The 42,348-nt window shown below is 55.1% G+C and carries 40 protein-coding genes; 21 read left to right on the top strand and 19 right to left on the bottom strand.

The window, feature by feature from the left end; all coding sequences use genetic code 11:
* The coding region (locus PMI17_RS15450; RefSeq protein WP_009128416.1) for an MFS transporter at window positions 1-685 on the bottom strand (685 nt) is incomplete at its 3' end.
* Window positions 686-930: 245 nt separating this feature from the next.
* On the opposite strand from PMI17_RS15450, the gene PMI17_RS15455 reads away from it, so the two are divergent.
* Both PMI17_RS15455 and cybB read left to right on the top strand, forming a co-directional pair.
* Window positions 931-1,425, top strand: coding sequence for a MarR family winged helix-turn-helix transcriptional regulator (locus PMI17_RS15455; RefSeq protein WP_009128417.1), 495 nt, complete (start codon window positions 931-933; stop codon window positions 1,423-1,425).
* 90 nt (window positions 1,426-1,515) lie between these two features.
* Complete coding sequence (gene cybB / locus PMI17_RS15460; protein WP_009128419.1) at window positions 1,516-2,055, top strand: cytochrome b561; 540 nt, start codon at window positions 1,516-1,518, stop codon at window positions 2,053-2,055.
* A 30-nt stretch (window positions 2,056-2,085) separates the two neighbouring features.
* Here cybB and PMI17_RS15465 read toward each other — a convergent pair whose 3' ends face one another.
* A complete protein-coding gene (locus PMI17_RS15465; protein ID WP_009128422.1) occupies window positions 2,086-2,439 on the bottom strand; it encodes an MmcQ/YjbR family DNA-binding protein in 354 nt (117 codons plus the stop codon).
* 126 nt (window positions 2,440-2,565) lie between these two features.
* Between PMI17_RS15465 and PMI17_RS15470 the strand changes: the two genes are divergently transcribed.
* Entirely contained in the window at window positions 2,566-3,681 is a 1,116-nt protein-coding gene (locus PMI17_RS15470) for a metallophosphoesterase (protein WP_009128424.1), read from the top strand.
* Window positions 3,682-3,733: 52 nt separating this feature from the next.
* Here the strand turns inward: PMI17_RS15470 and PMI17_RS15475 are convergent, their stop codons facing one another.
* Entirely contained in the window at window positions 3,734-4,345 is a 612-nt protein-coding gene (locus tag PMI17_RS15475; protein WP_009128426.1) for a TetR/AcrR family transcriptional regulator, read from the bottom strand.
* Between the two features lie 137 nt (window positions 4,346-4,482).
* Here PMI17_RS15475 and PMI17_RS15480 point away from each other — a divergent pair, with 137 nt between their 5' ends.
* Window positions 4,483-5,700 carry an MFS transporter gene (locus PMI17_RS15480; RefSeq protein WP_009128428.1) on the top strand — a complete coding sequence of 406 codons (1,218 nt, stop codon included), beginning with the start codon at window positions 4,483-4,485 and terminating at the stop codon, window positions 5,698-5,700.
* Window positions 5,701-5,774: 74 nt separating this feature from the next.
* Here PMI17_RS15480 and PMI17_RS15485 read toward each other — a convergent pair whose 3' ends face one another.
* On the bottom strand, window positions 5,775-6,611 hold the full coding sequence (locus PMI17_RS15485; protein WP_009128430.1) for an alpha/beta fold hydrolase: 837 nt from the start codon (window positions 6,609-6,611) through the stop codon (window positions 5,775-5,777).
* Between the two features lie 253 nt (window positions 6,612-6,864).
* Between PMI17_RS15485 and PMI17_RS15490 the strand changes: the two genes are divergently transcribed.
* The gene (locus PMI17_RS15490; RefSeq protein WP_238541549.1) at window positions 6,865-7,872 is read left to right on the top strand and encodes a GlxA family transcriptional regulator; all 1,008 of its coding nucleotides are present in this window, start codon (window positions 6,865-6,867) and stop codon (window positions 7,870-7,872) included.
* 4 nt (window positions 7,873-7,876) lie between these two features.
* Here the strand turns inward: PMI17_RS15490 and PMI17_RS15495 are convergent, their stop codons facing one another.
* From PMI17_RS15495 to PMI17_RS25750, 3 genes are all read right to left on the bottom strand, one after another.
* The gene (locus PMI17_RS15495; protein ID WP_009128434.1) at window positions 7,877-9,817 is read right to left on the bottom strand and encodes a methyl-accepting chemotaxis protein; all 1,941 of its coding nucleotides are present in this window, start codon (window positions 9,815-9,817) and stop codon (window positions 7,877-7,879) included.
* Between the two features lie 257 nt (window positions 9,818-10,074).
* Complete coding sequence (locus tag PMI17_RS15500) at window positions 10,075-12,165, bottom strand: PQQ-binding-like beta-propeller repeat protein (protein WP_238541550.1); 2,091 nt, start codon at window positions 12,163-12,165, stop codon at window positions 10,075-10,077.
* Window positions 12,166-12,231: 66 nt separating this feature from the next.
* Entirely contained in the window at window positions 12,232-12,498 is a 267-nt protein-coding gene (locus tag PMI17_RS25750; protein WP_009128439.1) for a hypothetical protein, read from the bottom strand.
* A 381-nt stretch (window positions 12,499-12,879) separates the two neighbouring features.
* On the opposite strand from PMI17_RS25750, the gene PMI17_RS15505 reads away from it, so the two are divergent.
* Window positions 12,880-13,989, top strand: coding sequence for a Fic family protein (locus PMI17_RS15505; RefSeq protein ID WP_009128442.1), 1,110 nt, complete (start codon window positions 12,880-12,882; stop codon window positions 13,987-13,989).
* 156 nt (window positions 13,990-14,145) lie between these two features.
* Here PMI17_RS15505 and PMI17_RS15510 read toward each other — a convergent pair whose 3' ends face one another.
* The 3 genes from PMI17_RS15510 to PMI17_RS15520 form a co-directional block, all read right to left on the bottom strand.
* Window positions 14,146-14,502 (bottom strand): YebG family protein, encoded by a 357-nt coding sequence (locus PMI17_RS15510; protein WP_009128444.1) that lies wholly within the window; start codon window positions 14,500-14,502, stop codon window positions 14,146-14,148.
* 73 nt (window positions 14,503-14,575) lie between these two features.
* Window positions 14,576-15,370, bottom strand: coding sequence for an SIR2 family protein (locus PMI17_RS15515; RefSeq protein WP_008108794.1), 795 nt, complete (start codon window positions 15,368-15,370; stop codon window positions 14,576-14,578).
* Window positions 15,367-15,927 (bottom strand): non-canonical purine NTP pyrophosphatase, encoded by a 561-nt coding sequence (locus tag PMI17_RS15520; protein WP_009128449.1) that lies wholly within the window; start codon window positions 15,925-15,927, stop codon window positions 15,367-15,369. The genes PMI17_RS15515 and PMI17_RS15520 overlap by 4 nt, the downstream gene beginning before the upstream one ends.
* A gap of 375 nt (window positions 15,928-16,302) precedes the next feature.
* Here PMI17_RS15520 and PMI17_RS15525 point away from each other — a divergent pair, with 375 nt between their 5' ends.
* The gene (locus PMI17_RS15525; protein ID WP_238541551.1) at window positions 16,303-17,634 is read left to right on the top strand and encodes a bifunctional diguanylate cyclase/phosphodiesterase; all 1,332 of its coding nucleotides are present in this window, start codon (window positions 16,303-16,305) and stop codon (window positions 17,632-17,634) included.
* Window positions 17,635-17,719: 85 nt separating this feature from the next.
* Here PMI17_RS15525 and PMI17_RS25755 read toward each other — a convergent pair whose 3' ends face one another.
* The 9 genes from PMI17_RS25755 to PMI17_RS15570 form a co-directional block, all read right to left on the bottom strand.
* Window positions 17,720-18,148 (bottom strand): hypothetical protein, encoded by a 429-nt coding sequence (locus tag PMI17_RS25755; RefSeq protein ID WP_238541552.1) that lies wholly within the window; start codon window positions 18,146-18,148, stop codon window positions 17,720-17,722.
* Between the two features lie 243 nt (window positions 18,149-18,391).
* Window positions 18,392-19,297 carry an ABC transporter substrate-binding protein gene (locus tag PMI17_RS15535; protein WP_009128455.1) on the bottom strand — a complete coding sequence of 302 codons (906 nt, stop codon included), beginning with the start codon at window positions 19,295-19,297 and terminating at the stop codon, window positions 18,392-18,394.
* Window positions 19,297-20,094: an amino acid ABC transporter ATP-binding protein gene (locus PMI17_RS15540; RefSeq protein WP_009128457.1), complete on the bottom strand. Its 798-nt coding sequence runs from the start codon at window positions 20,092-20,094 to the stop codon at window positions 19,297-19,299. Before PMI17_RS15540 ends, PMI17_RS15535 begins: the two co-directional genes overlap by 1 nt.
* Window positions 20,078-21,001, bottom strand: a complete 924-nt coding sequence (locus PMI17_RS15545; protein WP_009128459.1) for an amino acid ABC transporter permease — start codon at window positions 20,999-21,001, stop codon at window positions 20,078-20,080. The genes PMI17_RS15540 and PMI17_RS15545 overlap by 17 nt, the downstream gene beginning before the upstream one ends.
* Before the next feature lie 9 nt (window positions 21,002-21,010).
* Complete coding sequence (locus PMI17_RS15550) at window positions 21,011-21,523, bottom strand: GNAT family N-acetyltransferase (RefSeq protein WP_009128461.1); 513 nt, start codon at window positions 21,521-21,523, stop codon at window positions 21,011-21,013.
* A gap of 9 nt (window positions 21,524-21,532) precedes the next feature.
* The gene (locus tag PMI17_RS15555) at window positions 21,533-22,465 is read right to left on the bottom strand and encodes an ABC transporter substrate-binding protein (protein ID WP_009128463.1); all 933 of its coding nucleotides are present in this window, start codon (window positions 22,463-22,465) and stop codon (window positions 21,533-21,535) included.
* A gap of 16 nt (window positions 22,466-22,481) precedes the next feature.
* On the bottom strand, window positions 22,482-23,795 hold the full coding sequence (locus PMI17_RS15560; RefSeq protein ID WP_009128464.1) for an LLM class flavin-dependent oxidoreductase: 1,314 nt from the start codon (window positions 23,793-23,795) through the stop codon (window positions 22,482-22,484).
* An 82-nt stretch (window positions 23,796-23,877) separates the two neighbouring features.
* Complete coding sequence (locus PMI17_RS15565; RefSeq protein ID WP_009128466.1) at window positions 23,878-25,035, bottom strand: amidohydrolase; 1,158 nt, start codon at window positions 25,033-25,035, stop codon at window positions 23,878-23,880.
* Window positions 25,036-25,057: 22 nt separating this feature from the next.
* Window positions 25,058-26,053: an MsnO8 family LLM class oxidoreductase gene (locus PMI17_RS15570; protein WP_009128467.1), complete on the bottom strand. Its 996-nt coding sequence runs from the start codon at window positions 26,051-26,053 to the stop codon at window positions 25,058-25,060.
* 368 nt (window positions 26,054-26,421) lie between these two features.
* On the opposite strand from PMI17_RS15570, the gene PMI17_RS15575 reads away from it, so the two are divergent.
* The 14 genes from PMI17_RS15575 (at window position 26,422) to eptA (ending at window position 42,222) form a co-directional block, all read left to right on the top strand.
* Window positions 26,422-27,399, top strand: coding sequence for a TRAP transporter substrate-binding protein (locus PMI17_RS15575; protein ID WP_009128469.1), 978 nt, complete (start codon window positions 26,422-26,424; stop codon window positions 27,397-27,399).
* 48 nt (window positions 27,400-27,447) lie between these two features.
* Window positions 27,448-27,954, top strand: coding sequence for a TRAP transporter small permease (locus PMI17_RS15580; RefSeq protein WP_009128472.1), 507 nt, complete (start codon window positions 27,448-27,450; stop codon window positions 27,952-27,954).
* A gap of 12 nt (window positions 27,955-27,966) precedes the next feature.
* Window positions 27,967-29,253: a TRAP transporter large permease gene (locus PMI17_RS15585; protein WP_009128473.1), complete on the top strand. Its 1,287-nt coding sequence runs from the start codon at window positions 27,967-27,969 to the stop codon at window positions 29,251-29,253.
* A 282-nt stretch (window positions 29,254-29,535) separates the two neighbouring features.
* Window positions 29,536-31,158, top strand: coding sequence for a TIGR04028 family ABC transporter substrate-binding protein (locus PMI17_RS15590; protein WP_009128476.1), 1,623 nt, complete (start codon window positions 29,536-29,538; stop codon window positions 31,156-31,158).
* A gap of 12 nt (window positions 31,159-31,170) precedes the next feature.
* Window positions 31,171-32,115 carry an ABC transporter permease gene (locus PMI17_RS15595; RefSeq protein ID WP_036621453.1) on the top strand — a complete coding sequence of 315 codons (945 nt, stop codon included), beginning with the start codon at window positions 31,171-31,173 and terminating at the stop codon, window positions 32,113-32,115.
* Entirely contained in the window at window positions 32,112-32,969 is an 858-nt protein-coding gene (locus PMI17_RS15600) for an ABC transporter permease (RefSeq protein ID WP_009128481.1), read from the top strand. The genes PMI17_RS15595 and PMI17_RS15600 overlap by 4 nt, the downstream gene beginning before the upstream one ends.
* Window positions 32,966-34,576, top strand: a complete 1,611-nt coding sequence (locus PMI17_RS15605) for an ABC transporter ATP-binding protein (RefSeq protein WP_009128483.1) — start codon at window positions 32,966-32,968, stop codon at window positions 34,574-34,576. The genes PMI17_RS15600 and PMI17_RS15605 overlap by 4 nt, the downstream gene beginning before the upstream one ends.
* Window positions 34,573-35,562: a putative FMN-dependent luciferase-like monooxygenase gene (locus PMI17_RS15610; RefSeq protein ID WP_009128485.1), complete on the top strand. Its 990-nt coding sequence runs from the start codon at window positions 34,573-34,575 to the stop codon at window positions 35,560-35,562. The genes PMI17_RS15605 and PMI17_RS15610 overlap by 4 nt, the downstream gene beginning before the upstream one ends.
* A 260-nt stretch (window positions 35,563-35,822) precedes the next feature.
* Window positions 35,823-36,926, top strand: coding sequence for an alkylhydroperoxidase domain protein (locus PMI17_RS15615; protein WP_009128487.1), 1,104 nt, complete (start codon window positions 35,823-35,825; stop codon window positions 36,924-36,926).
* A 2-nt stretch (window positions 36,927-36,928) separates the two neighbouring features.
* Window positions 36,929-38,080, top strand: a complete 1,152-nt coding sequence (locus PMI17_RS15620; protein WP_009128489.1) for an amidohydrolase — start codon at window positions 36,929-36,931, stop codon at window positions 38,078-38,080.
* A gap of 23 nt (window positions 38,081-38,103) precedes the next feature.
* Entirely contained in the window at window positions 38,104-38,952 is an 849-nt protein-coding gene (locus PMI17_RS15625) for a VOC family protein (protein WP_009128491.1), read from the top strand.
* Between the two features lie 181 nt (window positions 38,953-39,133).
* Complete coding sequence (locus tag PMI17_RS15630; protein ID WP_009128494.1) at window positions 39,134-39,697, top strand: GNAT family N-acetyltransferase; 564 nt, start codon at window positions 39,134-39,136, stop codon at window positions 39,695-39,697.
* Window positions 39,698-39,857: 160 nt separating this feature from the next.
* Window positions 39,858-40,133, top strand: a complete 276-nt coding sequence (locus PMI17_RS15635) for a hypothetical protein (RefSeq protein WP_009128496.1) — start codon at window positions 39,858-39,860, stop codon at window positions 40,131-40,133.
* 445 nt (window positions 40,134-40,578) lie between these two features.
* Window positions 40,579-42,222 (top strand): phosphoethanolamine transferase EptA, encoded by a 1,644-nt coding sequence (eptA, locus tag PMI17_RS15640; protein WP_009128500.1) that lies wholly within the window; start codon window positions 40,579-40,581, stop codon window positions 42,220-42,222.
* Window positions 42,223-42,348: the final 126 nt, after the last annotated feature.

The raw sequence follows: 42,348 nt of genomic DNA on the forward strand, positions 1-42,348 counted from the left end.
AAAACGGCGCCAGCCACGCCAGCACTAAGGTATAAGCGCCGGTGCCGATACCAAAGAAGATCATCAGCAGCCAGGCGCGGCGTGCGCGATCCGCGCGGGGAGCGGTGCGGTGTTGTGCTGGCGCGCTGCCGGGCGAACCTATCAGCCACAACAGCAGTGCAATCGCAGCGGGTAACAGCGGAATCGCGAGCGTTACCGCCAAGCCCTGGGCGTTCGCCAATGGCACGGCACTGGCTGCCGCAATCGCTGCGCCTGCCATGATGCCGGTGGTGAACAGCGCCATCAGCGTGCCCGCTTTCGCGCCGAAGTGACGTTTAATCTGCGCCGGCATCAACGCCTGAATTAAGCCAATACCACAGCCCGCCACCAGCGCACTGACAATCAATGCGGCGGCGGATTGATCGAATCCACGCGCCAGGCTGGCCAGCGCCAGTAACAGCAATCCCGCCGCAATGCCACGCACTTCGCCCAGCGTACGCAGCAGCAGCGGACCGGCCAGCGCCGCTAATCCCATCATGATCACCGGTAAGGTAGTCAGCAGACTTAGCTGCGTCGCGCTAAGCTGCGTGTCCTGTTGCAGCAGCGGAAATAGCGGCCCCATCGCCGCCATTATCGGCCGCAGATTCAGCGCGATAACAAAAACCAGTAAGGCAAACATCCCAACCGCAGGTAAAGTACGATTCACTTTGCAACTCCTTGCACATCAAAAGTATCTTAACGTTAAGATACTTATCGCAACAGCAATAGCCCCTGCGCACAAAGCAACAAATTAAAGTTAGGAGGGCAAGGCTGAATAACACATACCAATCGTAGCGGCGCAATTTATTGCGCAATGCCTGGATGGGCATTTAGCCGTCATTGAGATGCGCGATAAATCGCGCCGCTACGGATGGTGCAAAATGTATAAAAGTTAATGAATGGAGAATCAGATTGGCGGATCACGTTGATTTTGTAATGGAACAGTGGACCAGCGCTATGCCTGAGCTGGATGCATCATCAATGGCGGTGTTTGGTCGCATGCTGCGCATCATGCAGCATCTGGCGAAAACCCGCGCGGCGGCACTGGCACCTTTTGGTTTCCGCGATGGCGAATTTGATGTGCTGGCGACGCTGCGGCGCGCAGGTGCGCCCTATCGCTTATCGCCGACGCAGCTGTATAAATCCTTGCTGGTGACTTCGGGTGCCATGACCAATCGGCTCAATCGACTGGAAGACGTGGGTTTGATAATGCGTGTCGCCGATCCTGATGATAAGCGCAGCACGCTGGTGGCGCTCACCGACGCTGGCCTCGCAAAGATTGAGCAGGCGCTGCAAGTGCATACGCAAACGCAAAACCACTTGCTGAGCACGCTGGATGATGCGCAGCAGCAGCAACTGCAATCTCTGCTCAGTCAACTGTTGGTGGCAAGCGAAACGGGAAGTTAATTCGCGGTTATCGATGTGTCAAAATATGAATTAATTCAGCGCTTTTTCCGTTAAAGTATGCCTCCCGCTCGGCATTGTTACGGATTAGAGATGAGCAACAAATACGCCCCGTCGCAAATACTTCTTCACTGGTTGACCTTTCTGTTGGTCGTCACTGCGTATTGCACCATGGAATTTCGTGGACTGGCAACGCGCGGTTCATGGCAAGGCTTCGCGATGATCATTGGTCACTTCAGCGCCGGCAGTTGTGTGCTGGTGCTGATGCTGTCACGCGTGATGCTGCGTTTTCGTCATCGCAGCCCGGCAATTATACCCAAGCCCCCGCACTGGCAAACCGGCCTGGCGCATCTGATGCATCTGGCGATCTACCTGTTTTTCATCGTATTGCCGACGCTGGGCATTTTGTCGCGCTTCTATATGGGCCGCACATGGTGGATTTTCGGCATTCCGATGCCGGTGAGTGGCGATCCCGATCCCGATTTTGCTGACATGATTGCAGACTGGCACGAAACCCTCGCGCCTTATGGCTATTGGCTGATTGGCATTCACGCGGTTGCCGCATTAGCGCACCATTATCTGTTCAAAGACAATACGTTATTGCGCATGATGCCATCGCGTCGCTCACGTTAACACGCGTAGTGACAACGTCACGCAGCCTGACTAAAACGTCAGACTAAAACTGTCGTCGAGCAAAACTAAAATCTCGCTATCCGGCAAGCCATTTTCCAGCGTGATGCTGAGCCAGTGCTCTTTATTCATATGGTAAGCCGGATAGACGCCATGCTGTTGACGCAGCGAACCATTCAGTTCGGGCCGGGTTTTAATGTTCATCACGTCGATCACCGGGCCATCCGGCAAACCGAGTTTGTGGCTCTCCAGCGGGAACACCAGCGCAAACCATTTGCGATGTCGAGGATGACGCAGCACCGCGTATTCACTGTGTTTTTTCCAGGGATAATCGGGTTCTACCTGATAGTGCCGATGAATGTAGTCGAACAGCTGCTGGCGTGTCATGCATCCTCCGTGGTGAACCACGCGCAAAAAAAGCACGTGCGAAGCCATCATACTAATCAGTAAAGACTACACTGCGTATTGATTTTTTTGCGCTGAAACAGCGCCCTTTAACCAGGGAAGTGAATGATGTTTCATCTGATTTTCAGCATACCGAGCTGGTATGTAATCGCGCGGTTTATATTCCCGTTAGCGATGCCGCTGCTATTAAAAATTGTTCTCTCTCTACTGGTGTTACTGGCTTCACAGTATCTGCTGGTCAGTCGATTTACCTCCGGCAGCATGTTCTCGCCGGAAATGCCCCGCGCCATCGTCATTCTGTTCAACTGGGGTTTTAGCGCCGTTTTGTTTCTCGCGCTCACCCAGTTTGTGATTGATGTGGTGGCGCTGCTCTCGCTGTTATTCCGTCATCCGTTTGAAATCGTGCCGGCAATTCGTTATGTGGCGGCGGCTTTTGCTTTCATCCTTGCCACCGTCGGCGTTTATCAGGCGATACGCGTTCCGCCGGTTAAAGATGTGACCATCGCCATTAAAGATCTTCCCCGTGAGTTCGAAGGCTATCAGCTGCTGCAGCTGACCGATATGCACATCACCAAACTCTTCAATGAGAAGTGGACGCGCGCGCTGGTGCAAAAAGCCATGACGCTGGATGTCGATCTGATTCTGGTGACCGGTGATGTGATTGATGGCACGTTGCACAATCGCCGCGCGGACGTGGAGCCACTGCGCGGTTTACATGCGCCTGATGGTGTTTTCGCCATCACCGGCAACCATGAATATTTCTTCGAGCAGGAGCGCTGGACCGCGCATCTGGCATCGCTGGGACTCGAACCCTTGCTTAATCGCCATACCGTAATTAACCGCCATGGCGCAGAGCTGGTGATTGCCGGCATGCCGGATACCTCAGCTTCACGTCGCGGTGCCGTGGGGCCGGATTTAGATTTGGCGCTGGCAGGCGCACCGGAAAATGCGCCGGTAATTCTGCTCGATCACCAGCCGCGCAATGCACGGCAAAACGCCGTGAAGAACATCGATCTGCAGCTGTCCGGACATACGCACGGCGGCCTGATTGTGGGCTTTGACCGGCTGTTTGCCAAACCTAACGCGGGTTTTGTCTCGGGGTTGTATCAGGTGGATGGCATGCAACTCTATGTCAACAACGGAACCGCACTTTGGCCGGGCATGGCGGTTCGCTTAGGCCGACCATCGGAGTTAACTCGCATTACCCTGCAGCGTAAAGAGTAAAGCGCTCACTCAGGTCGCCAGCGCGCATTGAGGCTTCAATGCGCGCAGCACATCAGCGCCGCGACGCATCCCACAATCTCATCATCTGCGCGATGCCCCGCTCAATCTCCGCGAGGGGAACGTTATCCCGCGCCAGCGTTGAGATTCCCAGCATAAAACTGTTGAAGCTGACCGCCAGTGCCAGCGTCTCCTCATCATTTTTCAACTCTCCACTGCTGATGCCTCTCTCAACGCAATGCTTAATGCCTGCACCGGTACGCATGCGCGACGCCTCAAGCGGTTTCAGCACGTGACGATTCTCTTCGGCGCAGGATGACATCACGCTGAGCGCAACCATGCATCCGCGCGGATGCGAAGGATCGTACTGCATTCTGGCGGAGTTCAGCAGCGCCGTCTCCAGCGCCTGCCGGGCGGGTAAGCGGCTATCCCACAACGCTTCCGTTACCTGGGCATGCGTTTGCAGATAACAGTTCGCCGCTTCAGCAAACAGTGCTTCTTTCGATCCAAACGCGGCATAGAAGCTTGGCGCGGTTATCCCCTTGCCTATTGATGCTTTCAGCTGCGCGAGCGAGGTGGAATCGTAGCCATTTTGCCAAAAGAGGTGCATGGCTTTCACTACTGCTTCATCCCGGTCAAATTGTCTTGGTCTGCCTGTTCTCATCATCAACTCCTCCGCTATTTATACTAATCGATACAGAATTCATTGACAACGTACAGCACCACTACGCAATATAAATACCGATCGATACATATATTGATACTACGCGATGGCGTTGTTCTTAATCACCTAAAGGCTTAACGATGAAATTAGATAAACATGGAGAAGCGCAGCAACTGCCGATATTGGCGCTGCTGGCGCTGGCGATGGCGGGCTTTATTTGTATTTTGACGGAGACGATACCCGCTGGTTTGCTGCCGCAAATCAGTCAGGGACTGGCTATTTCGCCTGCGCTGGCGGGTCAGCTGGTTACCGCGTATGCCGCCGGTTCCCTGATCGCAGCGATTCCGCTGACGCTGCTGACACGAAGCTGGTCACGCCGCGGGGTTCTGTTGAGCACCGTCGGTGGATTTCTGGTTTTTAACACGCTCACCGCCGTCTCTTCTAACATCACCCTCATTTTAATCGCGAGATTTTTAGCCGGGGCGTCGGCGGGCTTAGCGTGGAGTTTGATTGCGGGCTATGCACGCAGAATGGTGATTCCCTCGCTGCAGGGACGTGCATTGGCACTCGCCATGGTAGGCACGCCAATTGCGCTCTCATTGGGCGTTCCAGCGGGAACCTGGATGGGATCGTTACTTGGATGGCGTCTGACTTTTGCCGTGATGTCGGGGCTGTCGATCATCCTGATTGGCTGGATACTGCTGGCCGTGCCGAATTATCCCGGCCATTCCGCCAAGCAAAAAATGCCGCTCGCGGCGGTATTACGTCTGCCCGGCGTACGCTCCGTGCTTGGCGTGGTGCTGGCGTGGATGCTGGCGCATAACATTCTCTATACCTATATCGCACCCTTTATTGCCTCGGCGGGACTGGCGGCGCGAGTGGATCTGGTGCTGCTGATCTTTGGCATTGCCGCGCTGGGCGGGATTTTCATCACCGGCAAAATTATCGATACCCATCTGCGCAAAGCGGTGCTGTTATCCCTGTCGATGTTTGCGGCGGTAGCGCTGGTGTTTGGCTTGATCACGTTAACACCCGGCGTGATCTATCCAGGCGTCGCCGTCTGGGGGCTGACATTCGGCGGTGCCGCGACACTGCTCCAGACGGCATTGGCCGATGCCGCCGGTGAATATGCCGACGTCGCGCTATCAATGAATGTCGTGACTTGGAACAGCGCCATCGCCCTCGGCGGTTTAACCGGCGGGATGCTGCTCAAGCATGCCGGTTCCCAATCGTTCCCGTGGGCGATCCTCATATTGCTGTTGGTCGCATTAGCGATTGCCCTGCATGCACATCAGGGTTTCCCAGCGATGAGCAGCAGAGCCAAAGCGTCACTTAGCCCTGCCAGTGAGACTGAGTGATAACGGACAGCACGCGTACGGCATAACGGCAAAAAATTAAAAGCCGGACGCAATGTCCGGCTTATTAAGTTGCGTTACGCTTTAGCAAACGCCAGCAGATCGGGGTTAATCTGCTCAGGATGGGTCGCGAACATACCGTGTGACAAACCCGGATAAGTTTTCAGCGTGCCATGCTTCAGCAATTTGATGGCTTTGTGTGCTGAGTCATCAATCGGTACCACCTGATCGTCTTCACCATGCAGCACCAACACCGGCACGCCAATCGCTTTCAGATCCTCGGTAAAATCGGTTTCAGAGAAGGCAGCGATACAGTCGTATTGCGCTTTGGCGCCGCCCGCCATGCCCTGACGCCACCAGTTATCAATCAATCCCTGGCTGATTTTCGCGCCTGGACGATTAAAACCGTAGAACGGCCCTGCCGGCACATCGATAAAGAATTGCGCGCGGTTGGCTGCCAGCGCCGCGCGGAAACCGTCAAACACCGACTTTGGTAAACCTTGCGGATTGGCTGCGGTTTTCAGCATGATTGGCGGCACCGCGCCCATCAATACCGCCTTCGCCACCCGACCTTTCTCAGCGTGCGCCACATAACGCGCCACTTCGCCACCGCCGGTAGAGTGACCAATATGGATAGCGTTGCGCAGATCCAACGCCCTGGCCAGTTCCGCGACGTCGGCTGCGTAGGTGGTCATATCATTGCCGCTGTCGGTTTGATCGGAACGCCCATGTCCGCGACGGTCGTGGGCGATAACGCGGTAACCTTCGGCTAAGAAGAACAACATTTGGTTGTCCCAGTCATCGGCGCTTAAAGGCCAGCCGTGGTGAAACACCACCGGTTGTGCGTTTTTTGGGCCCCAGTCTTTGTAGAAGATGCGGGTACCGTCTTTAGTAGTGATGATGCCGTTGCTCATTTTAGAATCTCCAGACTGTGATGATAATGATGTTAAACCGGTGGCGAAGGCCGAATGCGCCAGCCCGATGCTGGCTGACAGCGTACCGCCAAGAACCAATAAACTTCGTCGTGAAATCGCTAACTGTTCAATCACTGCACCTGACATATTCAATCCCTGTTAATGCTGATTGCTGTTCGATGGATGCATTGTCAGGGAAAACGGCAAGGTGTAATATTGTCATTAATGACACATTAAGGGCCGTAAGTGACAAATGATAAAATCAGCTGAAAACCACGTTGTTGCCGAGGTCGGCCTGGTGATGTATCCCGATTGCCAGCTCGCGGCGATATATGGACTGACCGATATGTTCAGGATCGCCGCAGAGTGGGCGGAGAATATCTCCGGAGAGGAACGCAAACGAACCATCCGCGTATCGCATTGGCAGATAGACCCAAACAGCGACCACATGCAGTGCGTCTGGGATAGTCATCCTGAGACGCCGCATCGTTTAAGCTACGTGATTGCGCCGCCAAGCCTGGTGGTGCCCGCCAGGATGGTGCCGATGAAGGTGCCTGCCGCCTGGATGAGCGAGCTGTATAACGCGGGTGTTACCCTGTGTTCGGTATGCGCCGGCGCATTTGTGCTGGCTGAAACCGGGCTAATCGATCATCGCCGCGCCACCACGCACTGGGCGTTTGCGCAGACGCTGGCAGAGCGTTTTCCGGCGGTTGAGGTGGCGGTAGAAAATATGGTTATCGACGATGGCGATATTATTACCGCTGGCGGGATACTGGCATGGACGGATTTAGGTTTGACGCTGATCGAAAAAGTGTTAGGTACCGGCACCATGTTAGCCACCTCGCGCTTCTTGCTTGTCGATCCGCCGCGACGTGAACAAAGTACCTATTCCGCTTTCATTCCTAACTTTGAGCACGGGGATAGTCAGATTCTGCGCGCGCAGCACCACCTGCATGCACGCTATGCCGAACAACACAGTATTGAGACCATGTCCGAGCTGGCAAGCATGACGCCACGCACTTTCCTGCGTCATTTTCAGAAAGCGACCGGCATGCGCCCAACGGATTATTTACAGCAGGTGCGTATTATGAAAGCGCGCGATGCGCTTGAGCTGAGCAATCGTGCTGTCGATCAGATCGCGTGGGAAATTGGCTATAGCGATCCTTCCGCCTTCCGGAAAATATTCCGTAAACTCACCGGCATCACGCCTGGCCAGTATCGGCAGCGGTTTGGCACCCAGGAACGGGTGCCAAACGCTTAAGACATCAACTCAGCTGGAAACGCCCAACGGTGTTCTCCAGCTGCGATGCCTGATCTTCCAGCGAACTGGCGGCGGCGGACATCTCCTGCACCAGCGCGGCATTCTGCTGCGTGGTGCTGTCCATTTCATTGACTGCGATAGTGACCTGGCTGATACCGCGCGCTTGTTCATCGGAGGCAATAACAATTTCACCGATGATGGTGCGCACCGAGTTTACCGCCTGCGTCATCTCCTGCATGGTTCTGCCGGCATCCTGCACCAGCTGCACCCCGCTACCAACGCGCTGCGTCGACTCCTCAATCAGCGCACCGATATCCTTCACCGCATTGGCGCTGCGCTGCGCCAGATTCCGCACTTCCGATGCCACCACGGCAAAACCGCGCCCCTGCTCACCGGCGCGTGCGGCTTCAACTGCGGCGTTAAGCGCCAGAATATTGGTCTGGAAGGCGATGCTATTAATAATCGCCGTGATATCGCCAATCTTCTTCGCGCTGTCGTCGATCTGTGCCATGGTTTGCACCACCTCACCCACCAGCGTTTCCCCACGGCTGGCGATGTGCGTGGCGTTATCGGTCAGCGTTGTCGCCTGATGCGCATTGGTGGCGTTGTGTTTCACCGTCGCGGTGATCTGCTCCATGCTGGCAGCAGTTTGCTCCAACGCGGCAGCCTGCTGTTCAGTGCGTGATGCCAGATTTAGGTTGCCGCTGGCGATCTCACCCGCGCCCTGACGTACCGATGAACTGGCGTCCTGAATCTGCCCAACGATCTCACGCAGCTGGTTTTGCATGGTATGCAGCGCATAGAACAAGCTGCTGTTATCGCGCCCTTTCAGGGTGATGACGTTATCCAGTTTGCCATCGGCCACCGCCAGCGCGATGGTTGCCGCTTCCAACGGTTCGCCACCAATGGGTTTCAGCACCTTACGGTTAAACAGCATGCCGAGCAGCGTACACACCACCAGAATACTGATGATCATCAGGATTACCGCGTGGATCAGCTGGCGATGCGCGGCGGCCATCACTTTGCTCACCGGCGCCACCACGCCGAGATACCATTGCTGATCGCTGTTACCGATTGTCACCGGCTGCCAGGTCACCAGCGCATCTTCACCGAGCAACGCATCGTGTTGTTCCGTTACGCTATGGCTGAAGTTGTGGGTATCGCCCTTCCACGCTTTGCTAGTCTGGCTTTTATCCGGATACGAAACCACCTTGCCAGCACTGGAGAGCAGCATCGCATAGCCGCTGCCATCCCAGGGTTTGATTTTATTCACCTCCTCCTGCAGCGAAGCCAGCGAAATATCCGACGTCACTACGCCCCACAGCTTGCCCTCGCTGACAATTGGTGCCGCGACGGAGGTCAGCAGCGTTGGCACGCCGTTGTAGGCGTAGCTGTAAGGCTCAATCAGCGTGTCTTTCTGGCTTTTCTGCGGCAGCAAATAGTAATCGCCCTGACCTGGCGTGAAGATTGAGGTCAGCGGATGCAGGTTGAAATTGCCAGTTTGGTCGCGATCGACAAAAAACGCGTAGCGACCTTTTGGCGCCGCATTCGGCTGGGCGACAAACTCCGCGTCGCGGCCGTCAAAGGCGTTTTCTTCGAAGATCACTGAGATCGAAAGATAGTCTGGATTGTCGCGCAGTGCCGACTCCATCAGTTTGTCGGCGACCTTACGATCCTGAATGCCCGCTGCGGGCAGCGCGATCAGGCTATGGCCGAGGTTGTGGGCAACATCGCGCGCGTAGCTGAGTTGATGCTGAATTTGCAGCGCCTGGCTCTGCGCGATCTGTTGCAGGTAGTTTTCGGCCAGCGACTTTTGTTCATTACTGGATTGCCAGCTCAGCACGCCGATGGTTACGGCAAACCCGAGCGTGATAGTTAAGGCGCCCGTCAGCAGCATCTGCGTGCGGGTGCTCATGGTTTTCTTAGGTGATGCGTGTTTGGCCATTATGGCGCTCCTGGAGTTGACACTTTTCGGTAATCAGAACCACTCCCTGTGCGCGTACATCCCTCTGAAGAGACTATCGGCGCGCGGCGGGGGAACTTGATGGCGAAGGAGGTCGGATCAGAGCGCGGAATCAAAGCAGCGCACATTCCGTAGCGGCGCGATTTATCGCGCAATAAGTTGCGCCGCTACGTAATGTGCGCTTTTGAGAGGGAGACCAGCATCAGGCCAGCGCCCAATGCCGGTCTTTTCCTTAAGCGTTACTTTTTCTCCGGCAACGCGTAGGCCAGCACGTAATCGCCAACCGGCGTCTCCATAAAGTGGTGACCGGCAGCGACAATCACCAGATATTCACGCCCATTCTGCGTGTAGATCATCGGATTGGCCTGGCCACCCGCAGGCAATTCAGTGCTCCACACCTGCTTGCCGGTTTGCATATCGATAGCGCGAATCAAATCGTCGGTTGCTGCGGCAACAAAGATTAATCCGCTCGATGTCACCACCGAACCGCCGTTATTCGGCGTACCGATATTAATCGGCAAACCGGTCGGCAGACCGAACGGACCATTACGACGCGCCGTGCCGAGCGGACGATCCCAAATGGTGCGACCATCACGCATATCAATGGCGCGAATGCCGCCGTACGGGGGCTCTTTGCACAGCATGCCGGTGAACGGCAAGCGCCAGCCCGCATTGACGTTGACTGCATAAGGCACGCCAATTTGTGGATCACCGGCGCCTTCCGCATGCCCTTCATCGTGTGGGTTGTAAGGAATCTCATCACGCGGTTTCCAGCCCAACGCATCCGCTTTGCCGCGTGGCACCAGAATGTTGTAGTTCGGCATATCGTTGTAGTTCGCAATGATGATGCCGCGAGTAGGATCCACGGCAACGCTACCCCAGTCAGAACCGCCGTTATAGCCCGGATACTCAATCGAATGACGATCGGCTTCCGGCGGCGTGTACTGGCCACGGTAGCTGGCCTTCTGGAACTGAATGCGGCATACCAGCTGATCAACCGGGGTTAAGCCCCACATATCCTGCGGCGTCAGATCCGGCTTACTCAGATGATGGAACAGCGAATAGGGCTGCGTGGGCGAGCGCTGATCTGGCTCAATGCCGCCGCCGGTGACTTTACGCTCCTCGACGCCAAACAGTGATTTACCGGTGCGGCGATCCAACACGTAAATCTCACCCTGCTTGGTCGGCATGATGATAGCCGGGATTTTGCCACCGTTTTTATCCGGATAATCCACCAGCGTAGGCTGCGAGCCAGGATCGTAATCCCACACGTCTTTATGTGCGGTCTGGAATGACCAGGCAGGTAAACCGGTGTCGATATTCAGTGCCGTCAGCGATACCGAATACCTGTTCTCCGCCGCTGTCCGCGTGCCGCTCCAGTAATCCCCCGAAGCGTTGCCCACCGGCAAATAGACCAGTCCGAGCTTGTCGTCACCGGTGAACGAGGTCCAGACATCTGGCGAACCGCGTTTATAGGCATGCGGCCCGGTTTTCGGCGTCGCGGTATCCGGTGCTGCCGCATCCCACGCCCACTTCAACTGACCGGTGCGCACGTCGTACGCTTTGATCACGCCCGGTGGGCCAAATGCGCGTTGACCATCAATGGTTTGGTGCGCCACCACTAAGGTATCGCGGATCACCACCGGCGCGGAGTTAATCGCCACATAGCCGTCATAGGTTTCGCCCATATCTTCAGCCAGATTAACCGTGCCTTGATTGCCAAAGCTGCGGCAGACTTCACCGGTTTGCGCATTCAGTTCGATAATGCGTGCGTCCAGCGTGCCGAGAATGATGCGCTGCTGGCAATCGCTGTTATCGCCGGCTGGCGCACTCGTCACTGTGCTGTTTTGTCCGGCGGTGACGTGGCTGTTGGTTTGGCTGTCATACCATGTCAGCCCGCGACAGGCCGCGGTATAAGGAATGGATTTGTCGCTAACTTTAGGATCAAAGTGCCACTTCTCCTTGCCGGTGCTGGCATCCAGGGCAAACACACTATTGCGCGCGCTACAGGTGTAGAGCGTATCGCCCACTTTAATTGGCGTGTTCTCCCCGCCCCAGCGTGCCTTAGGCAAATCGCCAGTACGGAATTGCCACGCCAGCTTGAGATCTTTGACGTTGTCCGGCGTGATTTGACTGGCATTGACGAAGCGCTGAGACGCCAGCGATCCGCCATAGGTATACCAGTCGCCGCTGTCCGGCGTGGAGGCTTTGCCGCTACCGGTATCCGCCATAAAGTTGGCCGAGCCGGCCGCTGGAACGTTGCTGGCCGGCGTTTCATTCAGCGGGGCAAACGGCAGCGCAGCGGCGACAATGAAAGCGACAATTAACACGCTCGCCAGCACGCGTGAGGTGCCACGACTGACGCGTGGCGCCAGATTAGGCAGCTGGAAAGCGAATCAGATGCCCAATATCAGCATCAGTGCAAAGCGCGGCACCCAACGCCAATAGTCGAGACCCGATTCATAAATGGTCCAGATTAACGTGCCGATAAACACCAGCGTAAACCAGGCTGCACCGCTGGTGCGTTTCAAGAAGATCAGCACGGCAGAGATAACTAAACCTATCCCCGCCAGCACGTAATACCAATTACCCCCTAGCGCGACCAGCCAGCCGCCGCCTGCCGCTAATGCAATGCCGAGCAGCAGCAAAACCGTAGCGAACAAGATATTCCAGAGCGAAAGTCTGGTTATTCGATTTGCGATATCCAAAATATGTTTCCCTTTGCCATTAATAATCACAGGTACAAATATTTTTTAACTTCGCTGTAAATTTTAGAATTCATTAACCACTTCGCCGGGTTAATTGGTAAATATGCGCAATATTCGGCACTTTTTATCCGCTTATTTTCCCTATAGTTTCTGGGATAAATTTGAATAGCGCGTCACCGATATTACTTTTGCCGAAATTTTGTAATCACTGATTCTCTCTCATCACCAACCCGCTCCTTTCCTTCTGGTTAATGAGCCGATTACAGGCTATTATTCAGCTCACTAACTGAGCCGAATAGCATTGCTATTCGACTCATGCGACTCCGGAGCAACTTCATGATGTGGATTTGGCAGCAGCCTGACTGGCCGCAGTTCCGCTGGCAGGATGAAAAATTATTGCCACGCTTGCGCCAGCTGCAGCAGCAACGTGGCGTATTGCTGGGGCGCGCCAGCGTGCAAGATAATAGCGATCAACAGACGCTGGATACGCTGCTGAGTAACATCCTGGCATCCTCAGCGATTGAGGATGAACGCGTCAATGCGCAGTCGGTAAGATCGTCTCTTGCGCGCCGTTTGGGCGTTTCGCTCAACCAACCTTATCCGGTTTCCGAACGTTCAGAAGGTTTGGCAACCATGATGATGGACGCCATCACTCAGCGCGATGAAGCGCTCATGCTGCCACGTTTGTGCCAGTGGCATCGTTGGTTGTTCCCCGCAAGTGAATGGACGTTCAAGCGATTGAATGTCGGAACGCTGCGCGGTGAAGAGCCGATGCAGGTGGTTTCGGGCCGTATCGATCGACCAACAGTGCATTTCGAAGCGCCACCGCGCGCCGGGCTGGAAGCGCAGCTCAACGAATTTGTCAGCTGGTTTAATCATAGCCGCGAAGATCCTCTACTTGATCCGCTGCTACGCGCCGCGCTTTGCCACCTGTGGTTTGTCACGCTGCACCCATTTGATGATGGCAACGGACGTATCACCCGCGCCCTGACCGACCTGGCACTGGCACAGGCTGATAGCCAAAGCATCCGTTTGTATGCCATGTCGGCGTCGATTCTGGCGCGACGTGCAGATTATTACCGCATTCTGCAGGAGACGCAGCGTGGCGAACTGGACGTTACGGCCTGGCTGCTGTGGTTTTTCGATGTGCTGAATGACAGCCTGGAGCACGCGCTGGAAGCCGTTACGCGCACGCAAAATAAAGCACGCTTCTGGTTGATGCACAATGCGGCCGAGCTAAGTGCGGAACAAACCCGCGTATTGAATCGTTTGCTGGATGGCGGTGAACAGGGCTTTAGCGATGGCATCAGCGCCGGCCAATATCAAAAGGTGGCGAAAGTGAGTAAAGCCACGGCGACGCGCCATTTAGCGGAATTAGTGATGAAAGGCTGTCTGGAGAAATTACCCGGCGGCGGGCGCAGCACCCGCTACCAGATCAAACGTTAAAACGCGCCGGTGCGCATGAATCTGTTAATAAGCATTTAGCTAAATCACCGCACGTTTCGTAGCGGCGCGATTTATCGCGCGTATCAATGGCGACTCCGTGCCCATTGAAAGATAGCGCAATAAATTGCGCCGCTACAGTGTGTGCGTGGAGTGATATCAGGCTGCTTTAACCGCGCGGACTTTCTTTTCCGGCGCTGCCGCTTCAGCATCCGGTTCCGCAGATGCCTCAGTAAGATCAGCAGGTTCGGCAACTTCCGCCGCGTCACTCTTCACCACGTCCGGGAGTTTGCTGGTACGCAGGATATGCTGCACCGCGTCTTTCTGTTCAGCCAACAGCAGACCCAATGCTTCGGCCTGCGCTTCATCCAGAGCTGGCTGATGCTGTTGCAGCCAATCGGTAAAGGCGTCTGCCATATCGAGCATTTTGTCCCAGGCATCCGCGTCTTTTTTGTTGGCAAACGTCATCTTCTCTTCACCCTTTCTGACTACAACATATTTGGTTTCGACTGCCATGATGCACCTCGATTGACTGTATTTATATACAGTATATTCTGATCAAACTTTTTCAGGCAATCACTTTCTGCCCTTAAGCCAGTAATTCTTCCAGGAAGAGCGCTAGTGCTTTGCGCGGATCGTCCTCTTCAGAAACGATCATCTCAATGCCCCACTGTCCCAGCACCTCTTTCGCCACCGGATTGTTACGGTTGGTGAACAGATAGGATTTGGGGCGCGCGGTGGCCAGTCCGGTTCGACCCCACATTTTTGTCAGGCGGTAGAATAGCAGACGAATATTGAAATCACTGATGCTGTAGCCGACAAACAATACCGAGTTACCCATCACGTCATGCGTCAATTTAATGTCGAGCGGCGAATCGAAATAGAGGCGCTCAAAGTAGCTGCTCTCATCCAATACAATCGAGGTATCGTCGTCGAAATCGCCGTGCAGTTTAATGATATGGCGTTTATCCTCGGTCAATGACACCAGGTCTGCGGCATTGGCTACCTTGCTGTAAGGCACGTTATGCGCTTCATGCGCCATCTCCAGCCAGCGGTCATAATTGGTGGTATAGATGCGTGAGAAATTGCCCTGGGTGATCATGGTGTGAATTTCAGAACTGCGTACGTCGATATCCGGACGATGCCATTCGCGATCCATCCAGCTACGCAGCGGCCCAAGTGAACCTTTACGCTGCTTATAATATTCCGCTAGCGACAGATGCGTGCCGTAAGTATTGAAAATCTTCGGGTCGTAACCCAGCTCTTTAGCCAAATGGGCAATCAACTCATGCCACTCCGGCAGGCCAAGATTGCGCGAGATACCTGCACCCGCAAACAGGATCAGTTTACCGGCGTCGTAGGCGCGTTTGAGCTCCGGTTTCATGCCAATCCCCGCGATGTTTTCAAGAAGGTAGCGAAGCGATCCAGCGCCAGGCGACGCATGGAGATCTCATTTTTTAATTCGCCCATTTCGGCAAAGGTTTGCGTGTGGCCTTCCGGGATAAACACGCAGTCCCACTGAAACTCTTGCGGACCGGCAGGCTTAGTGGCAATAGTGCCGCGCAGCTCACCTTCAAACTGATACATTTTTTGTCCGTCGCAGTAGCCCAGCACGGTTTTCGCCGTGACGCAGGGACTGTCCAAACCATTCACCAGTTTGGTAAAACGTTCGGCATTGAGACGGCTCCAGAAGATGCGCGTCAGCCCGGCCGGTAAGCCATTTAAGCCGTCCAGATACAATCCGGTATGCTCAACGAACAGTGGGCGACCAATAATCGAGAACGCCTTAGTGAGCTTATCGCGCACCAGTTCAACTTCATTTTCCGTCTGGATCTCTTCGATACGGCGTGCGATAGGAAGAACCTCGACGCCCACCGGCTCAAGGATGGTACGCACCTCGGCCAGCTTTAGTTCATTTGCGGACAGGAATCGTATTTTCATTGCAATCAGTAAGTTAAGAGTGAATTTACGTTCTGAGACAGCCTGTTGATTATGCTTTCATTCTAACGCGTGAAGGGTTAACTGGGTAGGAACAATCTCTTTCAGCGGCAAAAGCACAGTTGATCGGGATGCGTTTAGCTCATCGCGCATTGAGCAAAATTGCTGAACGCTTGAACCACCTGAGCAGAAGAAATTAGACAATTGTCATTGCCTGGGCCAAATTTTAAATCAGCTCAGCCAAATGTAAAATTTCAGCAAAAAGTTATGGCACTCGCCTCGCTTAACCCTAGAATAGTTATAACAAAATATTAAATTAATATGACAGTAAAGAAATGAGAACTCCAGATGATCTCTTATTTTAATTCCAGATATTCTATGGTAAAGAACCTGCCCTTTATTTTACAAGGTGACAGTCCTGAGAAAAAATTACGCTTAACCTTATTAATTGCAGGGTTTTCCAGCATTTTAGCCGGCACTTATATGGTGGTAAGCAATTACTACAGCGGGCACAATGAGATTGCAGGTCTATATTGCTTGAGCACCGCCTTTGGATTTTATATTTCAGCCGCCGCTTTTCGTGACCAGCTGAATAAACATCTGTATGTCATCGTCCATGCTTTGTTACTGATCATAATACTACTGTTCCTGCTGGATAATGGTCATGCGATTGAAAAACACTCCGAATACAACTATCTGATTGCGTTAACCGTGGGATCGGCGTTGGTGTTACGTCAGCAATCACCCTATTTAAGCAAGATATTTCCGCTAATCTGTCTGGCGGTTTATCTGTTTTTTATTTCGACTGGCTTGACCTGGCAGTTCAAACAGTTCCATTTTAATTTCCCGCAAGAGTCGGGATTCTATATCGTAAACTGCGCGGTACCGATGATTTCACTGTTATTAACCGCCTTTACCCTGCGCGGTAACTACTCTGAAACTGACCTAATCAAACGTGAGCTTGCGCTGGCGATGGGTAAAAACCAATTGGAGCTCTATTACCAGCCTCAGGTCGACAGTGATAAGAAGCTGATTGGTTTCGAAGCGCTATTGCGCTGGAAGCACCCTGCCAAAGGATTTATCTCCCCTGAAGTGTTTATTCCCGTCGCGGAGAAAAGCGGCTTAATTATCGAAATCGGTAAATGGGTCATGGAGCGCACTCTGCAGCAAATCGCCGAATGGGATCGTGCGCAATATCTGGGCGATTTAGTCTTCTCTATTAACATCAGTCCACTGCAGTTAATGCACAGAGATTTTACTCAGGACACGTTACTGGCACTGTCACATTACAAAATTCGACCTGAACGCTTGAAGTTCGAAATCACTGAGACGACGTTTATTTACGATCAAAAGCGCATTGGCGATGTTATCAGCCACTTTAGCCAGCTAGGTATCAAGTGGGCGATTGATGACTTTGGCGTAGGCTATTCGTCGCTGAAATCAATTAGCGACTTCGCCATTGATGATATAAAAATTGATAAATCGCTGATTATGCAAATATTCAAGAATGAATCATCGGCAATTGTAGTGCAGAAAACCATTGAGCTATCACGTGAAATGGGGATGAAGGTCCTCGCCGAAGGCATCGAAAGCGAGGAATATTTCACTTACCTGCGCGATAAAGGTTGTCACTTGTTCCAGGGCTATCATTTTGCCCGACCGCTTCCCGTGGCCGATGCAGCGCTATGGATTAAAAAAGCCAAAATATAAATTACTATTTACCCGGTGCGCATTAATGCGCACCTTACGATCTCGTAGGGTCGCCATTAATGGCGACCGGTACAAGGCATACTCATTAAAACAGCAATTTCGCAAGTGAAAGACCCGCTCCTAAGGTTACAAATTGGGTAGTCACCATCCATTTAGTTTGCGTCATCATCGCTTTATACAAATCTACCTTTATCGCCGCAACATCCTCTTTAGTGGCGTAATTGGACTTGATCACTGCCACATCCGCTTTCACCGCAGCCACATCCTCCTTAGTCGCATAGTTCGATTTAATTACTGCCACATCAGCAACCAGCTTTGTTACATGGTCTTCCAGCCTTTTAACCCGTTCTTGCATTCCTTTTCCTCCGCCCGGTGGTTGTCCGCCTTGATCGCATTTAGGTCGACGGCACGAATAATTGATAACGCTTTTACTTAACGGTTCAGCTAACATTACTTCACCCCAATCTTGTTTGCTATTGATTGGGTGATGCAGGTCGACGGTAAGCCATATCATCAAACTCCCTTTCAATATGGTGAACGTTAAACACCGCACTCGCCCAAAACCATCAGTATCGTGGCACAGCAATTCTTAAAAAACATTAGCGTTTGCCATAAGAAGTGGACATTAAAAAAATACGACTAAGCGCAATCACTTATTAAATACCGCAATAAAATGCGCAGCCATCTAAATAAAACAAAAAAGCCCACGACTTTTACATCGTGAGCTTTCTCACAAAATCAGGCCAATTAAAAACAATTACTGATAAACAATGCCCGGTGGATTAACCTGAGATGTTTCAACCGCCTCCTCCTGTTCACCCCAGCGCGCCAGCACCTGTTGGTACTCGCCGCTGGCGATAGCGCCGTTAATCGCCTGCTGCAGCGCCACGTCCAGGCCATTCCCTTTCTTCGTCGTTACCGCCACCCATGCGCGGAACGGGCCGTGGCCGACGATTTTGGTTTGTCCGCGTGAAGCAACCTTCCATGCCGCCAGCGCCTGCGGGCCAAACGACGCATCCGCGCGTCCGGAAAGCAGCGCCAGCGTCGCCGCCGCATCATCATTGAGATAAATCGGTTGCACCGGCGCTAAGCCCTGCGCACGGTTCTTCTCATCCCAGCCGAGCAGAATACGATCCTGATTGGTACCGGAACCGACGATGATGCGTTTACCCGCCACATCCTCGCGCCCTTTGATTGCGGTAATCGCGCTGTTAATTTTCACCGCAAACGCATGGTTATCCGCGCGATAGGTGGCGAAATCGAACTTCTTCTTGCGCTCCTCGGTCACCGCAATATTGAACATGGCCACGTCATAGCGTCCGGCAGTTATGCCCAGCGGCCAATCTTCCCACGCCGCCGGCACCAGTTTCAATTTAAGGCCCAGACTATCCGCCAGCAGGCGCGCCATATCCGGATCGCTGCCAATTAGCGTCTTATTATCCGACGCCCACAACCCAATCGGCGGTGAATTCATCGCGGTAGTCGCTACCGTTAAATAGCCTGGATTGACGAAATGAAAACCGGCCGGAATTTTGGCAATCGCCTGCGGATTGGCGGCAATATTGATCGGCGTTTCGTTATTTTTGGCATCCAGCGTTTCTGCCGCGATAGCCGGAGAGGCCAACATCGCGCTCAGTAGCGCTGTAATAATTACACGTTGCATTAAAGTACCCGCGCCAGAAAACGTTTAGTGCGCTCATGGCGCGGCTGATTCAGCACCTGATGGCTGCTGCCCTGCTCAACAATGCGGCCGTCAACCATAAACACCACGTTATCGGCCACTTCACGTGCAAAGCCAACTTCATGCGTCACAATCACCAGCGTGGTACCGGAACGCGCCAGCTTTTTAATCACGTCCAGTACTTCGCCCACCAGCTCGGGATCGAGTGCCGATGTCGGTTCGTCAAACAGCATCACGCGTGGATTGAGCATTAGCGCCCGCGCAATGGCGATACGCTGCTGCTGACCGCCGGAGAGATGACGCGGCCAGGCATCGGCTTTGTGGCGCAACCCCACCACATCCAGCAGATCGCCCGCGCGATCGATAGCTTCACGCCGCGACAGCTGACGATGCGCAATCGGCGCTTCAATCAGGTTCTCCAGCACCGTCAGATGCGGGAACAAGTTGAAGTTCTGGAACACGTAGCCGACGTTGATGCGCTGACGCAGAATCGCCTTTTCCTTCAGCTCATAAAGCTTGTCGCCGCGCCGCTGATAGCCAATATAGTCGCCATCAATCTGGATATACCCTTCATCGACGCGCTCCAAATGGTTAATGGTGCGCAGCAGCGTCGATTTACCCGAACCGGATGGACCGAGGATTACTGTGACCGATCCCGGTTCCAGTTCCAGGGACACGTCATCCAGCGCTTTTAGCTTGCCGAACGATTTGCTCACGCCGGTAATGCTAATTGCGCCAGCGGTATGCAGATTCTTGCGGTAATCAATGGCTTCGGACATGGGAGAGCTCCTCGGTTGCAGGTTTGGCGCTGCGGTTACGCCATTGACGCCAGCGCGACGGCTGTGGTTCACGCGTGACGCTGCGTGCCAGCCAGCGCTCAACGCTGTGCTGCAGCAGTGACAACACGGTGGTGATAATCAGATACCAGGCGGCACCGACCATCAGCAGCGGAATCACCTGCTGGGTACGGTTGTAGATCATCTGGATGGTGTAAAACAGCTCCGGCATCGCCAGCACGTACACCATTGAGGTGCCTTTGGCGAGGCTGATAATTTCGTTAAACGTAGTAGGAATGATCGCGCGTAGCGCCTGCGGCAGAATGATGCGGAAAGTACGCCGCGTTGAGGACAAACCGAGCGCCGATGCCGCTTCAAACTGACCGTGGTCGACACCCAAAAAGCCGCCGCGAATGATCTCGGCGCTGTAGGCGCTCTGCACCAACGTCAACCCAATCACCGCTGCCGGGAACTGGCCGAGCACGTTTATGGTCTGGAAATGGCCCCACGACAGCGCGGTAAACGGAATGCCGAGCGACAGCGTGTCGTACAGATAGGAGAAATTGTACAGGATGATTAGCACCACAATCAGCGGCAGCGAGCGGAACAGCCAGATATAGCCGAACGCCAGCGTGCTCAGCAGCCACGATGACGAAAGCCGCGCCAGCGCCAGCAGGCCGCCGAAGATCAGGCTGAGAAGAGTGCCAAACAGCGTTAGCAGCAGGGTTTGCCCTAAACCGCTAAGGATCACCGGATCAAAAAACCATTTGGCGAACACGCCCCATTCCCAGCGCGGGTTAAAGGCAACGGAATCGATCACGCTGGCCAGAATAAACAGCGCGACAATCGCGCCGACGGTACGTGCCGGATATCGCGCCGGCACCACGGTTAATCGTTGTTGATCGTTCATTGTTACTCCTTAGCTGGCCTGCGCCACGCTATGCACATCAATCACTTTCAGGAAGCGCAAGCGTCCATCGTGTGGCGGGCGGCTGTAGATCTCCATATCCTCCAGCAGCTCAAACTGTGGCTGATAACCATGGCCGATATACAGCTTCACCGCTTCCGGCTGGCGGAAGCCGGTGGTGAGAAACACGCGCTGGTAACCCGCACGCAACGCACGCCGCTCCAGTTCCTGCAGGATCAGCAGCGCCAAACCCTGACGACGCAGATCGCTGCGCGTCCAGATGCGCTTGAACTCGGCGGTCACCGCGTCATACGGTTTGTAAGCCCCCATGGCGATAATCTCGCCGTCGCGCTCCAGCACAATAAATAGCCCGCGCGGCGGCAAATACCATTCGGTCAGCTCAACCTCTTTTTGGCTGGTAAAGAATTCGCCGTAGCGCGCCGTATATTCGCCAAACAGTCCAGTCAAAATCGGCTGCAGCTCCGGCGCTTCCGGTGACACTTCGCGGAAAAATTGCTCGCTCATGCGGCCTCCTTAGTCGCCCAAGCCGGCTGGATTGATTTCGGAACTGTCGATGCGCTCGACGCCTTCCCCCCAGCGCTTCAGCACCTTGTCGTAATCACCGTTCTTGATCACGCCATTCAGCGCGGTGTTGATCGGCTGCACCAGGCCGCCATCTTTCTTCACCGTCACCGCGATGTGTGCCGCTTTCGGCCAGCCACCATCGACGCTGCCCACCAAACGCGTCTGTTTAGTCAACGCCGCTTTCCACGCGCCAATCACGTTGGGGCCAAAAAAGGCATCCGCGCGACCCGACTGCAGCGCCAGGGTTTGTGCCGCATCGTCTTTGGTATACACCGGCGTAAACGGCTTCAACCCTTTGGCCTGATTCTCTTTATCCCAGGCCAACAGGATCGACTCCTGATTGGTACCGGAGCCAACGATAATGCGCAGTCCGGCGATATCTTCTGCTTTGGTGATCGCCTTAATCGGGCTGGTGGATTTAACGTAAAAACCGAGTGAATCTTTGCGGTAGGTGGCGAAATCGAAGCGCTCTTTACGCTCTTTGGTGACGGTCACGTTACTGATCGCCGCATCGTATTTACCCGATGCCACGCCAAGCGGCCAGTCTTCCCACGAGGTTGGCACCACGTTAAGTTTCAAACCCAGGCTATCGGCGACTAAGCGGGCGATATCCACTTCGCTGCCGAGCAGGGTTTTGTTGTCATCACTGAACACCGTCAGCGGCGGTGAGTTGAGCGCGGCGACGGCCACAGTGAATGAACCTGGCACCGCGAAGCGATGTCCGGCCGGAATCTGCGCCACAGCGGCGTCATTCTTCGCGGTATTGATCGGCGTTTTGTTGGCTTCCACACTGACATTCTGACCGTTAACCGCCACATCCTCGGCAAATACGGCGCTGCTCATGCCCAGCAACAGCAGCGCGATAAGGGATTTTTTCTGCATAGCGTTTTCTCGACTCTTATTGTTGTGTGAATTGGTTAAGCGGATCTTTTAGGCCAAAGCTGGCACGCAGCGTGGTGCCAGGATATTCGGTACGGGTTAAGCCGCGCGCTTGCAGAATCGGTACCACGCGATCGACAAAGCGTTCGAAGGTATCGGGCGTGCCGCCCTGAATGATGAAGCCATCGGTCGCTTCGCTCTCAAACCACAGCTGCAAACCGTCAGCCACCTGTTCTGGCGTGCCGTGGAACAATGGACGCGGCGTCGCAGCCTCCAACGCCGCCTGACGCAGCGTATGACCGTGCTCGCGCGCCTTGCGTTTGATTTCGTCGGTGGTGCTGCGGAAGCTGTTCTGACCGATAGCGCCGAGTTCCGGGAACGGTTCATCCAGCGGATATTGCGAGAAGTCGTGATGATCGAAGAAGCGACCGAGATAGTTGAGCGCATCCTTGATGGAAACCAGCGCCGCGGTGGTTTGATACTGCTGCTCCACATCTTCCGCGCTGTCGCCCACAATCACGCCGACGCCCTGGAAAATGTGCAAATCGCCTGGCTCACGGCCGTTCGCCACCAGCTGCTTTTTCACATCGCGGTAGAACTCCTGCGCTTCTTCACGCGTCGGCTGATGGGTAAAAATGGCATCGGCATGGCGCGCCGCCAGCTTTCTGCCATCTTCAGACGCGCCCGCCTGAAACACCACTGGACGGCCTTGCGGCGTGCGTTCGATGTTCAGCGGCCCCTGCACCTGGAAGAAATCGCCGTGGTGATTCAAGGTGTGCAGTTTGCTGGCATCAAAGAACTGACCGCTCTCTTTATTGCGCACGAAAGCATCGTGTTCCCACGAATCCCACAGCCCTTTCACCACTTGCAGATACTCATCGGCAATGCGATAGCGCAGCGCGTGTTCCGGATGCTGCTGACGCGAGAAGTTCTTCGCCGATCCCTCCAGCGGCGAGGTCACCACGTTCCAGCCGGCGCGACCGCAGCTCAGATGATCGAGGCTGGCAAACTGACGCGCCACGGTGAAGGGTTCGCTATAGGACGTGGACACGGTGCCGACCAAACCGAGATGCTCGGTGACGCCCGCCAGTGCCGACAGCAACGTTAGCGGTTCAAAGCGATTAAGAAAATGCGGGATCGATTTCTCGTTAATAAACAGACCATCGGCGACAAACAGGAAATCCAGCTTGCCCGCTTCCGCCTTACGCGCGATGTGTTTGGCATAGTCAAAATTGATACTGGCATCGGCCAGCGCCGCCGGATGACGCCACGCGGACATATTGCCAGATGCGCCATGCAGGATGGTGCCCAATCGCAGTTGTCTTGCAGTCATAATGTTCTCTCTTTTGCCAAGGCGCAGCCTGACGGCGACAGAGCGTCGCCGTGCAGAACAGGTATTAAATGAGTGAATCGAGTTAGTTCAGGATGGCGTCACGACATCGCGCATTGAGGTGCTGCAATGCTTGCTGAGCCAGTTGCGTAAAGTAGTGTGCAGCGGGGGCAATCAGCGCTTCATCAGGGTTGAAGCCGCCATGATGCAGACCAAACTCGCTGGCGCTGCCAATGCTGACAAACGCGCCGGGGATGTGCTGTAAGTAGAATGCGAAATCTTCACCGCCAAGATGTAGCTCGGCGGTTTGCACGCGGTAACCGGCTTGCTGCGCCACGTGGCTGGCAAACTGCGCCCAGCGCGCATCGTTCTCCAGCACCGGAGGACCAGGATGCCAGCTAAAGGTAGCGCTGGCAGCGTTGGCTGCCGCGATGTTCTCCACCAGGGTGCGTGCGCGCTGCTCCAGCTCGGCGCGCACCTGCTTGACATGGGTGCGTACCGTGCCGCCAAATTCAGCCTCACCGGGCAGCACGTTCCAGGTTTTGCCGGCGTCGATGCGCGTGACGCTCAGCACTAAGCTATCCAGCGTATTGAAGCTACGGCTGGTGAGCGATTGCAGCGCCTGAATGATCTGGCTGGCGACCACAATGCTATCGACGCCCTCTTCCGGGTGCGCCGCATGCGCGCCTTTACCGCCCACGCGTACGATAAATTTATCCGCATTGGCATAAAACGCGCCGCCGCGCGTGGCAAAGGTGCCGGTCGGTAAACCGGGTTCATTGTGCATACCGAAAATCGCCTGCACGCCGTCGAGCACCCCGGCATTAATCAGCTGGCGTGCACCGGTAGCGTTCTCTTCCGCCGGTTGGAACAGAATACGGATGCGGCCTGGCAACTGATCTTCAATCGCTTTCAGTTGTAATGCCGCACCCAGCATTACGGCGCTGTGCACATCGTGACCGCAGGCGTGCATCACACCGCTATTGCGCGAGCGGTAAGCGAGTCCGGTGGCTTCGTGAATAGGTAACGCATCGATATCGGCACGCAGCGCAATCAGCGTGTCGCCGCGTCCTACTTCTACCACTACGCCGGTTTCCAGCGGGTAGTCCAGCAGACGCAAACCGGCGTCCTGTAACCAGCGGCGCAGGCGCGCAGTGGTTTCGACTTCGCGACCGGATAACTCCGGCCAGCTGTGCAGCTCGCGCCGCCAGTCGATCAGCTGATGTTCGCTAAATTGCGTCATACCTGCCTCCGGAATCGGCGAATCATGCCGTCACTAAACGGTGCGTGGCCAACAGTTCGAGTGATTTCACGCGCGCCTGCTCTTCAGCCACCGGCGTATCAATCACGAACTCTTCAATGCCGAAATTCTGATGCAGCGCATCCAGCTTGGCATGCACCTGCGCGGCAGTGCCTTTCAGCAACGATGGCGTGCGCGGTTCAATCACGTAATCGCTGTAGCCGCCCTGACGCACATAGCGTTCCGCCTGCTCAACGCTGCCGACGTTGACGCTTGGGCCATCTTTTACGCTGACGTGATAGACGCGCAGCGTATCCACCAGCAGATCGGCTTCCGCCGGAGAATCCGCCACGACCACCTGCACCGCCACCAGCGCACGCTGGCCGTTGCTGTGCTGACGATAGCTGTTGAGGACTTTCTCCATCAGCTGTGGATCGCCGTTGTGATGCGCAGCGAATACCAGCTGCCAGCCGAGTTCAGCCGCCAGTTTGGCGCTCTCTTCACTGGCACCCAGCAGGAAACGATTCGCCGGACGCGGCGGCTGCGGCGTGGCGCGCAAAATCTCTTCATCGCCTACCGGCGGCACCTGCAGCCAGCTATCCAGCAGCGTCAGCTGCTCCGCGAAGCTGCCTTTCTCCTGCAGATGGACACCGAGTTGCAGCGCCCGCGTGGAGAGCGGCAAGCCGCCCGGCGCTTTACCAACACCGATGTCGATGCGGCCCGGCGCCAGCGATGCCAGTAAGTTGAAGTTTTCCGCCACCTTGTAAGGGCTGTAGTGCTGCAGCATCACGCCACCGGAGCCAACGCGAATATGTTGTGTCTGGCCAATGATCCAGGCGATCAGCAGTTCCGGCGAAGGGCTCGCCAGACGATCGGTATTGTGATGCTCCGCCAACCAGAAGCGGTGATAGCCCCAGGCTTCCGCCTGTTGCGCCAGCTGTAAAGTGCGATGTAGCGCGTGACTGGCGGTCTCTCCATCGGCAATCGGCGATTTATCCAGCAAACTCAGTCGGTATGACATGCGCCTTATCCTTATCAACGTGAATATGGCGAGTAGTTTGGTGTGGTAATCACTGATTCGTAAAACATCATATTGTCGTATCTATATTTACTTTATGCATATCAGATAGATAGGCTAAGGCAATCTCGTTAAATCCCTTTTAAAACACACAATTAAGAAAACCGAATAGGGATTGTTATGGCGACATTTTGAAAATGTGACATTCCGTATAAAATTATTAAAACATCGTTTCAAAACGTGACGTAATTCATTCAATCGCAATTGCCTTGTTTTTCCACGAAACATTTTCTCTATGCTGGCACCACGCGGCTCCCTTCGGAAAATCACAGCGCCGCACCTCTGCCTCATCCTTTGCTGGAGAAAAAAGAATGACGTTTAAAAAATTACTGCTGGTAGTTTCGTTATCCTCCGCTGCAGCATTTTGCCCAGCCGTGGTGTCAGCGAAAGTCATCAAAGTGGCGGAAGTCCAACCCGCAGGCTATCCCACCGTCGTGGCGCTTGAGCACATGGGCGAGAAGCTAAAAAAAGCCACTGACGGGCGCTTAGAAATGAAAGTTTATGCTGGCGGCGTGTTGGGCGATGAAGATCAAACACTGCAACAGGTGCAACTCGGGGCTATTGATATGATTCGCGTGTCGTTGGCACCGGTCACCAGCATCGCGCCGGAAACCAGCGTATTAACCTTGCCGTATGTTTTTCGCGATGAGGACCATATGCACAAGGTGCTGGATGGTGATATCGGGAAAAATATCGTCGAGAAATTCGATAACGACCCGAACGCCCGCATGATTTTCCTCGGCTGGACTGATGCCGGCGTGCGTAACATGATCACCAAAAAACCCATCGCCAAACCCGAAGATTTGAAAGGCATGAAAATCCGCGTACAAAACAGTGCCATCTCACTGGCAACGTTAAAAGCGATGGGCGCGAATCCGGTAGCGATGGGCGTGAGTGAAGTGTTTAGCGCCATGCAAACGGGTGTTGTTGATGGCACCGAAAACAATCCCCCGACATTTGTCGCCCACAATTACATGCCCGTCACTAAGTACTACACCCTAACCGGTCACTTCATTCAGCCCGAAATGATCCTCTACTCCAAACCCTTATGGAATCGTCTATCCGCTGAGGATCAGGCCCTGCTGAAGAAATTAGGCAAAGAGGCGCAGGATGAAGAACGCCAGTTATGGGCCACCTACACGCAACAATCCGTTGAAAAGATGAAAGCGGGTGGCGTGACCTTCCAGCAAACCGATCGCGAAGCCTTCGTCAAGGCGACGCAGCCAGTGCGCGATCAATTTGGTGGCAAATATCAGGATCTGATGACACAGATTGCTGATGTGAAGTAATCCTCTCCACGCCACGTCTCTGCGTGGCGTTTTACTCAGGTAAACACGATGACTGCATATTCTCGTCTGATGGATGGGCTTTATTTACTGTGCATGGCGATTGCCGCCGTTGCGTTGTTGATCATGGTGACAGTAATTCCCATCGGGATTTTTTCTCGCTATGTGTTAAATGATGCGCTTTCCTGGCCTGAACCGGTCGCCATTATTTGCATGATCATCTTTACCTTTATTGGCGCGCCGGTGGGATTCCGCGCGGGTACGCATATCTGCGTGTCAATGATGACTGACCGACTCTCACCAGCCAATCAGCGCTGGCTGTTAAAACTGTCAGATCTGCTGATGATCGTCACCTGTGTGGTGATTTTCCGTGCCAGTTACAACCTGTGCGAAGCGATGTGGGTACAAACGCTGGCTTCTTTACCCATGGTGACTTACGGAGAAATGTATCTGCCCATCCCGATCGGCGCGGTATTTACGCTGTTGTTTGTCGCTGAGCGATTAATTAATGGCGATCAAAGCCAGCGCGCAATCGTCACTCTTGGTGGCACCCATTAAGCGGAGCAAAAAATGGACGCACTCATTTTAATTGGCAGTCTGGTGGTATTGCTGTTGCTCGGTTTCCCGGTCGCGTTTGCCGTAGGATTAAGCGCATTTATCGGCGCGTGGTGGATCGACTTGCCGTGGGAAGCCGTCGTGATTCAGATTACCAACGGTATTAACAAATTTTCACTGCTGACCATTCCCTTCTTTATTCTGGCTGGCGCCATTATGGCGGAAGGCGGCATTGCCCGCAGGTTGGTTAATTTCGCCTATATATTTGTCGGATTCATTCGTGGTGGATTGTCACTGGTGAATATTGTCGCCTCAACCTTCTTTGGCGCCATTTCGGGCTCGTCGGTTGCCGATACCGCCTCAATTGGTTCGGTCATGATTCCCCAGATGGAGGAGAAAGGCTATCCGCGTGATTTCGCTGCAGCAGTAACCGCTAGCGGCTCGGTGCAAGCGGTTTTAACTCCGCCCAGTCACAACTCGGTGATTTATTCACTCGCCACCGGCGGTATCGTCACTATCTCTTCGCTGTTTGTCGCCGGCATCATTCCAGGTCTGTTACTCGGTTTGTGCTTAATGATCATGTGCCTGATCTTTGCGCGTAAACGGGGTTATCCCAAAGGCGAGCGCATCCCTTATAAGCAAGCGTTGAAAATCTTCTTCGATGCATTTTGGGGACTGTTCACCATATTTATTATTCTCGGCGGGATACTCTCGGGCGTTTTCACTGCCTCTGAGTCGGCAGCAATAGCCTGTATTTGGGCGTTCTTCGTGACGATGTTTATCTACCGCGATTTCAAATGGACTCAGTTGCATATTTTGGTATTCCGCACCATCAAAACGGTGACCATCGTGATGGTGCTGATTGCCTTCGCCGCCGGTTTTGGTGCGGTAATGACCTTTATGCAATTACCCACCATTATTACCGAGGCCTTTACCCAATTTTCCAGTAACAAGTATGTGATTTTGATGTGCATCAACCTGCTGTTACTGGTAGTGGGAACACTGATGGACATGGCACCGCTCATCCTTATTCTGACGCCGGTATTATTGCCCGTGGCGACTGCACTGGGCGTTGATCCGGTACATTTCGGCATGATCATGCTGACCAACCTTGGCATTGGTTTAATCACCCCGCCGGTCGGCACGGTATTATTTGTGGCCAGCGCGGTGAGTAAGCAGAAAATTGAGCAAGTGGTCACGGCCATGCTGCCGTTCTATGGTGTGTTATTTATTGTGCTGATGCTGATCACCTATATCCCGGCATTATCGCTGTGGCTGCCGCGATTAATGGGGGTGATGTAACAACGCTCATTTATAAGGAGTGAGCAGGTTATTTAATATTCACACATTGTGTAGCGGCGCGATTTATCGCGCAATAAATTGCGCCGCTACAATACACGGGATAAGCAATATCGTTGTTCATATCAACAAAGATGTTAAGAAGCGCCACGACATCCGTTCACCTTCTCCAATCCTATTTATTTTTTTCGGCAAAGCTTAGTGCAATTCATTGGTTCAACTCCCGGATGCGGCATTTGATGATGCAATCAGACCGCTCAAGCTTTGATAAAAAAGGGAAACACCATGACTAAGCATTTTCACTTGCAGGCGCTCAGTTTAGCCCTGCTCTCAGGGATTTTTAGCGCCCACGCGGCGGACACGCCGGTCAAAGGCGGTACGCTGGTTTATCTTGAACAACAGGCGCACACCAACCTTTATCCACCCGCTGGCGGCTTTTATCCGAATGGCGGTATTCTGAATCAAATAACCGATAAGCTGACGTGGCAGAATCCAAAAACTTTACAGGTTGAGCCGTGGATTGCCGAAAGCTGGAGCAGCAACGCCGATAAAACCGAATACACCTTTAAAATTCGTCCCGGCGTGACTTTCTCTGATGGCACGCCATTAGATGCTAATGCGGTGGCAAAAAACTTTGATACTTACGGGCTGGGAAATAAAGCCCAGCGCCTGCCGGTTTCCGAAGTGATTAATAATTACGATCGCAGTGAGGTTATTGATGCGCAGACGGTGAAATTCTATTTCAAAAAACCGTCCCCCGGTTTTTTGCAGGGCACCGCAACCATTGGATCAGGCCTGGTTTCCCTCAGCACCCTGCAGCGTAGCTTCGATCAGCTAGGCGATGCGCGCCATATCATTGGCTCCGGCCCGTTTGTGGTCAGCGATGAAAAACTTGGGCGCGAAGTCGATTTAACCGCGCGCAAAGATTACCAGTGGGGCCCGAAAAACAGCGCCCAGCAAGGTCCTGCCAATCTCGACGGCATCAAGTTTATCGTCACGCCGGAAGACAGCGTGCGCATCGGCGCATTGCTGGCCGGTCAGGCCGACTTTATTCGTCAGGTGCAAGCCTATGACGAGAAGCAGGCGCAGCAGCAAAACTTCCCGATTTATGCCGCACCCACGCGCGGCGTCAACGACAGCATCAGCTTCCGCCCGGATAACCCGCTGGTCAGCGAGGTGAAAGTGCGTCAGGCGCTGCTGCACGCCACTAACGCGCAGCAGGTGGTGCAAACCCTGTTCTCGCCGAACTATCCGCAGGCCACCTCGGTGATCGCCACTTCGGCAGCCGGTTACGTCAACCTCGCCGACAAGCTGAAATACGATCCTGCGCTTTCGAAAAAACTGCTGGATGAAGCGGGCTGGAAACCGGGCAGCGACGGCATTCGTGAGAAGGATGGCAAGAAGCTGGCGTTAACCATTTATGAGTCATTGCCGCAGCCGCAGAACAAAGAAGTGCTGCAGCTGGTGGCGCAGCAGTGGCGTCAGGTTGGCGTGGCGCTGGCGGTAAAAGCCGGTGATGCCGGCAGCCGCGTGCTGGATAACCTCGATCCGCTGAAAACTCCGCTGGTGGTTTCCGAAGTGGGCCGCGCCGATCCCGACGTGGTGAAAAGCCAGTTCTATCCGACTAACCGCGATGCGCTGCTGCAGAAAGGCGGCTCCAGCGACAAGGTGCAGAACTTTCGCGACGACAAGCTCAACACGCTATTGCTGAGCATCTCGTCGGAGGTCGATCCGGCTAAGCGCCTGGCGGTAACCGGCGATGCGCAGCGTTATCTGCTCGATCAGGCATATGTGATTCCCATCTTCGAAGAACCGCAGGTCTTTGCCGGCGCGCCGTGGTTGAAAGGCGTGAATTTTGAAGCCGTGGGTCGCCCGTCGTTCTACGGCGCGTGGCTGGAAAAACACTAAGGCAGGTCAATGATGCAACGTTCACTGCTGCGAAGAGTGGGTCAAAGCGTTTTGGTGCTGTGGGCCGCGTTTACCCTGTCGTTCTTTCTGCTGCAGGTGCTGCCCGGCGATGCGGTGCTGATCAAGTTTCAGAACCCGGATCTGGGCCTCAGCCCGGATCAAATCGCCGAAATGCGACTGGCTTACGGCGCGGATAATCCGCTCTGGCAGCAGTACGTGCACACGCTGCTGGCGATGCTGCGCGGCGATTTTGGTTACTCGGTGCAGGCAGGCGTGCCGGTCAGCGAACAGCTGGTCAGCAACCTGCCCGCCACGCTGCAACTGGCGCTGCTCGGTTTTGCGCTCGCCACGCTGATTGCCTTTGCATTGGCGGCGCTGTCGCGTTTGCCGGGGCTGCGCTTCCTGCGTTCCGTGCTGCAATCGGTGCCCGCGCTGTTTATCTCGCTGCCCACCTTTTGGCTCGGCATCGCGCTGATTCAGCTGTTCTCCTTCCAGCTGCGCTGGATTCCGGTAATCAACCCTTCAGCGCTACAAGGTTTGATCCTGCCGGTGATTACCGTGGCGATTCCGATCTCCGCGCCGCTGGCGCAGATTCTGTTACGCAGTATCGATCAGGTTTCCACCCAGCCGTTTGTGGCGGTGGCACGCGCCAAAGGCGCCAGTGAAAGCCACGTATTGTGGCATCACGTGATGCGCAATGCGCTGCTGCCGGTACTCAACGTCGCCGGCTTACTGCTCGGCGAACTGATTGCCGGTGCGCTGATTACCGAAACCGTATTTGGTTTGAGCGGCATCGGACAGCTGACGCAGCAGGCGGTGAATAATCAGGACGTCGCGGTGTTACAAGCGGTGGTGATGATCTCTGCGCTGGCCTTTGTGCTGATTAACCTGTTGGTCGATGCGCTGATGCCGCTGTTCGATCCGCGTCTGCAATCCATTGCCGGAGGCCACCGATGAGCCTGGTCGATTACTCAACTGCGCGTCAGAGCAACGGCAAGGCCCGGGCGTCGCGCGCGCTACAAATCCAGCCGGGCTTGTGGCTGGCGTGGGGCGTGATGCTGCTGGCACTGCTGGCGGCCTTTGCGCCCAGTTTGTTTACCCATTTCAGCCCAACCGAAGGCGTGCCCGGCGCGCAGCGTCTGCCGCCGCAGGCCGCTTACTGGCTCGGTACCGATCAGCTGGGCCGCGATCTCTATGCGCGCATTATTTATGGTTCGTCACAGTCGCTGTCGGCCGCCGTCGCCGCCGTCGCGATGGGCCTGATTGGCGGCACCACGCTCGGCGTGCTGGCGGGCGCGATAGGCGGACGCAGCGAGAATTGGCTGATGCGCGTAGTCGATGTGCTGCTGTCGATTCCGTCGCTGCTGCTGTCACTGAGCATTCTGATCCTGCTCGGCTTCGGCACTGTGCACGCCGCACTGGCGGTGGGCATCGCGTCGATTGCCAGCTTTGCCCGCCTGGCGCGCGGTGAAGTGGTGCGCGTGCGCCGCAGTGAATTCGTCGAAGCCGCTTACGGCAGCGGCGGCAGTTTCTGGCGCGTGCTGTGGCGCCATATTTTGCCCAACTCGCTCACGGCGGTGATCGCCTTCGCCGCCCTGCAGTTTGGTCAGGCGATTCTGGCGTTATCAACGCTCAGTTTTCTCGGCTACGGCACGCCGCCGCCAACGCCAGAATGGGGTTTGCTGATCGCCGAAGGCCGCAACTATCTGGCCACCGCCTGGTGGCTCACTACCTTCCCCGGCATCGTGGTGGTCGCCGTCGTGCTGGCCGCCAATCGCATCAGCCGTCAACTGGCCGGAGGTGACGCATGAGCGCGCTATTAGCCATTGAGAATTTAACCCTGAGCTATCGCCAGCGCGGCGAGTGGCGCGCGGTGGTACACGACGTCAGTTTCGAATTACAGCCCGGTGAAATGGTGGCACTGGTGGGAGAATCCGGTTCCGGTAAAACCACCACCGCGCAGGCGATCATGGGTTTGATGGCGGAAAACGGCCGCCGTGATAGCGGCAAGATTGTGCTGAACGGCACCGATATCGCCGGTTGGTCTTCAAAACGGCTCGATAGCCTGCGCGGCGTCAGCATCAGCTTAGTGCCACAGGATCCGGGCAACTCGCTCAATCCGGTGAAAACCATCGGCGATCAGGTGGGTGAAATGCTGCAGCTGCACCTGAAAATCAGCAAACCCGAGCGCCAGCAGCGCGTGCTGGAGCTGTTGCAAAAAGTGGGTTTGAGCCATCCGGAGCAACGCCTGAAGCAGTATCCGCATCAACTCTCTGGCGGTATGAAACAGCGGGTGCTGATTGCTATCGCCCTCGCCCTGCGCCCACAAATCATCATCGCCGATGAACCGACCAGCGCGCTGGATGTGACGGTGCAAAAGCGCATCCTTGATCTGCTGGACGTGCTGCGCCGCGAATCCGGCACCGCGGTGCTGTTTGTCACGCACGATTTAGCGCTGGCGGCAGAACGCGCCGATCGTTTGCTGGTGTTCCGTCACGGCGAAGTGCAAGAGCAAGGTCCGGCGGCGCAGGTGATCAACGCGCCGCAGCATCCCTACACGCGACAGCTGCTGCAGGATGCCGATCCCGTTGAAGCCGCGCTGGCCGTTCCTGCCCGTGCCAACTTCTCATCACCGACGATTCAGCTCTCCGGCATCAACAAACAGTTCTCTCTCGGTCGCCAGCAGCAGCTGCAGGTGGCCAAAGAGGTATGCGTCACCGTGGCGCGCGGCACCACGCACGCGCTGGTCGGCGAATCCGGTTCCGGCAAAACCACGCTGGCGCGCATTCTGCTGGGATTTGAGCAGGCCGATAGCGGACGCGTAGTGATCGACGGCATCGATGCCACCGCGTTGCGCGGTGAAGCCCAGCGCCAGCTGCGCCGCAAAATTCAGTTCGTTTATCAGAATCCATTTGCTTCGCTCGATCCGCGCCAAACGCTGTTCGCCATTATTGAAGAGCCGCTGCTTAACTTTGAAAAACTCAGCCGCGAAGCGCGTCGTCAGCGCGTCGAAGCGGTGGCGCAACGCGTCGCCTTGCCGCTCGAGTTATTGACGCGCAAACCGCGCGAGTTGTCCGGCGGCCAGCGGCAGCGTGTGGCGATTGCCCGTGCCCTGATTCTGCAGCCGGCGATTCTGGTGCTGGACGAAGCCACCTCAGCGCTGGATGTCACGGTGCAGGCGCAGATTCTGCAATTACTGCAGCAACTGCAACACGAACTCGGCCTCACCTACCTGTTTATCACCCACGATCTCGCCACCGTGCGCCGCATTGCGCACAGCGTCACCGTGCTGCGCGCCGGTGAAGTGGTGGAGCAAGGTGACACCGTCACGCTATTTTCTGCGCCTCAGCATGCCTATACCCGCGCGCTGATTGACGCGATTCCCGCTTTCCGTCCGCTGATTAAGGAGTCTGCATGACGCGTAAACGCATTGGCTTTTTCACCCGCCTGCTGGATGACACCAGCGCGCAACAGCGCTATCGCCTGGCCACCGAACAGATTCAGCACGCCGAGCGTACCGGTTTTGACAGTGCGTGGATCGCTCAGCACCACTTTCATGAAAAAGAGGGCGGCTTGCCGTCGCCGCTGCTGTTCCTGGCACACGTTGCCGCGCATACCCGCACCATTCGCCTCGGCACCGGCATCATCACGCTGGCGATGGAGAACGCGCTGCGCGTGGCTGAAGATGCTGCAGTACTGGATTTGCTGAGTAACGGGCGGCTGGAGGTCGGTTTAGGATCGGGCGGCACCGCCACGTCGTTTCTGCCGTTCGGCATCACCATCGATCAACGCGCCAGCGTGTTTGCCGATCATCTGCATCAGCTGCTTAGCGCATGGCGCGGCGATACGCTGGGACATCCGGATAATCATCTCTATCCCGCCGCGCCGACATTAGCGCAGCGCGTGTGGATCGCCACCTTCTCGGTAGAGGGTGCGGCACGCGCGGGCCAGGCGGGCCACGGTTTGATGCTGTCGCGCACCCAGCCGCGCCCGGCGGGTCAACCTGATTTAACGCTCGATCAGATGCAGAACCCGATGATCGACGCCTATCTGGCGGCGTTACCGCCAGGCATCGCACCGCGCATTCTGGCGTCGCGCACCGCTTTTGTCGCTGACTCCAATGACTACGCGCGCCGTCTTGCCGAGCCCGGTTTACAGCGCCAGGCCGCTCATTTCCGCGAGTCAGGACATGTTGTTGGCCATACGCTTGATGAGCAGGCGCGTCAGCTGGACGCACACTTTGGTGATGCCGACCGGGTGCGGCAATCGCTGCTGGCCGATAGCGTGTTGCAACGCGTCACCGATATCAGCTTCCAGGTGCACTCCATCGATCCACCGCACGCCGACATTTTGCGTTCCATAGAGTTAATTGCCGACCACATCGCGCCCGCGCTGCGTGGCTAAGTCGGTGCGGTCACCATAAAGGTACAAACCGAGCTGATGGGTAACATTAGAAGGTGCTTGCTGTCCCCCATCCCGGCCTTCCCCCGCAAGCGGGGGAAGGAGACGCTGCCATATGCAGCTCCCAACTCACATATAGCAGCATCTTCCTCCCCCATTTATGGGGGAGGACCGAGGTGGGGGACAGCCAGCACCGACCGAGGAGGGGACAGCCAGCACGGTACTAAATGGCGACCCTACTAATGCTTTAACTGGAGAATTGTATGTCCCAACCGTTTGATTTACTTAATGCGCTGGCCGATATCGATCCCGCTTCCGAACTGGCGCAAGCCCGTGCTGAACGCGCCGCCGCCACGCAGCATACGCAAGGCAGCTACGAGGTGCTGTTTACGCAAGATGATGAGGATTTACCGTTAGCCGAACGCTTTGCGCTCGCCGCACAGGTCGCGGCCTGGCACGGGGTAACCGCGCTGCAGGCGCATTATCAGCAGCAGGCGCAATCGCCAGCGCAAAACTTACGCTTTGACGCCGGTTTAGCGTTTGCTGAACTGCTCAGTCTGCATCCGGTGGAGGCCGCGCCGCAGCACATCGAGACGCTGCAACATGCCGGCTGGTCGCCGCGCGGTATCGTCACGCTGGCGCAGCTGATTGCGTTTGTCAGCTTCCAGAGTCGTTTGCTGCTCGGTTTGCGTTTACTCAGCGGCGAAGAGACGGCTGCGCAGCCGCATGCGGTGGCCGGAAAGTGGCACGATGCGCCGTTAACCCTGAGCGGCAAAACCGCCCTCACCGCCTTTACCCAGCAGGAACTCGGCTGGGAGCCGTGGCTGGCGGCTAAACCGCTCAATGAATTTAGCGCTGACGAGCAGGCCACGCTGGCGAAATTCGGCCACAGCGATTCCGATTACTTCCGTCTGTTGGGACGCAACCAGCCGCTGCTGGAGCAGCGCACGCTCACCGATAAAGGCATCTTCTATACCGCGGGTGGACTTTCGCGCGCGGAACGCGAACTCGCCGCCACGGTGGTAAGCAAGGTTAACGGCTGCATTTACTGCGCCTCGGTCCACGCGCGCAAAGCCAGCCAGCTGTCGAAAGATGAACCGGCGGTACAGAAGTTGCTGAATGTTGCGCCGGGTGCCGAATTGTCGCACGGACAATCGGCGCGCTGGGCGGCACAGATCGATCTGGTGGCGACCTTATCGATCACCCCCGCTGCCACCAGCCTGAAGCAGCTGCAAGCGCTGCGCGATCAGGGATTCAGCACGCTGGAATTGCTGGATCTGATTCAATCCGCCGCCTTCTTTGCCTGGGCGAACCGCCTGATGCTGACGCTTGGCGAACCTTTCTTACCTGCACAAACCCAAGGATGACCATGACCGATCTTTCCCCTCAACAGCTTGTGCGCTGGCGACGCGAGCTGCATCAGCATCCCGAACTGTCGGATCAGGAATTTGCCACCACCGAGCGGCTAACGCGCTGGCTGCAACAACTCAACGTTAAGCTGCTGCCGCTGGCGCTGAAAACCGGGGTGGTCGCTGAAATTGGTCACGGCGAACCGCTGATCGCGCTGCGGGCCGATATCGATGCCCTGCCAATCGATGAGCAAACCGACCAACCGTGGCGCTCGCAGCAGCCGGGCGTGATGCACGCCTGCGGCCACGATCTGCACAGCAGCGTAATGCTCGGCGTGGCACAGCAGCTAAAACGCATCGAAGCCCAATTGCCTGGCCGCGTGCGCATTCTGTTCCAGCCCGCGGAAGAGATTTTCACCGGCGCGAAACAGCTGCTGGCGGCAGGCGCACTTAACGATGTGCAGGCGATTTTTGGCCTGCATAACGCGCCGGATCTGCCCACCGGCACGCTGCGCACGCGCGGTGGCGCTTATTACGCCAACGTCGATCGTTTCCAAATCAATATCACCGGTAAAGGTGCGCACGCCGCGCGACCGCATGAAGGTATCGATAGCATTGTGATTGGCAGCCACATCGTCACCGCGCTGCAAACGCTGCCGAGCCGCGTGTTCAGCTCGCTGGAATCGGTGGTGGTTAGCGTAACGCGCTTCACGGCCGGCAATAGCTGGAATGTGTTGCCGCAAACGGTGGAGCTGGAAGGTACGGTGCGCACCCACAACGCTGAGATACGGGCACAAATCCCGCAGAAAATGACGGCGCTGATTAACGGTATTGCCGCCGGATTTGGCGCGCAGGTTGAGCTGGTGTGGCAGGAAGGTCCGCCATCGCTGGTCAACACGCCAGAATGGGCCGATTTCGCGCTGGATTTGGCTGCCGATCAGGGCTATGAAACGCAAGTCGGCACGCCGCAAATGGGCGGCGAAGACTTTGCCTTTTACCTGCAGCAGCTGCCAGGCGCTTTCGTCAGCATTGGCAGCGCCAGTGAGTTTGGCCTGCATCACGCCGGTTTCGATCCGGATGAAGCGATGCTGGAACCAGCGGTGCATTACTTCACCGAGCTGGCGCAGCGCGCGCTGCTGACGCTGCGCCAACAACAGGCGCTGGCATCGTGACCCTAAGAGCAAGGAGAAAAGCGATGGCGATTCCTGTACCGGTTCCCCGTCTCGACCATGTGGTAATCAATGTTGCCGACCAGCTAGACGACGCCAGCGCGCTGTTTCGTCGCCTGGGTTTTCAGCTTACCGAGCGCGGCCACCATTCGCTCGGTTCCAGCAATCACCTGGCGATCTTCGGTGATAACTATCTGGAGTTATTAGGTTTTGAAGCCGGGCGCGGCAATCTGCGCCAGGATTTGTGGCAGTCGCCGATTGGCCTGAGCGGTTTGGTGTGGAAAACCGAGGATGCCGATGCGGTGTGGCGCTATCTGGAGAGCCAGGATATCGACGGCGATCAACCGGCGAGCTTTTTCCGTCCGGTGACCTTGCCGGATGGCAGCGAGCAGGAAGCGCGTTTCCGCACGGTGCGGCTGCGTCCGTCGCTGGTTGCCAATGGCCGCAGCTTCTTTTGCCAGCACGACACGCCAGATTCGGTGTGGCAGGACGCGTGGCGCATCCATCCCAATGGCGTAAGCGATATCGTTGAGTTTGCGGTGGTTGCACAGGATCCCGCCGCCGCCGCACAGCCTTACAGCCGTTTGTTTGGCGCCGATAAGCTCACTGCCTGTCAGGAGGGCGCGTTTGTGTTGAAAGCGGGCGTGGCGACGGTGCGCTTTGCCGCCGCGGAGTACGTCACCCAGCGCTTTGCCAGTTTACCGCTCGATTACGACGGCAGCGCGCGCATGGCCGGATTAACCTTGCGCACTACCGATTTGCGCAAGGTAAAAGCAAGCCTGCTGCTTTGCGACGTACCGTTCCGCGAAGAGGAGTCCGCGATTATTGTCGGTGCCGAACAGGCGTTTGGCGTGGCGTTAAGGTTTCAGCAGTAAAGATCAGCGCAATTTATTGCACCGCTACAGAATGATTGCACATATTTGTAGCGGCGCGATTTATCGCGTGTATTAGTCGCGACTCCGTGCCCATCCAGATATTGCGCAATAAATTGCGCCGCTACGTTACGTGCGTTCTAAAATACCTTCATCCTCCTTGTCGGATTTATGCAGGTGAACATTGACCAGCCGATTGCATCTCGAAACCACCAGACTCACCTGCGCGCAGCTCGAGGAAGCCGACTGGGCTTTCTACCGAGAGCTACAGCTTGCGCCACAGGTCATGCACTACGTCGCGGACCAAAAATCCGAAGAAAAAATTCTCGCAGATTTTTCAGCAAGATTGCCGCTTTGGTCGCCCCAGAGCGAACATTGGCTGTGCCTGATAGTTCGTGAAAAACAGTCGGGCAATCGCATCGGCGTCAGCGGCTATATTCACCGCAATAGCGACTGCGCCGAGGTCGGCTTTCTGTTCGCGCCCGAAGCGCAAGGCAAAGGCTATGCGTATGAGTCTCTAATCGCGCTGTGTGACTATGCGTTTAAGGACGGCGGCATCCGGCGGCTTACTGCAACCGCTACCGCAGGCAATACGCCCTCACGTCGACTGCTGGAAAAAGTTGGCTTCGTATTGGAGGGGGAACTGCGGGAAAGCTACTGGCTGAGAAATACGTGGCATAACGACTGGCTGTTTGGACTGCTGCGCGGGGAGTACTCAACATCCCTCTCCCTTAAAACGCATGTATGAGGCGTGGCATTCACCTTTCAGCAGTGACTTCCAAGCCTGAAGGTTGTGTACTTCATGTAATTACAAAATAAAACCAAGATTTTTCTTAACTCCATTTCTTATCCTCTAAAGTTTAACCATAACAGGACGAAAATCCTTAAAGGTATTTGGAGGATGTCATATGTTAAAAATCCTGGTTGTATTGTCAGGCCTTGTGATGCTGCAAACGGCGATGGCCGAGGGTGGAACGATTAACTTCAGCGGTGCCATTGTTGAACCCGCCTGCACCACGTCCACGCTGCTACAACGTACGTCAGTTACTTGTAATCGCGAAGGTATTAACAAAGTGCGTACGATCGCATTCAATAGACAAACACAAACGTTGCCTTATCAACTGGGCACCGTAATTGTCAAAACAGTAAATAATTTTAAAATCATCGAAGTGACGTACAAATAAGCAGCGCCTTTAAGGCCACATGCTTATTTGTACGTCAAAGATGATGGTGCCGCCCTGTCGGGTTGGGCTGCGCTTTTGCCAGCTCAATGACCGATTTTTCGTTATGCATTTCTTGACGGCGATGAGGGTCGATAAACTGTCGCTGCCGATCACTATCGCTCTTAAAGGGATTTATTCGCCTCACGCTAAGGATCGCTTAATCTTCAGCACTGAAAATAGCCTCAACTAAAGAGGAAATTTTCCATGAAATCGATGATGTCCCGCCCGTTTAGCGAATATCTGGCAGTTGCTGTCAGCGCATTTGCCGTAGTGAGTTTTGTTACCGTCTGGTTCTCCTGGTAGCACGCCCGTCTGTTAAGTCGAGCATCAATGCTTTGCCTTAATTAAGGTTCACTTAACCTTGGTTTATTAAGCTCTCGCCTTCTCTACCTATTCGGATAAACCCATGACGTTTTCGCTGCCTAAAAGACCGACGGTAAGTCGGCTGACTTTTATTACGCTGTTTTCGATCTATATTGCGCTGTTTCTGAACATCGCCTTTTACCGTCAGGTTATTGATGCCATGCCGCTCGATAATTTGCGCACGATGTGGGTGTTCGTCTCTATGCCGCTAGTGGCATTCAGCGTTATCAATATTATTGCAACGCTTGCCTCATTGATCTGGCTCGACCGCATTGTTCTGGCGTTATTCGTATTGATGGCGGCTTCCGCTCAATATTTTATCTGGAGCTTCGGCATTGTTATCGACCGCTCGATGATCGTGAATATTCTCGATACCACCGCTTCTGAATCCTTTGCGTTATTATCACCAAAACTGATTATTACGTTGGGCAGCAGCGGCTTATTGGTTGCCGTGCTGGCTTTTTGGCTGCGCATTAATAATGGCACCCCCTTGTGGAAAAGTTATGCTAAACGCGCCGCGTCGATGGTGGTATCGATTATTTGTATTTGCTTAGTGGCCATGTTTTTCTATAAAGATTACGCCTCGCTATTTCGTAATCAAAAAGAGCTGATTAAATCACTCAGTCCGTCGAACGCCATTGTGGCGTCGATCTCTTGGTATAACCACAGCCGCACCGCCAATTTGCCGCTGGTGAAGATTGGCTTAGATGCAAAGCAACAACCCGCAATGTTGATTGGGCCCAAGAAAAATCTCACCATTTTGGTGGTGGGTGAAACCACGCGCGCGGTGAATTTTCAGCTAAATGGTTATGCGCGGGAAACCACGCCGTTACTGGCTAAGGACGCGGTTTCCTATTTTCCCAATACGCAGTCCTGCGGCACCGCCACGGCGGTTTCGTTGCCGTGCATGTTCTCCAATATGCCGCGCAGCCATTATGACGATCAGCTTGCCGATCATCAGGAAGGCTTGCTCGATATTATCCAGCGTGCCGGTGTGCAGGTGCTGTGGAATGATAACGACGGTGGCTGTAAAGGCGCCTGCGATCGCGTCCCACATCAGGATATGACCAGCCTGAACCTGCCGAATATGTGCCATGACGGTGAGTGTTATGACGAGGTGTTATTCCACGGTATTGAGGACTATATTAAACATCTCAAAGGCAATGGCGTGATCGTATTGCACACTATTGGCAGCCACGGACCGACGTATTTCAATCGTTATCCGCCACAGTTTAGAAAATTCACTCCGACCTGCGATACCAATCAAATTCAGGATTGTTCGCAACAGCAGCTGGTTAATACTTACGACAATACCATTTTGTATATCGATTATATTGTCGACAAAGCAATTAAGGTGCTTAAAGCGCATCAGGATGAATATACCACCAGCCTGATCTACCTCTCCGACCACGGGGAGTCGTTAGGCGAAAATGGCGCCTATTTGCACGGTATGCCGTATGCCATTGCGCCGGATGTGCAGAAACATGTGCCGATGCTGATGTGGCTGTCGCCAGACTATCAACAGCGCTATGGCGTCAGCAAAGCCTGTGTTGACCAGCAAGCGGCGCACCAAAGCTTTTCACAAGATAACCTGTTCTCCACCCTGCTGGGATTGACGGGAGTACAGACCAGTGAATATCAGGCTAAGGACGATATTCTCAGCACGTGCCGGAGCAGACTGAGTTAAAGCAGTCCAATACCGCACATGCCGTAGCGGCGCGATTTATCGCGCAATAAATTGCGCCGCTTGTATCTTGAATGTGTTGCTGGTTAGCTACCAGCAACATGAAGCGGAGGCAGCTTTTTGCGCCGC

Origin of the sequence: Pantoea sp. GM01 (assembly GCF_000282675.1) — a bacterium.
GTDB lineage: Bacteria > Pseudomonadota > Gammaproteobacteria > Enterobacterales > Enterobacteriaceae > Pantoea > Pantoea nemavictus.

Bases quoted from the DNA above. Each gene is read 5' to 3' on its own strand.
- cybB (WP_009128419.1), top strand. From the start codon at position 1,516: ATGAGCAACAAATACGCCCCGTCGCAAATACTTCTTCACTGGTTGACC.
- PMI17_RS15465 (WP_009128422.1), bottom strand. From the start codon at position 2,439: ATGACACGCCAGCAGCTGTTCGACTACATTCATCGGCACTATCAGGTA.
- PMI17_RS15470 (WP_009128424.1), top strand. From the start codon at position 2,566: ATGTTTCATCTGATTTTCAGCATACCGAGCTGGTATGTAATCGCGCGG.
- PMI17_RS15475 (WP_009128426.1), bottom strand. From the start codon at position 4,345: ATGATGAGAACAGGCAGACCAAGACAATTTGACCGGGATGAAGCAGTA.
- PMI17_RS15480 (WP_009128428.1), top strand. From the start codon at position 4,483: ATGAAATTAGATAAACATGGAGAAGCGCAGCAACTGCCGATATTGGCG.
- PMI17_RS15485 (WP_009128430.1), bottom strand. From the start codon at position 6,611: ATGAGCAACGGCATCATCACTACTAAAGACGGTACCCGCATCTTCTAC.
- PMI17_RS15490 (WP_238541549.1), top strand. From the start codon at position 6,865: ATGATAAAATCAGCTGAAAACCACGTTGTTGCCGAGGTCGGCCTGGTG.
- PMI17_RS15495 (WP_009128434.1), bottom strand. From the start codon at position 9,817: ATGGCCAAACACGCATCACCTAAGAAAACCATGAGCACCCGCACGCAG.
- PMI17_RS15505 (WP_009128442.1), top strand. From the start codon at position 12,880: ATGATGTGGATTTGGCAGCAGCCTGACTGGCCGCAGTTCCGCTGGCAG.
- PMI17_RS15510 (WP_009128444.1), bottom strand. From the start codon at position 14,502: ATGGCAGTCGAAACCAAATATGTTGTAGTCAGAAAGGGTGAAGAGAAG.
- PMI17_RS15515 (WP_008108794.1), bottom strand. From the start codon at position 15,370: ATGAAACCGGAGCTCAAACGCGCCTACGACGCCGGTAAACTGATCCTG.
- PMI17_RS15520 (WP_009128449.1), bottom strand. From the start codon at position 15,927: ATGAAAATACGATTCCTGTCCGCAAATGAACTAAAGCTGGCCGAGGTG.
- PMI17_RS15525 (WP_238541551.1), top strand. From the start codon at position 16,303: ATGGTAAAGAACCTGCCCTTTATTTTACAAGGTGACAGTCCTGAGAAA.
- PMI17_RS25755 (WP_238541552.1), bottom strand. From the start codon at position 18,148: ATGATATGGCTTACCGTCGACCTGCATCACCCAATCAATAGCAAACAA.
- PMI17_RS15535 (WP_009128455.1), bottom strand. From the start codon at position 19,297: ATGCAACGTGTAATTATTACAGCGCTACTGAGCGCGATGTTGGCCTCT.
- PMI17_RS15540 (WP_009128457.1), bottom strand. From the start codon at position 20,094: ATGTCCGAAGCCATTGATTACCGCAAGAATCTGCATACCGCTGGCGCA.
- PMI17_RS15545 (WP_009128459.1), bottom strand. From the start codon at position 21,001: ATGAACGATCAACAACGATTAACCGTGGTGCCGGCGCGATATCCGGCA.
- PMI17_RS15550 (WP_009128461.1), bottom strand. From the start codon at position 21,523: ATGAGCGAGCAATTTTTCCGCGAAGTGTCACCGGAAGCGCCGGAGCTG.
- PMI17_RS15555 (WP_009128463.1), bottom strand. From the start codon at position 22,465: ATGCAGAAAAAATCCCTTATCGCGCTGCTGTTGCTGGGCATGAGCAGC.
- PMI17_RS15560 (WP_009128464.1), bottom strand. From the start codon at position 23,795: ATGACTGCAAGACAACTGCGATTGGGCACCATCCTGCATGGCGCATCT.
- PMI17_RS15565 (WP_009128466.1), bottom strand. From the start codon at position 25,035: ATGACGCAATTTAGCGAACATCAGCTGATCGACTGGCGGCGCGAGCTG.
- PMI17_RS15570 (WP_009128467.1), bottom strand. From the start codon at position 26,053: ATGTCATACCGACTGAGTTTGCTGGATAAATCGCCGATTGCCGATGGA.
- PMI17_RS15575 (WP_009128469.1), top strand. From the start codon at position 26,422: ATGACGTTTAAAAAATTACTGCTGGTAGTTTCGTTATCCTCCGCTGCA.
- PMI17_RS15580 (WP_009128472.1), top strand. From the start codon at position 27,448: ATGACTGCATATTCTCGTCTGATGGATGGGCTTTATTTACTGTGCATG.
- PMI17_RS15585 (WP_009128473.1), top strand. From the start codon at position 27,967: ATGGACGCACTCATTTTAATTGGCAGTCTGGTGGTATTGCTGTTGCTC.
- PMI17_RS15590 (WP_009128476.1), top strand. From the start codon at position 29,536: ATGACTAAGCATTTTCACTTGCAGGCGCTCAGTTTAGCCCTGCTCTCA.
- PMI17_RS15595 (WP_036621453.1), top strand. From the start codon at position 31,171: ATGCAACGTTCACTGCTGCGAAGAGTGGGTCAAAGCGTTTTGGTGCTG.
- PMI17_RS15600 (WP_009128481.1), top strand. From the start codon at position 32,112: ATGAGCCTGGTCGATTACTCAACTGCGCGTCAGAGCAACGGCAAGGCC.
- PMI17_RS15605 (WP_009128483.1), top strand. From the start codon at position 32,966: ATGAGCGCGCTATTAGCCATTGAGAATTTAACCCTGAGCTATCGCCAG.
- PMI17_RS15610 (WP_009128485.1), top strand. From the start codon at position 34,573: ATGACGCGTAAACGCATTGGCTTTTTCACCCGCCTGCTGGATGACACC.
- PMI17_RS15615 (WP_009128487.1), top strand. From the start codon at position 35,823: ATGTCCCAACCGTTTGATTTACTTAATGCGCTGGCCGATATCGATCCC.
- PMI17_RS15620 (WP_009128489.1), top strand. From the start codon at position 36,929: ATGACCGATCTTTCCCCTCAACAGCTTGTGCGCTGGCGACGCGAGCTG.
- PMI17_RS15625 (WP_009128491.1), top strand. From the start codon at position 38,104: ATGGCGATTCCTGTACCGGTTCCCCGTCTCGACCATGTGGTAATCAAT.
- PMI17_RS15635 (WP_009128496.1), top strand. From the start codon at position 39,858: ATGTTAAAAATCCTGGTTGTATTGTCAGGCCTTGTGATGCTGCAAACG.
- eptA (WP_009128500.1), top strand. From the start codon at position 40,579: ATGACGTTTTCGCTGCCTAAAAGACCGACGGTAAGTCGGCTGACTTTT.